Origin of the sequence: Halomonas sp. NCCP-2165, assembly GCF_023708045.1 — a bacterium.
In the GTDB taxonomy this organism is placed as follows: domain Bacteria; phylum Pseudomonadota; class Gammaproteobacteria; order Pseudomonadales; family Halomonadaceae; genus Bisbaumannia; species Bisbaumannia pacifica.
The window spans coordinates 1-41,533 of record NZ_BRCY01000028.1 but is presented as its reverse complement, the minus strand read 5'-3'; the positions used below and the strand labels follow the sequence as shown (position 1 = coordinate 41,533).

General features: G+C 66.2%; 38 protein-coding genes and 1 pseudogene. 9 read left to right on the top strand and 30 right to left on the bottom strand.

The window, feature by feature from the left end; all coding sequences use genetic code 11:
• Window positions 1-35 precede the first annotated feature (35 nt).
• Both NFU04_RS13480 and NFU04_RS13475 read left to right on the top strand, forming a co-directional pair.
• Window positions 36-590, top strand: coding sequence for a phosphatase PAP2 family protein (locus NFU04_RS13480; RefSeq protein WP_251309964.1), 555 nt, complete (start codon window positions 36-38; stop codon window positions 588-590).
• Between the two features lie 53 nt (window positions 591-643).
• Window positions 644-1,270, top strand: a complete 627-nt coding sequence (locus NFU04_RS13475; RefSeq protein WP_251309963.1) for an alpha-ketoglutarate-dependent dioxygenase AlkB family protein — start codon at window positions 644-646, stop codon at window positions 1,268-1,270.
• A 90-nt stretch (window positions 1,271-1,360) separates the two neighbouring features.
• On the opposite strand, the gene gcvT is transcribed toward NFU04_RS13475, so the two are convergent.
• Both gcvT and NFU04_RS13465 read right to left on the bottom strand, forming a co-directional pair.
• The gene (gcvT, locus tag NFU04_RS13470) at window positions 1,361-2,473 is read right to left on the bottom strand and encodes a glycine cleavage system aminomethyltransferase GcvT (RefSeq protein ID WP_251309962.1); all 1,113 of its coding nucleotides are present in this window, start codon (window positions 2,471-2,473) and stop codon (window positions 1,361-1,363) included.
• A 64-nt stretch (window positions 2,474-2,537) separates the two neighbouring features.
• Window positions 2,538-3,914, bottom strand: coding sequence for an alanine/glycine:cation symporter family protein (locus NFU04_RS13465; RefSeq protein WP_251309961.1), 1,377 nt, complete (start codon window positions 3,912-3,914; stop codon window positions 2,538-2,540).
• A gap of 463 nt (window positions 3,915-4,377) precedes the next feature.
• Here NFU04_RS13465 and gcvH point away from each other — a divergent pair, with 463 nt between their 5' ends.
• Both gcvH and gcvP read left to right on the top strand, forming a co-directional pair.
• Window positions 4,378-4,767 carry a glycine cleavage system protein GcvH gene (gcvH, locus tag NFU04_RS13460; protein ID WP_251309960.1) on the top strand — a complete coding sequence of 130 codons (390 nt, stop codon included), beginning with the start codon at window positions 4,378-4,380 and terminating at the stop codon, window positions 4,765-4,767.
• 85 nt (window positions 4,768-4,852) lie between these two features.
• Entirely contained in the window at window positions 4,853-7,747 is a 2,895-nt protein-coding gene (gene gcvP / locus NFU04_RS13455) for an aminomethyl-transferring glycine dehydrogenase (protein WP_251309959.1), read from the top strand.
• A gap of 130 nt (window positions 7,748-7,877) precedes the next feature.
• On the opposite strand, the gene NFU04_RS13450 is transcribed toward gcvP, so the two are convergent.
• A complete protein-coding gene (locus NFU04_RS13450; protein WP_251309958.1) occupies window positions 7,878-8,786 on the bottom strand; it encodes a LysR family transcriptional regulator in 909 nt (302 codons plus the stop codon).
• 180 nt (window positions 8,787-8,966) lie between these two features.
• Here NFU04_RS13450 and ppnN point away from each other — a divergent pair, with 180 nt between their 5' ends.
• Entirely contained in the window at window positions 8,967-10,328 is a 1,362-nt protein-coding gene (gene ppnN, locus NFU04_RS13445) for a nucleotide 5'-monophosphate nucleosidase PpnN (RefSeq protein ID WP_285835155.1), read from the top strand.
• Window positions 10,329-10,445: 117 nt separating this feature from the next.
• On the opposite strand, the gene NFU04_RS13440 is transcribed toward ppnN, so the two are convergent.
• Window positions 10,446-10,808, bottom strand: coding sequence for a hypothetical protein (locus tag NFU04_RS13440; RefSeq protein ID WP_251309957.1), 363 nt, complete (start codon window positions 10,806-10,808; stop codon window positions 10,446-10,448).
• A complete protein-coding gene (locus NFU04_RS13435; protein WP_251309956.1) occupies window positions 10,808-11,272 on the bottom strand; it encodes a flavodoxin domain-containing protein in 465 nt (154 codons plus the stop codon). The genes NFU04_RS13440 and NFU04_RS13435 overlap by 1 nt, the downstream gene beginning before the upstream one ends.
• A gap of 200 nt (window positions 11,273-11,472) precedes the next feature.
• Between NFU04_RS13435 and NFU04_RS13430 the strand changes: the two genes are divergently transcribed.
• Entirely contained in the window at window positions 11,473-11,682 is a 210-nt protein-coding gene (locus NFU04_RS13430; RefSeq protein WP_146801086.1) for a DUF2788 domain-containing protein, read from the top strand.
• A 76-nt stretch (window positions 11,683-11,758) separates the two neighbouring features.
• Here NFU04_RS13430 and ihfA read toward each other — a convergent pair whose 3' ends face one another.
• From ihfA to cysQ, 10 genes are all read right to left on the bottom strand, one after another.
• Entirely contained in the window at window positions 11,759-12,064 is a 306-nt protein-coding gene (ihfA, locus tag NFU04_RS13425; RefSeq protein ID WP_251309955.1) for an integration host factor subunit alpha, read from the bottom strand.
• A 50-nt stretch (window positions 12,065-12,114) separates the two neighbouring features.
• Window positions 12,115-14,496: a phenylalanine--tRNA ligase subunit beta gene (gene pheT, locus NFU04_RS13420; RefSeq protein WP_251309954.1), complete on the bottom strand. Its 2,382-nt coding sequence runs from the start codon at window positions 14,494-14,496 to the stop codon at window positions 12,115-12,117.
• Between the two features lie 30 nt (window positions 14,497-14,526).
• Window positions 14,527-15,546 carry a phenylalanine--tRNA ligase subunit alpha gene (pheS, locus tag NFU04_RS13415; protein WP_146801080.1) on the bottom strand — a complete coding sequence of 340 codons (1,020 nt, stop codon included), beginning with the start codon at window positions 15,544-15,546 and terminating at the stop codon, window positions 14,527-14,529.
• A gap of 145 nt (window positions 15,547-15,691) precedes the next feature.
• On the bottom strand, window positions 15,692-16,045 hold the full coding sequence (rplT, locus tag NFU04_RS13410) for a 50S ribosomal protein L20 (RefSeq protein ID WP_146801078.1): 354 nt from the start codon (window positions 16,043-16,045) through the stop codon (window positions 15,692-15,694).
• Window positions 16,046-16,084: 39 nt separating this feature from the next.
• Window positions 16,085-16,279 carry a 50S ribosomal protein L35 gene (gene rpmI, locus NFU04_RS13405; RefSeq protein WP_089725334.1) on the bottom strand — a complete coding sequence of 65 codons (195 nt, stop codon included), beginning with the start codon at window positions 16,277-16,279 and terminating at the stop codon, window positions 16,085-16,087.
• Between the two features lie 107 nt (window positions 16,280-16,386).
• On the bottom strand, window positions 16,387-16,926 hold the full coding sequence (gene infC, locus NFU04_RS13400; RefSeq protein WP_273668236.1) for a translation initiation factor IF-3: 540 nt from the start codon (window positions 16,924-16,926) through the stop codon (window positions 16,387-16,389).
• A gap of 31 nt (window positions 16,927-16,957) precedes the next feature.
• Complete coding sequence (thrS, locus tag NFU04_RS13395) at window positions 16,958-18,856, bottom strand: threonine--tRNA ligase (protein WP_251309953.1); 1,899 nt, start codon at window positions 18,854-18,856, stop codon at window positions 16,958-16,960.
• A 245-nt stretch (window positions 18,857-19,101) separates the two neighbouring features.
• Window positions 19,102-19,779, bottom strand: coding sequence for an OmpA family protein (locus NFU04_RS16405; RefSeq protein ID WP_285835154.1), 678 nt, complete (start codon window positions 19,777-19,779; stop codon window positions 19,102-19,104).
• A gap of 212 nt (window positions 19,780-19,991) precedes the next feature.
• Window positions 19,992-20,459, bottom strand: coding sequence for a DUF2489 domain-containing protein (locus NFU04_RS13385; RefSeq protein WP_251309952.1), 468 nt, complete (start codon window positions 20,457-20,459; stop codon window positions 19,992-19,994).
• 82 nt (window positions 20,460-20,541) lie between these two features.
• Window positions 20,542-21,336, bottom strand: a complete 795-nt coding sequence (gene cysQ, locus NFU04_RS13380; protein WP_251309951.1) for a 3'(2'),5'-bisphosphate nucleotidase CysQ — start codon at window positions 21,334-21,336, stop codon at window positions 20,542-20,544.
• A 138-nt stretch (window positions 21,337-21,474) separates the two neighbouring features.
• On the opposite strand from cysQ, the gene NFU04_RS13375 reads away from it, so the two are divergent.
• On the top strand, window positions 21,475-22,941 hold the full coding sequence (locus NFU04_RS13375; RefSeq protein WP_251309950.1) for an SLC13 family permease: 1,467 nt from the start codon (window positions 21,475-21,477) through the stop codon (window positions 22,939-22,941).
• A 43-nt stretch (window positions 22,942-22,984) separates the two neighbouring features.
• On the opposite strand, the gene cyoE is transcribed toward NFU04_RS13375, so the two are convergent.
• The 4 genes from cyoE to NFU04_RS13355 all read right to left on the bottom strand — a co-directional run bounded on the left by cyoE (window position 22,985) and on the right by NFU04_RS13355 (window position 26,225).
• A complete protein-coding gene (gene cyoE, locus NFU04_RS13370) occupies window positions 22,985-23,899 on the bottom strand; it encodes a heme o synthase (RefSeq protein ID WP_251309949.1) in 915 nt (304 codons plus the stop codon).
• Window positions 23,892-24,920, bottom strand: coding sequence for a COX15/CtaA family protein (locus NFU04_RS13365; RefSeq protein ID WP_251309948.1), 1,029 nt, complete (start codon window positions 24,918-24,920; stop codon window positions 23,892-23,894). The genes cyoE and NFU04_RS13365 overlap by 8 nt, the downstream gene beginning before the upstream one ends.
• Window positions 24,921-24,987: 67 nt before the next feature.
• Window positions 24,988-25,512, bottom strand: coding sequence for a hypothetical protein (locus tag NFU04_RS13360; RefSeq protein ID WP_251309947.1), 525 nt, complete (start codon window positions 25,510-25,512; stop codon window positions 24,988-24,990).
• Window positions 25,509-26,225 carry an SURF1 family protein gene (locus NFU04_RS13355; RefSeq protein WP_251309946.1) on the bottom strand — a complete coding sequence of 239 codons (717 nt, stop codon included), beginning with the start codon at window positions 26,223-26,225 and terminating at the stop codon, window positions 25,509-25,511. Before NFU04_RS13355 ends, NFU04_RS13360 begins: the two co-directional genes overlap by 4 nt.
• Before the next feature lie 10 nt (window positions 26,226-26,235).
• Here NFU04_RS13355 and NFU04_RS13350 point away from each other — a divergent pair, with 10 nt between their 5' ends.
• A complete protein-coding gene (locus tag NFU04_RS13350; protein WP_146801057.1) occupies window positions 26,236-26,424 on the top strand; it encodes a DUF2909 family protein in 189 nt (62 codons plus the stop codon).
• A 15-nt stretch (window positions 26,425-26,439) separates the two neighbouring features.
• Here the strand turns inward: NFU04_RS13350 and NFU04_RS13345 are convergent, their stop codons facing one another.
• The 5 genes from NFU04_RS13345 to NFU04_RS13325 all read right to left on the bottom strand — a co-directional run bounded on the left by NFU04_RS13345 (window position 26,440) and on the right by NFU04_RS13325 (window position 30,994).
• Window positions 26,440-27,300, bottom strand: a complete 861-nt coding sequence (locus tag NFU04_RS13345; protein WP_251309945.1) for a cytochrome c oxidase subunit 3 — start codon at window positions 27,298-27,300, stop codon at window positions 26,440-26,442.
• Window positions 27,297-27,857, bottom strand: a complete 561-nt coding sequence (locus NFU04_RS13340) for a cytochrome c oxidase assembly protein (RefSeq protein WP_251309944.1) — start codon at window positions 27,855-27,857, stop codon at window positions 27,297-27,299. Before NFU04_RS13340 ends, NFU04_RS13345 begins: the two co-directional genes overlap by 4 nt.
• Window positions 27,858-27,893: 36 nt before the next feature.
• Window positions 27,894-29,525 carry a cytochrome c oxidase subunit I gene (ctaD, locus tag NFU04_RS13335; RefSeq protein ID WP_251309943.1) on the bottom strand — a complete coding sequence of 544 codons (1,632 nt, stop codon included), beginning with the start codon at window positions 29,523-29,525 and terminating at the stop codon, window positions 27,894-27,896.
• A 23-nt stretch (window positions 29,526-29,548) separates the two neighbouring features.
• Window positions 29,549-30,664 (bottom strand): cytochrome c oxidase subunit II, encoded by a 1,116-nt coding sequence (coxB, locus tag NFU04_RS13330; protein WP_251309942.1) that lies wholly within the window; start codon window positions 30,662-30,664, stop codon window positions 29,549-29,551.
• Between the two features lie 156 nt (window positions 30,665-30,820).
• Complete coding sequence (locus NFU04_RS13325) at window positions 30,821-30,994, bottom strand: DUF2970 domain-containing protein (RefSeq protein ID WP_198057837.1); 174 nt, start codon at window positions 30,992-30,994, stop codon at window positions 30,821-30,823.
• 132 nt (window positions 30,995-31,126) lie between these two features.
• Between NFU04_RS13325 and NFU04_RS13320 the strand changes: the two genes are divergently transcribed.
• Window positions 31,127-31,465, top strand: a complete 339-nt coding sequence (locus NFU04_RS13320; protein ID WP_251309941.1) for a hypothetical protein — start codon at window positions 31,127-31,129, stop codon at window positions 31,463-31,465.
• Window positions 31,466-31,532: 67 nt separating this feature from the next.
• Here NFU04_RS13320 and NFU04_RS13315 read toward each other — a convergent pair whose 3' ends face one another.
• The 6 genes and pseudogenes from NFU04_RS13315 to NFU04_RS16510 form a co-directional block, all read right to left on the bottom strand.
• Window positions 31,533-32,258, bottom strand: a complete 726-nt coding sequence (locus NFU04_RS13315) for an LrgB family protein (RefSeq protein WP_459382093.1) — start codon at window positions 32,256-32,258, stop codon at window positions 31,533-31,535.
• The gene (locus NFU04_RS13310) at window positions 32,258-32,614 is read right to left on the bottom strand and encodes a CidA/LrgA family protein (protein WP_251309965.1); all 357 of its coding nucleotides are present in this window, start codon (window positions 32,612-32,614) and stop codon (window positions 32,258-32,260) included. The genes NFU04_RS13315 and NFU04_RS13310 overlap by 1 nt, the downstream gene beginning before the upstream one ends.
• A 79-nt stretch (window positions 32,615-32,693) precedes the next feature.
• The gene (locus tag NFU04_RS13305; RefSeq protein ID WP_251309940.1) at window positions 32,694-34,460 is read right to left on the bottom strand and encodes a putative bifunctional diguanylate cyclase/phosphodiesterase; all 1,767 of its coding nucleotides are present in this window, start codon (window positions 34,458-34,460) and stop codon (window positions 32,694-32,696) included.
• Entirely contained in the window at window positions 34,453-37,440 is a 2,988-nt protein-coding gene (locus NFU04_RS13300; RefSeq protein ID WP_251309939.1) for a GAF domain-containing protein, read from the bottom strand. Before NFU04_RS13300 ends, NFU04_RS13305 begins: the two co-directional genes overlap by 8 nt.
• Before the next feature lie 248 nt (window positions 37,441-37,688).
• The gene (locus tag NFU04_RS13295; RefSeq protein WP_251309938.1) at window positions 37,689-40,202 is read right to left on the bottom strand and encodes an EAL domain-containing protein; all 2,514 of its coding nucleotides are present in this window, start codon (window positions 40,200-40,202) and stop codon (window positions 37,689-37,691) included.
• Window positions 40,203-40,814: 612 nt separating this feature from the next.
• Window positions 40,815-41,087, bottom strand: a pseudogene (locus NFU04_RS16510) (DDE-type integrase/transposase/recombinase); the annotation flags it as partial.
• Window positions 41,088-41,533: the final 446 nt, after the last annotated feature.

Below are 41,533 nucleotides of genomic sequence, written 5' to 3'. Positions count from 1 at the left end.
CGCCTACCGACGTCGGTCCGCTAGGAGGCCCCCGGATGCTCACGCCCCGCACCCCCGCCCTGTTTCGCCGCCTGGACCTGCTGGAGTGGACCCTCTGCCACCGCCTGGCGGTGGCGGTCGATGCGGCGCCACTGCCGCTTGGCCTGCTGCGCCTGGCCAGCCGCCTGGGCGACTGGCCGGCCTGGGCGGCGCTGATCGCCATGCAACCCTTGCTGCATGGCTCCCTGGGCTGGCGACTCGCGCTACACTTCTCGCTCACCGCCCTGGTGGCGATCGCCCTCTATCGGCTGATCAAGACGCGGCTGTGTCGCGAGCGGCCCTCCATCAGCTTCCGCGTCATCCCCTGCCGGGAGCCGCCCCGGGACCGCTACAGCTTCCCCAGCGGCCACACCCTGCATGCGGTGCTCTTCACGCTGCTCAGCGCGGCGACCCAGCCCTGGCTGCTGCTGGTGGTGGTCCCCCTGGCGCTGCTGATCGCCGCCTCCCGGGTGGGTCTGGGGCTGCACTACCTCTCCGATGTGCTCGGCGGCGCCCTGCTGGGACTGGGTATCGGCCTGCTCGCCCTGTACTGGCTGCCCGCACTGCCCTGATAGCCGCCTTCTGGCACACTAGGGGCATCCCTGGCCGACGATGACCGCTGCCGATGCCCTCGACCGCCTGGCACCCCCTGCTCGACTCGCCCCCGTTATGGCGCCTCGATGACCTCCTGGGAGAACCGACGGCGACCCGCTTGTTGCACCGTCTGGCCGCCGAGATCCCCTGGGAGCGTCCCACCCTCAGGCTCTATGGCCGTGAACACCCAATTCCCCGCTACCAGGCCTGGATGGGCGACCCACAGGCCCGCTACCGCTATTCGGGACGCGACTTCTCGCCGCTGCCCTGGCAGCCGGCCCTGCTGGAGATCAAGGCCGAGATCGAGTCCCGCCTGGCAGGGCTTGGCCAGGCCGCTTCGTTCAATAGCGTCCTGCTCAATCGCTATGATGATGGCCAGGCGCGCATGGGCTGGCACAGCGACGATGAGCCGGAGCTGGGCGAGGCGCCGCTGATCGCCGCCCTGAGCCTGGGGGCCGAGCGGCCACTGCGCTTTCGCTGGAAGGATCGCCGCGACGCGGCCTTCAATGCCTGGCTGCCCCACGACAGCCTGCTGGTGATGGGGCCCGGCTGCCAGGACCTGCTGCAGCATGCCCTGCTGCCCCGCAAGGGGCGAAGTCACCCTCCCGGGCTGCGGATCAATCTGACCTTTCGTCGGATCCTGCCTCGTCGACGCTAACCCCAGAAACGCCGAAGGCCGAACGCATCGCGTCCGGCCTTCGGCGTTGCCGCCCGACTCGTGAGCAGCAAGATAACGGTATAACTACCCTCAGCCGCGATAGTACCCCGGCGTCACGAAGGGCATCTTGCTCACCGTCATCGGCAGGCGCTTGCCACGCACCTCGGCGAAGACCTGGGTCTCCGGGGCGCTCGCCTCGATGCCGACATAGCCCATGGCCACCGGCTTGCCGACGCTGGGACCGAAACCGCCGGAGGTGACCACGCCGATGCGCTCGCCCTCGGCGTTATACAGCTCGGCCCCCTCGCGGACCGGGGCGCGCCCCTCGCCGAGCAGGCCCACCCGCTTGCGGCGATGGTCCTTGTCCTGCACCTGCTGCAGGATCAGCTCGGCCCCGGGGAAGCCGCCGGCGCGCTCGCCTCCCAGGCGGCGCGGCTTGCCGATGGCCCAGATCAGCCCCGCCTCCACCGGCGTGGTCGCGGTATCGATATCATGCCCATAGAGGCACAGGCCCGCCTCCAGGCGCAGGGAATCCCGCGCCCCCAGGCCGATCGCTTCCACCTCGGCCTCGGCCAGCAGGCGCCGCGCCAGGGTCTCGCTGTCGGCGGCGGCCACCGAGATCTCGAAACCATCCTCGCCGGTATAGCCGCTGCGACTCACCCAGGCCTCGACGCCGTCGATGGTGAAGCGCGCGTGCTGCATAAAGACCAGCTCGCAGGCCTCGGGGCAGAGGCGACGCATCACCTCGGCCGCCTGGGGGCCCTGCAGGGCCAGCAGGCCGCGGTCGAGCAGCTCGAGGTCGTGTCCCGCCGCCAGATGGGCCTCCAGGTGAGCGATATCCTGCGCCTTGCAGGCGGCATTGACCACCAGATAGAGATGATCGCCGCCATTGACCACCATCAGGTCATCGAGGATACCGCCTTCGGGGTTGGTGAAGAGCGCATAGCGCTGCATCCCTTCCGGCAGGCCGACGATATCGGCGGGCACCAGAGCCTCGAGCGCCGCCGCCGGATCCGGCCCGCGCAGGATCAGCTGCCCCATATGGGAGACATCGAACAGCCCGCAGGCGGTGCGGGTATGCTCGTGCTCCTTCTTGACCCCCAGGGGGTACTGCACCGGCATCTCGTAACCGGCGAAGGGCACCAGCTTGGCACCCAGTTCCACGTGCAGGTCGTACAGCGGGGTTTTCTCGAGTTGGCTCATGGGAATTTCCGTCTGAGGTTGGGATCAGGCCGGGACGGGCGGCGCGACGCCGCCCGCCGACCGCTTACTTGGTCAGATCCTCCCCGGGCAGGACCTCCTTGCCGTCGAAATAGTCCTTGGTCAGCTTGAAGACCATCGGCGACAGCAGCGCCAGGGCGATCAGGTTGGGGATGGCCATCATGGCGTTGAAGGTATCCGCCATCAGCCAGATAAAGCCCAGCTGGGCCATGGCACCGAGCGGGATGGCCAGCACGAACAGCACCCGGTAGAGCATGATGGAGCGAGTGCCGAACAGGAACTGGAAGCACTTCTCGCCATAGAAGGACCAGCCGAGGATGGTGGTGAAGGCGAACACCGCCAGCGCCAGGGAGACGATCTGGTTACCCATGCCGGGCAGCGCCGCGTCGAAGGAGAGCGCGGTCAAGGAGGCGCCCGCCTCGCCCTCGACCCACACCGTGGAGGTGAGGATCACCAGGGCGGTGATGGTGCAGACCATGATGGTGTCGATAAAGGTACCCAGCATGGCGATCAGCCCCTGGCGCACCGGGTTCTTGGTCTGGGCGGCCGCGTGGGCGATGGGCGCGCTGCCCAGGCCCGCCTCGTTGGAGAAGATCCCGCGGGCCACACCGAAGCGGATCGCCGCCATCACCGCGGCGCCGGCGAAGCCACCCATGGCGGCGTGGGGGTTGAAGGCATAGTAGAAGATCATCGAGAAGGCATCGCCGATCTGGCTGGCGTTGATCGCCAGGACCACCAGGCCCGCGAGGATATAGAGGACCCCCATGATGGGGACCAGCTTGCCGGCGACCTTGGCGATCCGCTTGATGCCGCCGAGGATCACCGCCCCGGCCAGTACCATGATCACCACGCCGGTGACCCAGTGGGGCAGGCCGAAGGTGGAATCGAGGGCATCCGCCACGGAGTTGGACTGCACGGTATTACCGATGCCGAAGGCCGCCACGGCGCCGAAGAAGGCGAAGGCACCGCCCAGCCAGGCCCACTTCTTGCCCAGGCCGTTCTTGATGTAGAACATCGGCCCGCCGATATGGTTGCCTCCGCTGTCCACCTCCCGGTAGCGCACGGCGAGGACCGCCTCGGAGAACTTGGTGGCCATCCCCACCAGGGCGGTGATCCACATCCAGAACACCGCCCCCGGACCACCGAGGGCGATGGCGGTGGCCACGCCGGCGATATTGCCGGTGCCGATGGTGGCGGAGAGCGCGGTCATCAGGGCGTCGAAGGGCGAGATTTCCCCTTCCTTCTCCTCACCCTTGGCGGCGCGCCCTTGGAACATCAGCTTGAAGCCGGTGCCCAGCTTGCGGATCGGCATTAGCTTGAGTCCCGCCTGCAGGTAGATCCCCACCCCCAGCAGCAGGATCAGCATCAGTGGCCCCCAGACCACGCCGTTGATCGCAGAAAACAGATTCGTTAAGGCTTCCATGGAACCTTTCCCCTTTGGCTATTCTTGTTGGGCACGCGAGGTAACACGTGCGTCCTGGCGACTCACCGTCCCTGGATCAGGCAGGGAGTCGGTCGAGTGTGCGTAACATAGCGGATTCATCCGTCTTTCCTCCAGTCCACTATAGGAAATTCTTGTCACGCTGCGTCTAAGGTAGAATAGCAGAAGGCCTCGCCGCCGCCCCGCGCCCATCCAGGTTCGTGTCGACGGGCCGTTAACGGGAAATTTGTTTCCAATAGGAAACATGGGCTACATTACCCACCCATGGGCGAGATCACAAGCCTGGCAACCGGGGCTCAGGTGTCGTCCACTGGACAGCCCGGGGCGCGGCGACCACCCTGAATGGGGTCCGCCGTGCCTCGGCCCGTCGTCGGCGTGGCCAAATCGGTCGCAAGGGGTTAGGATTCGCCCCACCTGAAAACCTTTTCGTATAGGAAAATCTGCGATGAGCAATATTCCCGCCAACCTGCGCTATACCGAAAGCCATGAATGGGTGCTGGACAACGGCGACGGCACCGTCACCCTCGGCATCACCGATCATGCCCAGGAGGCCCTGGGCGACGTGGTCTTCGTCGAGCTGCCCGAGGTGGGCCGCAGCCTGGACGCCGGCGAAGAATTCGGCGTCATCGAATCGGTGAAGGCCGCTTCCGACCTCTATGCGCCCCTGGCCGGCGAGGTGGTCGAGGCCAACGAGGCCCTGGAAGACGCCCCGGAGACCGTCAACGAGGCCCCCTACGAGGGTGGCTGGATCGCCAAGCTCAAGCTGGCCGACGCCGCCGCCCTGGAAGGCCTGCTGGACGCCGACGCCTACGCCAAGCTCGCCGACGCCGAGTGATATCCGCCAGCGCCGGGTGCCCCCTCACCCGGCCTGCCCTCCTTCGCTGACCCGGGGCCGCGCCCCACTTGCCTACAGGTGTTCCATGGCTCATGACACTCGCCGCCTGGCCGAACTGGCCGGCCACGATGCCTTTATCCAACGTCACAATGGCCCGCGGGCCGCGGATACGGCCCGGATGCTCGAGACCCTGGGGGTCGAGGGCATCGAAAGCCTGATCGAGCAGACCGTGCCGGCGGCGATCCGCCTGGATCGCGAGCTCGATCTCGACCCGCCCCGCAGCGAAACCGAGGCCCTCGACTACCTCAAGCGCCTGGCGCGCCAGAACAAGGTCCACAAGACCTATATCGGCCAGGGCTATTACAACACCCACCTGCCGGCGGTCATCCAGCGCAACGTGCTGGAGAACCCGGGCTGGTACACCGCCTACACCCCCTATCAGCCGGAGATCGCCCAGGGCCGCCTGGAGGGCCTGCTCAACTTCCAGCAGATGGTGATGGACCTGACCGGCATGGAGCTGGCCAACGCCTCCCTGCTCGACGAGGCCACCGCCGCCGCCGAGGCCATGGCGCTGTGCAAGCGGGCCAACAAGAAGGTCAAGTCCAACGCCTTCTTCGTCGCCGACGATGTCCTGCCCCAGACCCTGGACGTGGTGCGCACCCGCGCCTACTACTTCGATTTCGAGCTGATCGTCGCCCCGGCGGCGGAAGTCGCCGACCATGACGTCTTCGGCGCCCTGCTGCAGTACCCGGGACAGAGCGGCGAGATCCACGACCTGGCACCCCTGCTGGCCGCCGCCCGCGCCAAGAACATCATGACCTGCGTGGCCGCCGACCTGATGAGCCTGGTACTGCTGGCCGAGCCCGGCGCCCTGGGCGCGGATATCGTCGTCGGCAACACCCAGCGCTTCGGCGTACCCATGGGCTTCGGCGGCCCCCACGCCGCCTACTTCGCCACCACCGACAAGCTCAAGCGCTCGATCCCCGGCCGCATCATCGGTGTCTCCAAGGACGCCCGCGGCAACCAGGCGCTGCGCATGGCCATGCAGACCCGCGAGCAGCATATCCGCCGCGAGAAGGCCACCTCCAACATCTGTACCGCCCAGGCGCTGCTGGCCAATATCGCCGGCTTCTATGCGGTCTACCATGGGGCCGAGGGGCTGCGCACCATCGCCACCCGCATTCATCGCCTGACCACCATCCTCGCCGAGGCGCTGACCCGCAAAGGCATCGCCCTGGCCCATGACAGCTGGTTCGACACCCTGCGCCTGACCGGCGTGGACGCCGGCAAGATCCATGGCCGCGCCATGACCCACGAGGTCAACCTGCGCTACTTCGCCAACGGCGACGTGGGCGTCAGCCTCGACGAGACCACCACCGCCCACGACCTGGACGTGCTCTTCGACGTGCTGATGGGCGAGGAGCACGGCTTCTCGGTGAGCGCCCTGGACGAGGCCATCGCCGATGGCGGCATCAGCGGCATCCCCGCCGCCTGCCGTCGCGACAGCGATTTCCTGAGCCATCCCAACTTCCGCCGCTATCGCAGCGAGACCGAGATGCTGCGCTACCTCAAGCGCCTGGAGAACAAGGACCTGTCGCTGACTCACGCGATGATTCCGCTGGGCTCCTGCACCATGAAGCTCAACGCCACCAGCGAGATGGCGCCGATCACCTGGCCGGAATTCGCCGATATCCACCCCTTCGCGCCCAAGGATCAGACCACCGGCTACCTGCAGATGATCGACGAGCTGGCCGCCTTCCTGGTGGAGATCACCGGCTACGAGCATATCTCCATGCAGCCCAACTCCGGGGCCCAGGGCGAATACGCCGGCCTGGTGGCCATTCGCCGTTACCAGGCGGCCCAGGGCCAGGGGCATCGCGACGTCTGCCTGATTCCCAGCTCCGCCCACGGCACCAACCCCGCCTCCGCGGCCATGGCGCACATGAAGGTGGTGGTCGTGGAGTGCGACGCCGACGGCAATATCGACCTGGACGACCTGCGCGCCAAGGCCGAGCAGCACAGCGAGGCCCTCTCGGCGATCATGCTCACCTACCCCTCCACCCACGGGGTCTTCGAGGAGGGCGTGCGCGAGGCCTGCGAGATCGTTCACCAGCACGGCGGCCAGGTCTATATCGACGGCGCCAACATGAACGCCCAGGTGGGCCTGGCCCGTCCCGGCGACTTCGGTGGCGACGTTTCCCACCTCAACCTGCACAAGACCTTCTGCATCCCCCATGGTGGCGGCGGCCCCGGCATGGGTCCCATCGGCGTCAAGGCGCACCTGGCCCCCTATGTCTCCAACCATGTGGTGACCCCGCTGCCCGGCGTCGAGGCCGACTGCGGCGCGGTCTCGGCGGCGGCCTTCGGCAGCGCCTCGATCCTGCCGATCTCCTGGGCCTACATCAAGATGATGGGCGCCCGCGGCCTGCGTCAGGCCACCGAGCTGGCGATCCTCAACGCCAACTACATCGCGGCGCGCCTGGGCGAGCATTACCCGGTGCTCTATCGCGGCCGCAATGGCACCGTGGCCCACGAGTGCATCATCGATATCCGCCCCCTCAAGGAGGCCTCCGGGATCAGCGAGGAGGATATCGCCAAGCGCCTGATGGACTACGGCTTCCACGCCCCCACCATGTCGTTCCCGGTGCCCGGCACCCTGATGGTGGAACCCACCGAGTCGGAATCCCTCTACGAGATCGACCGCTTCTGCGATGCCATGATCGGCATCCGCGAGGAGATCGCCCGGGTCGAGTCCGGCGAGTGGCCGGCGGACAACAACCCCCTGGTGCATGCCCCGCACACCCAGGCGGATCTGATGGATGCCGGCTGGGATCGTCCCTATTCCCGGGAGCTGGGCGCCTTCCCCTCCGAGGCGGTAAAGGCGGGCAAGTACTGGCCGGCGGCCAATCGGGTCGACAATGTCCATGGCGACCGCCACCTGATCTGCTCCTGCCCGAGCATCGATAACTATCGCGACTGAGGGCTATCGGCCTACGCAAAGGGCCTCGCCAATCGGCGAGGCCCTTTTGGTTTGTTAGGCGACCATCGAGGATGGGGAGAGCGCGTATCGCTTCGGTGCGCTCGACCCTTGGCGACGAAGCCCGCCCTGCTTACTCCGCCGTCTCGGAATAGCCGTAGAGATCGTGACGGCGCTGGTCCCTGAACTCATCCAACAGGCGCCGATAGCGACGCGGCAATTCGGTGCTGGAATGCGTCACCAGATAGAGGGTCTCGTGGACCACCTGGGGCAGGCTCAACTCCTTGACCTGACGCTGCCAGGGCGAGGTCTCCAGCACCAAGCGGGAGACCACGCTGAAGCCCAGCCCCCGGGCCACCGCATCCATCACCATGGAGACCTCGTTGGTATAGCCCTGGCGGGGACAGCGACTCATGGAGCGGAATTCATCCGGAAAATTGGCCCGCAACAGCTGGGTGGCGTGCTGCAGGCCATCCGAATAGTTGACGAAGCCCAGGGCCAGCAGATCGGTCCAGCCGGTACCGGTAAAGTCCGCCGGCACAACCAGACAAAGCGGCTCCTGGTGCCAGAGGTCGCAGTTGAGCTCCGGATGGCGGACCGGCTCGGTAATGATCCCCAGGTCGTGGCGACCGGCCAGCACATCGGCGACGATCTCGCTGTTGAAGGCGAAGCTGTAGTTGACCGTCAGCCCGGCATGCATCTGCTGATAGCCGAGGATAAAGGGGTAGAACATCAGGCCGACGCTGCCCGGAGAGGCCAGGCGACACTCACCGGAATCCAGGGATTCATCATCCAGGGAGTGGCAGAAATACTCGTGCTCGGCGAACAGCCTGACCGCATAGTCATAGGTGCGCCGGCCCGCCTCGGTCAGGGTAAAGCGTCGCCCATGACGATTGAGCAGGGGTTTCTGCAGGTACTGCTCCAGCTTGCGAATATGCTGACTGACCCCGGGCTGCGTCATCTCCAGGCGACGCGCGGTCTGGGTGAAACTGCCGGTCTCCACCAGGGTCATGAAGGTACGAAAATAGAGCGCATTGAACATGAGGCAAGGCCGCTTAACCGAGGAAAAAAGCACGACAGCAGCCGCCGATTCTACCAGAAGTCCTGGCCCGGCACAGCGCTGCGCAGGCGATGAGGCTCATGGTATCCTGATTTGGTCTGACAGCCTGTATTCCCCCGGGGCGGCGCCACCCGAGTACCGCCCTTCGACAAGGAAGCCGCCATGCCCGAAAAAATTTCCGCCACCATCTCCCCCGAGGGCAGCCTGGAGGTACTCTCCCAGGCCGAGGTCAATCGGCTGCGCGACACCTCCGCCGCCGGCCTCCACGACCTGCTGCGCTGCTGTGCCCTGGCGGTACTCAACTGCGGCAACCCCACCGACGACGGTCGCGCCGTGATGGAGACCTACCACGACTTCGATATCGAGGTGCTCCAGGAGGATCGTGGCATCCGCCTGCGGCTCAGCAACGCCCCGGCCGAGGCCTTCGTCGACGGCAAGATGATTCGCGGCATCCGCGAGCTGCTCTCCGCGGTGCTGCGCGACGTGGTCTACGTCTATAACGAGATCCAGACCCAGCAACGCTTCGACCTCTCCACCGGCGAGGGCACCACCAACGCGGTCTTTCATATCCTGCGCAAGGCCGGCGCCCTCAAGCCGGGCCGCGACCCCAGCCTGGTGGTCTGCTGGGGCGGCCACTCCATCTCCCGGGAGGAGTACGAATACACCAAGGACGTGGGCTATCACCTGGGCCTGCGCGACATGGACATCTGCACCGGCTGCGGCCCCGGCGCCATGAAGGGCCCCATGAAGGGCGCCAACGTGGCCCACGCCAAGCAGCGCCGCACCCAGGGCCGCTACCTGGGGATCTCGGAGCCGGGCATTATCGCCGCCGAGTCGCCCAACCCCATCGTCAACGAGCTGGTGATCATGCCCGATATCGAGAAGCGCCTCGAGGCCTTCGTGCGGGTGGGTCACGGCATCCTGGTATTCCCCGGCGGGGTCGGCACCGCCGAGGAGATCCTCTATCTGCTGGGCATCCTCCTCCACCCGGACAACCGCGATATCCCCTTCCCGGTGGTCTTCACCGGCCCGGCGAACAGCGCCGACTACTTTGCCCGCATCGATGAGTTCCTCGCCTACACCCTGGGCGAGGAGGCACGCAGTCGCTACCAGATCCTGATCGACGATCCGGTCGGCGTGGCGCGGGCCATGCGCCGGGGCATCGACGAGGTCACCGAATTCCGTCGTCAGCAGCAGGACGCCTTCTACTACAACTGGCGCCTGACCATCGACCGCGATTTCCAGGCCCCCTTCGAGCCGAGCCACGACGCCATGGCATCCCTGGCACTCAACCGCGAGCTGCCGGTACATGAGCTGGCCGCCAATCTGCGCCGCGCCTTCTCCGGCATCGTCGCCGGCAACGTCAAGGAGAAAGGAGTACGGGCCATCGAGGCCAAGGGCCCCTTCCGCCTCAGCGCCGAACCGGAGCTGATGCGCCGCCTCGACGACCTGCTGACCTCCTTCGTCGGTCAGGGCCGAATGAAGCTCAGCGGGGACTATGTGCCCTGCTACACGCTGGGCTAGGAGGAAGCCATGTAGGCCGGATAAACGAGCCGCAGGCGAGAGCATCCGGCGCGGCCAGCAATGCCTTGGCAGCCTCGTCGGGTGCGCTCGCAGGCTCGCTTACCCGACCTACACTGGTCAGGCGCTCTCGCGCTTCCACCAGAGCCCCATCACATGCAGCAGCAGTCCCAGGGTCAGGCCATGGGAGAGCAACCGCGGCCAGGCGACCCAGCCTTGGCTCAGGGCGTACCAGGCACTCATCAGCGCCAGGCCAACGCCCAGGCCAAGGCCCAGGCGACGCAGCAGGGCGGGCACCTCGCCACGCGCCTCGGCGGCCAGCAGCCGCCAGTGGCTCGCCGCCACCAGGGCCACCGCCACCGCCGCCAGGGAGAGCAACAGCAACTGGGAGCGGTGCCCCCCGTAGAGGTAACGGGGCAGGCTGCCCAGCATCACCGCCAGCAGCCCCACCAGGATACTCAGCCGCTCGGGATTGGCCGTCATCAGGCCACCTGCAGCCGCTGCTCGGCGATCCACGCCTCGGCCCAGGGCAGGGCCGCGTCATCGGCCATGAAGGTCTCCATGGCATCCACCTCCAGGCGCTCGCCGAGGCGCTGGGCACCGAGGCCCTCGAGGAGGGTATCCAGGTAACGTCCGGCGCCGCAGAAGGTATCCCCATAGGAGCTGTCACCGAGGGCGATCAGCCCATAGCGCAGGTCGACCAGGCCGGGGCTGCGCTCCTCCAGCTCCCGCACCAGGGGCACGATATTGCCGGGGAAGTCGCCACTGCCGGTGGTGGACAGGCAGAACAGCGCCAGGTCGGGCCGGTCATCGACCAGGTCGGCCAGGGTCGCCTGTTCCAGGATGCTGACCCGATAGCCGGCCTCTTCGAAGAGCGGCTTGACTTGCTCGGCGACGTCCAGGGCACCGCCATACATGGTTCCAACGTAGATCTTGAGCGTGGGCATGGGCTTGCTTTGCTTGAGGAATTTGCTCGGATATTACCATAGCCGCCGCCCCGACCGAATCCACCGAAGGGCGTGAGCCAGTGTCCAGCGAGCGGATCAAGGAAAGGTGCCGCCGACCTGCGGCATTGCGTCGCGGTACTGGCGCTGAAGGCGGTCCGCGGGCGCGATAGAATACGGCTTATTTGTCGCCGGGAGGCACTATGCTGGAGACCTTCGAGGCCTGGATCACGCCGATCATGATCGGCAGCCTGATCCTCTTCATGACCTTTATCATCTGGGACCTGTCGCGCCGCTCCAAGGCGGGCAAGTTCGGCACCCTGATGCTCTTCGTGGTACTCGGCGCCGGCATCATGGGTTACCTGTTCAAGGTGATCATCACCTATCTGATGGAGGGCGGCGGCCTCGTCTAGCCCCGCCACCACACATCACGAAAAGCAGAAGGCCCCGACAATCGCTTGTCGGGGCCTTCTGCGTCGTGACCGGAACCTAGGCGTCCGGGGTGCCCTCGAAGCCGCCGACGCGACTCTTGAGCTTCTGCCCCGGGCGGAAGGTCACCACCCGCCGCGCCGAGATGGGAATCTCTTCCCCGGTCTTGGGATTGCGGCCGGGGCGCTCCCGCTTGTCGCGCAGATCGAAGTTACCGAAGCCGGACAGCTTGACCTGCTCGTTCTCGCGCAAACAGCCGCGTATCTCCTCGAAGAAGGACTCCACCATCGTCTTGGCCTCCCGCTTCGAAAGCCCCAGTTCCACATGCAGGTGTTCGGCAAGCTCCGCCTTGGTCAATGCCCCCATGGTCACTCCCTCGTGCTGGACGTCGCACCCGCGTTCCGTGTCCACCGGCGTCAGCCTCGCAGCCTGGCGCCGAAGCGCGACCCGGATTCGGCCACGATCGCATCGACTAACTGATTGATTTCATCATCATTCAGCGTGCGCGAAGGATGCTGCCAGGTCAAGCCCAGGGCGACACTCTTGTGCCCCGGCTCGACGCCCTTGCCCTGATAGACATCGAACAGACGCAGCTCCTGGAGCCAATCGCCGGCCTGCTCGCGCAGGCAATCGAGCAGCGCCTGAATCGGCAGCTCATCGGCCACCAGGAAGGCCAGGTCGCGGCGCACTTCCGGATAGCGGGAGAGCGGCGCGAAGGCCGGCAGCTTGCCGTGGGTCAGGGCATCCAGGCGCACCTCGAAGAGGACCGCATCCGCCTTGAGGCCCAGGCTCGCCTTGACCGCGGGGTGCAGGCTACCGATCCAGCCGGCCTCCTCGCCACGATGCAGGATCCGTGCGCTCTGGCCCGGGTGCAGGGCGCTGTGAGTCGCCGGCTCGAAGCGCCAGGCTTCGGGCTCGCCGCCCAGGGCCAGCAGGCTCTCCAGGTCACCCTTGAGGTCGAAGAAATCGACCTTCTCCTTGGCCCCGCACCAGCCCTCCGGGTCGCGGCTGCCGCTGATCAGGCCGCCGAGCATGGGCACCTGATGCAGGTCGTCCAGCTCGCCGCGGAACACCAGGCCGCTCTCGAACAGCCGCACCCGGCTCTGCTGACGGTTGAGGTTATGCTCGAAGGCCTTGATCAGCCCCGGGAAGAGGCTCGCCCGCATCACCGCCATATCGCTGGAGATGGGGTTGGCCAGGCGCGGCGAGACCGCCTCGGGCAGCAGGGTCGCCTGCAGCTCCGGCGCCACGAAACTGTAGGTGATGGCCTCCTGATAACCGCGGGCCACCAGTTGCCGCCGCAGACGCGCCAGCGGCTGACGGCTCTCGCCATCGGGACGCAGCCCCAGGCGCGCCGCCGGGCGACGAACCGGCAGGCGGTTATAGCCGTAGATCCGCGCCACCTCCTCGATCAGGTCCTCCTCGATGGCCAGATCGAAGCGCCAGGCGGGGATCTCCGCCTCCCAGCCCGCCTCGACGGCATGCACCGCCAGGCCCAGGCGGGTCAGGATCTCCGCCACCTCGGCGTCGTCGAGTTCCAGCCCCAGGGCCTGGGTCAGGCGTGCCCGGCGCAGGGTGACGCGACGCTGGGCGGGCAGGTGCGCCTGGCTGGCGACTTCCACCACCGGGCCCGGCTCACCGCCGACGATCTCCAGCAGTAGTCGGGTCGCACGCTCCAGGGCGCGCCGCGCCAGGGTCGGATCGACGCCCCGCTCGAAGCGGTGGGAGGCATCGGTGTGCAGGCCGTAGGAACGCGCCTGTCCGGCCACCGCCAGTTGGGTGAAGAAGGCCGACTCCAGGAAGATATCCCGGGTCTCGGCGTTGACGCCGGAGTGCTCGCCACCCATCACGCCGGCGATGGCCAGCGGCCCGCGCCCATCGGCGATCACCAGGGTCTCGCCGCGCAGGGCGATCTCCTGGCCGTCGAGCAGCACCAGGCGCTCGCCTTCCCGGGCCAGACGCACCTGGATGCCCTCGTGCAGGTTGGCGCGATCGAAGGCGTGCAGGGGCTGGCCCAGCTCGAGCATCACGTAGTTGGTGATATCCACCACCGCATCGATGCTGCGCAGGCCGCTGCGGCGCAGCCGCTCGACCATCCACAGCGGGGTGGCCGCGGTAACGTCGACGCCCTGGATCAGCCGACCCAGGTAACGGGGGCAACGCTCGGGGTCGCCGACCGTGACTGGGAAGCTCTCCTGATGGGTCGCGGCCACTGGCGCCTCGTCGGGCCCCGCGACGGGCAGGCGATTGAGCACACCGACCTCCCGGGCCAGGCCCTGGAGGCTCAGGCAGTCGCCGCGGTTGGGGGTCAGATCCACCTCGATGGCGTGATCGTCGAGGCCCATATAGGCGCGAAAGTCCTCGCCCACCGGGGCGTCCACGGGCAGCACCAGGATCCCGGGGGAGGTCTCCTCGGCCATGCCCAGCTCGGAGGCGGAGCAGATCATGCCGTGGGAGGCCTGGCCGCGCAGCTTGGCCTTCTTGATCTTGAAGTCGCCGGGCAGCAGGGCGCCGACCCGGGCGAAGGGGATCTTCTGGCCGACGGCCACATTGGGGGCCCCACACACCACCTGCACCGGCTCGTCGCCGCCATCATTGACCAGGCAGACATTCAGCTTGTCGGCGTCCGGATGCTGGGTCTTGTCGATGACCTCGGCCACCACCACGCCGGAGAATTCCGGTGCCACCGGCTCCACGGCATCCACTTCCAGGCCGGCCATGGTGATCTGATCGGCCAGCGCCTGGGTCGCCACGCTCGGGGAGACCCACTCGCGCAGCCACTGTTCGGAAAATTTCATGACGAATCCTGTGTTGAGCGGTCCGGGTTATCAGGCGAACTGGCGCAGGAAGCGCAGGTCGTTATCGAAGAACAGCCGCAGGTCGTTGACCCCGTAACGCAGCATGGCCAGGCGCTCGGCGCCCATGCCGAAGGCGAAGCCGGTGTAGCGCTCGGTGTCGATGCCGGAGTGACGGAACACCTCCGGGTGCACCATGCCGCAACCCATCACCTCCAGCCAGCCGCTGTGACCGCAGACCCGGCAGCCCTCGCCGCTGCACATCACGCACTGGATATCCACCTCGGCGGAGGGCTCGGTGAAGGGGAAATAGGAGGGGCGGAAGCGTACCGAGAGATCATCCCGCTCGAAGAAGGCGTGCAGGAAGTCTTCGATGGTGCCCTTGAGGTCGGCGAAGCTGACATCCTCATCCACCAGCAGGCCTTCGACCTGATGGAACATGGGAGTATGGGTCAGGTCCGAGTCGCTGCGATAGACCCGGCCCGGGCAGACGATGCGAATCGGCAGCTTGCCCTCCTTCATGGTACGCACCTGCACCGGCGAGGTATGGGTGCGCAGCAGCCGGGTGGCATCGAAGTAGAAGGTATCCGCCATGCCCCGTGCCGGGTGGTGGGCCGGGATATTGAGGGCCTCGAAGTTGTGGTAGTCGTCCTCGATCTCCGGCCCTACGGCCACGTCGTAGCCGATGCGGGTGAAGAGTCCCTCGATACGCTCCAGGGTGCGGGTCACCGGATGCAGGCTACCCTGGGGCTGGCCACGACCGGGCAGGGTCACGTCCAGGCGCTCCGCCGCCAGGCGCGCCTCCAGGGCGGCCTTCTCCAGGCTCGCCTTGCGCGACTCCAGCTCGCCGGCGAGCTCCTGCTTGGCCTGGTTGATGCGCTCGCCCGCCGCCGGGCGCTCCTCGGCGGAGAGCTTGCCGAGGCCCTTGAGCAGGGCGGTGATCTCACCCTTCTTGCCCAGGTAGTGCACCCGCACCTCATCCAGGGCCTGGACAGTATCGGCCTGCTCGATGGCGCGGCGGGCCTCGGCGACCAGAGTGGGAAGATGATCCATCCGTTGCGCTCCGAATGTGCCGCCACGGAATCGACCCCATGGCGGTCAGATAAAAAAACAGGGGAAGAGCGGCTGCTCTTCCCCTGGAACCTTCGCAGGGACACCCCGCCAGGTACGGCGGGATCTCCCCGTGGGCCGGTCTCACTTACTGGGCAGCCTTGGCCTTCTCGACGATGGCGGCAAAGGCGGCTTTTTCGTGAACCGCGAGATCGGCCAGGACCTTACGGTCGATCTCGATGCCCGCCTTCTTCAGGCCGGCGATGAAGCGGCTGTAGGACAGGCCGTTCTGACGGGACGCGGCGTTGATACGCGCGATCCACAGGGCACGGAACTGACGCTTGCGCTGACGACGGTCGCGGTAGGCGTACTGACCGGCCTTGATGACGGCCTGCTTGGCAACGCGGAAGACCCGCGAACGGGCACCGTAGTAGCCCTTGGCCTGCTTCAGAATCTTCTTGTGACGGCGACGTGCGACGACACCACGCTTGACACGAGTCATGGCTTTCTCCTGACGTTAGAAATGGTCGACCAAAAGGGCTTACAGATTCGGCAGCATGCGCTGAATCAGGGCCTTGTCGGCGTCGTGGATCTGCTTCATCCCACGCAGCTGACGCTTACGCTTGGTGGACTTCTTGGTCAGGATGTGGCTGCGGAAAGACTGCTTGTGCTTGAAGCCGTTGGCAGTCTTCTTGAAGCGCTTGGCCGCGCCGCTGTTGCTCTTGATCTTCGGCATGAGGGAAAACTCCGCTCGATGTTTTTCAGAAAACCCAAGGCCTGCCCTCGCCTCCCGGGGGAAACGAGGGCCCGTTAGCTTGCCTATGGATCACTTCTTGTCGACGATCACTTCTTCTTGGGGGCAAGAATCATGATCATCTGACGCCCTTCCATCTTGGGGAAGGACTCGACGCTACCGATCTCCTCGAGATCGGCGGCGATCCGTTCCATCAGCTTGCGGCCGATGTCCTGGTGGGCCATCTCACGGCCCCGGAAGCGCAGGGTCACCTTGCCCTTGTCGCCCCCTTCGAGGAAACGTGTCAGGTTCTTGAGCTTCACCTGATAGTCACCCTCGTCGGTCCCGGGCCGGAACTTGACCTCCTTGACCTGGATCTGCTTGGTCTTTTTCTTCTGTGCCGCCTTCTGCTTCTTCTGCTCGAAGACGAACTTGCCGTAGTCCATGATCTTGCAGACGATGGGATCGGCATTGGAGATCTGTACGAGGTCGAGACCCGCGGCTTCGGCCTTCTCCAGGGCTTCCTGGGTGGAGACGATGCCCAGCTGTTCGCCATCGGCATCGATAAGGCGAACCTGGTCTTCGGTGATACGCTCGTTCATTGGCGGACGCTTGTCCTGGACGCGCCCTCGCTGATTATTACGCTTGATCGCTAAATCTCCGTTCTGAGTGACGTTGTCATTATAACCCCTCGGCGGTCAGCCGAGCGAGCAGGTCGTCGACCTTGATGCTGCCGAGATCCTCGCCACTGCGGGTACGCACGGCAACAGCGTCGGATTCGACTTCCTTATCCCCCACCACCAAGAGGTAGGGAACCTTCTGCAACGTATGCTCCCGGATTTTAAAGCCGATCTTCTCGTTCCTCAAGTCCGCCTTGGCCCGCACGCCGATTTTCTGCAGGCGCTGCTCCAGATCGAGCACATAGTCGCGCTGGGCATCGGTGATATTGAGGATCGCCACCTGCTGGGGGGCGAGCCACAGCGGCATGGCCCCGGCATAGTGCTCGATCAGGATCCCCAGGAAGCGCTCGAAGGAGCCGAGGATGGCGCGATGCAGCATGACCGGCGTCTGACGCGCCCCCTCCTCGTCCACGTACTGGGCGCCGAGGCGTCCCGGGAGGTTGAAGTCGAGCTGCAGGGTACCACACTGCCAGACCCGGTTGAGGCAGTCGCGCAGGGAGAACTCGATCTTGGGCCCGTAGAAGGCCCCCTCCCCCGGCTGCAGCTCCCAGTCGAGCCCGGTGCTGTCGAGGGCCGCCTGGAGCCCCGCCTCGGCACGATCCCACATCTCCGGCTCGCCGAGGAAGTCCTCCGGACGGGTAGAGAGCTTGAGCTCCACGTCCTCGAAGCCGAGCTCCTTGTAGACCTCGAGGGTCAGGGCGATAAAGGCCTCGGCCTCGGCCTGGATCTGCCCCTCGGTGCAGAAGATATGGGCATCGTCCTGGGTAAAGCCGCGCACCCGCATCAACCCATGCAGGGCACCGGAAGGCTCGTTACGGTGACAGCTGCCGAACTCCGCCAGGCGCAGCGGCAGGTCCCGGTAGCTCTTCAGGCCCTGATTGAACACCTGCACATGGCAGGGGCAGTTCATCGGCTTCACCGCGTAGTCGCGCTTCTCCGACTCGGTGGTGAACATCAGCTCGCTGTAGTGGCCCCAGTGCCCCGACTTCTTCCACAGGGAGAGATCCACCACCTGGGGCGTCTTGATCTCCTGATAGCCGTTGGCGATCTGCACCCGGCGCATGTACTGCTCCAGGGCCTGGTACATGGTCCAGCCATTGGGGTGCCAGAAGACCATCCCCGGGGCCTCTTCCTGGAGGTGGAAGAGATCGAGTTTCTTGGCCAGCTTGCGGTGATCGCGCTTCTCCGCCTCCTCGAGGCGCTTGAGGTAGGCCTTGAGGGCTTTCTTGTCGCCCCAGGCGGTGCCGTAGATGCGCGTCAGCATCGGCTTGGAGGCGTCGCCTCGCCAGTAGGCCCCGGCCAACTTGGTCAGCTTGAAGGCCTTGAGGTGCCGGGTATTGGGCACATGGGGCCCGCGGCACATGTCGGTGTATTCTTCGTGATAATAGAGACGGATGGCCTCGCCTTCGGGGATATCGCGGACGATCTCCTGCTTGTAGGGCTCGTCGCGATGCAGGAAGGTGAGCATCGCCTTGTCGCGATCCACGTACTCGCGAACCACATCGTAGCCCGTGTCGATCAGCTCCTTCATGCGCTGCTCGATGGCCTCGAGGTCCTCCGGCGTCACCGAGCGGCCGAAGTCCACGTCATAATAGAAGCCGTCGTCGATGACCGGCCCGATGGCCATCTTGGCCTCGGGATAGAGCTGCTTGACGGCATGCCCGATCAGGTGGGCGCAGGAGTGACGAATGACCTCCAGCCCCTCGGGGTCACGGGCGGTGAGGATGGCCACCTCGGCATCATGGTCGATCACATCGGCGGCATCCACGGCGACGCCGTCGATCTTGCCGGCCACGCAGGCCTTGGCCAGGCCGGGGCCGATGGACTCCGCCAGCTCCATCACGGTCAGGGGAGCGTCGAAGGTCTTCTGGGTGCCGTCGGGCAGGGTAACGATGGGCATTGCTTATCCTTAACGCGCAGTGGTGGGCCATACCAGGGCTCACGTGTCGCAGGTCGAGAGAATGGGATACGTTCGGGTCATCGGGGCGCCCCCACCATGGGCGACGACCGACCGGCAGTGACCGGCGGCACCGAGGACACGAAGGGGGTGAACTTTAGCAGATCGAGATGACCTCGCGCCATCCACACCTGACGCAACAGGGGCGCCCGGAGGCGCCCCTGAGATCGGACTCGAGAATGCCGGGCTTAGTCGAGCACGTTCAGCTCGACCCGACGGTTCTCGGCGCGGCCGGCATCGGTCTCGTTGCTGGCCACCGGACGCGCTTCGCCGAAGCCACGGGCCACCAGGCGATCGGCCTCGACGCCGCGAGCGATCAGGTAATCGCGAACGGAGTCGGCACGGCGCTGGGAGAGCCCCAGGTTGTACTGATCGGAGCCCACGGAATCGGTATGACCACCGATATGCACGCGGACGCCCTGGCTGCGCTCGTTCTCCATCAGGCGGCGCGCCACGTCATTCAGGGTGGCATGGGCGGCCGGCATCAGCTCGGCGGAGTCGAAGGCGAAGTTCACTTCGCTGGAAAGCACCAGCGGCTCGAATTCCGGCACCGGCTCGGGCTCGGGGGCGGGCTCCGGCATCGGCGCGGGCTCGGCGACCGGCTCCTCGGAGTAGTCGGCACACAGCATGGCACCGATGGTCGCACCGGCGGTGGAGCCCACGGCGGCACCGGTATCCTCGTCGGACTCGCTGCTGGTGGCGTAGCCGATGCCACCACCGATCAGACCACCGGCGATACCACAGACCAGGGGCTGCTGATACCAGGCACGATCGGAGGCACTCGGGTTGCTATTGGTAGAGGCACAACCGGAAAGACCGATTACCAGGGCGGAACCAAGCAGCAGGCCAGTCGTTGATTTTTTCATGTAAGACTCCTTCTTTGACGCAGTGCGAACGTCGCGTGACGCACAAGACGGTTCTCGGAGGTCATTCCGAGAGCCCGAAAACCCGATAGGGGAAAGCCGCAATCACGCAGCATTCCTTTGCAAAATAACCACAATGGCCTAATTCGACCAGAGCTTATACGCGTGTTTCATCATCTCATGGCGCCCATTGGCTGCCAAGAGGCGATCACCGATCAGTGCAAGCCCTCGGGCCAACGTTCTTTGAACTCCAGCAGGGCGCGAGCCCCCGCCAGGGCCGAGGGTTTGAGTTCGTCTTCCACCGCCAGTCGCTGCTTGTCCTCCTCGAAACGCTCCCTGGGAGACAGGGCCTGACGCGCCGAGTGAGTATGCAAGTGAGCCGTACGGGCATGCACCTCGGCGAAGACCCGGAAGGCATCGCGCTCCACCAGCCGAGGGTCGATGATATCCAGCATCACCTTGCAACGCAGCGCGCCTTCGGTGATATCCACCTGCTCGCTGAGCATGGCGCGCGCCACGGCATCCAGCCCTTCCAGGCACTGCTCGTGGGCGCGGCGGACCTCCTCGGCGCGGAAGGCCTCACGACGCTTGACCTCACGCCACAGGCTCCAGGCATAGCCGGACAGGCCGGCGATAATCAGCAGCGCCAGGGCGGCCAGGCCGATGGCCAGGGGGGTATTCATGGAACGAACCTCATCTACGTCGTCATTCCCGGATCCCGGGATATTTAGTACAAATACTATACACAACCAAGAAAACGAACAACTATGGCGCCTCGGTGCGCCAGCGCCCCTGGGCCTCGGCACAGGCGATAAAGGCCGGGTTGCGCAGCGACTCGCCGCCGTTGTAGGTCAGCGGCAGCAGGGTGTCGGCCACCAGGACACCACCCCCCGCCCCTTCCAGCACCGCCTGAGCGGCGGCGGTATCCCATTCGCTGGTAGGCGCGAAACGCGGATAGAGGTCGGCCTCCCCCTCGGCGATACGGCAGAACTTCACCGAACTCCCATAGCGCAGCAGAGACGCCTCGGGAAAGCCCGCCAGCCAGGCACGCGTCTGTTCGTCCAGATGGGCGCGACTGGCCACCACCCGGGGCGGCCACCGGGACGCCACCCGAATCGTCTCGGCCTGCTCCCCCCGCCAGCGCCAGGCGCCGAGGGCGGAACCGCCCTCCCAGGTGGTCCCCGTTACCGGCGCATGCACCAGCCCGTAGCGGGTACGCCCCGCCTCGACCAGGGCCAGGTTGACGGTAAAGTCATCGAAGCCGTCGATAAACTCGCGGGTCCCATCCAGGGGATCCACCAGCCAGTAGCGCGACCAGTGGCGGCGAATCGCCCAGGGCACCACGGCCTCCTCCGAGAGCACCGGCACCTCCGGGGTCAATGCCGCCAGCCCCGCCATCAGCACGTCATGGGCGGCCTGGTCGGCGGCGGTCACCGGGCTGGCATCGGCCTTCTCGCGAGCCGCCCAGTCGCCGCCGGCGCGCACCGCCAGGATCGCCTCGCCGGCCCGCACGCAGAGCTCGCGCAATGCCGCTCGCGGAAGCCATTCAGTGGATGCCATGATCTGCTCCTCGGTGTCGAAGCCGCTACCCTAGCGGCAGAGCCTCGACGCGGCAAGGGATGGCCTTGCTTAGCTGGCGAACGTCGCGGCGGGCTCGTACAATGCGCGCGAATTTTCCCACTGATATAAGGATATGCCATGGCCAACCCGGACTCCGCCCCCGCGACCGGGGCGCCTCGACCGCCCAACCTGGCCGCGCGTATCGGCCTGTGGCTGGGTCCAGCCTGGCTGCTGTTCACCCTGCTCTCGCCGGCGCCGGCCGGGATGAGCGAGAGCGCCTGGCTGTGTGCCGGCCTCGGCCTGCTGATGGCCACCTGGTGGTCCACGGAAGCGATTCCGATTCCCGCCACGTCGCTGTTGCCGCTGCTGCTGGTTCCGGCACTGGGCATCGCGCCCATGGGTCAGGTCAGCGGCAGTTATGCCAATCCCATCATCTACCTCTTCCTGGGCGGCTTCCTGCTGGGCATCGCCATGCAGCGCTGGGAACTCCACCGGCGCATCGCCCTGCATGTGCTGCGCCTGGTGGGTCATCAGCCGCGCCGGCAGATCGCCGGCTTTATGCTGGCCACGGGCTTTCTGAGCATGTGGGTCTCGAATACCGCCACCGCCATCATGATGCTGCCCATCGGCATGTCGGTGGTCAGCCTGCTGGGCCAGGATAACGATCCCCAGGAGCTGGCCCGCTATGCCACCGCCCTGCTGCTGGCCATCGCCTACTCCGCCAGCATCGGCGGCGTGGCCACCCTGATCGGCACCCCGCCCAACGCCTTGCTGGCCGGCTACCTGGCCGAGTCCCGGGGCATCGATGTGGGCTTCGCCCAGTGGATGGTGATCGGCCTGCCGATCAGCGCGGTGATGATGCTGCTGGCCTGGTGGTGGCTGAGCCGTGGCGGCTTCGCGCTGCGTCAGGGCGACGACAACGGCCAGATGATCCGCGATGAACTGAACCGGCTGGGTAGGCTGAGCGCCGCGGAGCGCCGGGTCGGCATCGTCTTCCTGCTGGCCGCCCTGGCCTGGGTATCGCGCCCGCTGCTCAATGACCTGGGCCTCGACTGGCTCGGCGACACCGGTATCGCCATCGCCGCGGGGCTGCTGCTGTTCCTGATCCCCAGCGGCCGCGCCCAGGGCGAGCGCCTGCTGGACTGGGACGCCGCCAAGACCCTGCCCTGGGGCATCCTGCTGCTGTTCGGCGGTGGCCTGGCCCTGGCCGGGGCCATCAGCCAGTCGGGACTCGCCGAGTGGATCGCCGAGCAGCTCTCGCTGTTCGGGGTGCTGCCGCTGCTGGCCCTGGTCGGCATCGTGGTGCTGGTGATCATCTTCCTCACCGAGATCACCTCCAATACCGCCACCGCCGCGGCCTTCCTGCCCCTGCTCGGCGCCCTGGCCCTGTCGCTGGATATCTCGCCGCTGCTGATCACGGTGCCGGCGGCGATCGCCGCCAGCTGCGCCTTTATGATGCCGGTGGCGACGCCGCCCAACGCCATCGTCTTCGCCACCGGTCATATGAAGATCCGGTCGATGATTCGCGCCGGCTTCGCCCTCAATATCCTCAGCACCCTGGTGGTGACCCTGATGGCCTACGCCCTGATCACAGTCTTCTGGTAAGGCCCGACACCTCAGACGCCGCCATTGGGCGGCGTCTGGGAGACTACCAGGGCCAGGCCACGGCGTAATGATCGAGCAGCAGCACCCCGAAGACGCCGAGGATATAACGAATCGAGAACCAGAAGGCGGCCAGCGGCGCCCGTGGATCCTGCCCCCGCCAGACCCGATAATTCCACACCATAAAGCGCAGGTTCAGCGCCATCACCCCCACCAGGTAGACGGCTCCGCTCATGCCGATCACGAAGGGCAGCAGGGTCACCACCAGGGTCAGCCAGGCATACAGCCAGATCTGCAGGCGGGTAAAGGCCTCGCCATGGGTGACCGGCAGCATGGGCACCCCCGCCCGGGCATACTCCTCGCGCTTGTGAATGGCCAGCGCCCAGAAGTGCGGTGGCGTCCAGGCGAAGATGATCAGCATCAGCAGCAGCGGCTCGGGGCCCAGGCTTCCGGTGATCGCCGTCCACCCCAGCAGCGGCGGCGCCGCCCCGGCCACCCCGCCGATCACGATATTCTGAGGCGTGGCGCGCTTGAGGAAGGCGGTATAGATCAGCGCATAGCCGATCAGCGAGGCCAGGGTCAGCCAGGCGGTCAGGGCATTGACCTGCCACAGCAGCAGGCCGATCCCCAGCACCGACAGCAGGGTCGCCCAGGCCAGGGCCAGGGGCGTGGCCAGCCGCCGCGTGGCCACAGGGCGCCGCGCGGTACGCGCCATCAGGACGTCCAGCTTGCGATCCAGCACATGGTTGTAGGCGGCCGCCCCGCCGGCGGCCAGGCCGATGCCCAGCAGGCCATTGGCCACCGCCGCCAGCGACGGCACCCCCGGCGTGGCGAGCGCCATCCCGACCAGGGCGCAGACCAGCATCACCAGCACCACCCGGGGCTTGCACAGGGTCAGCAGATCCCGCCAGGACTCGCCGACCCGCTCGAGCCGCGCGGGCATCATCAGGGCATTACGCATGGGCCATCTCCTTCTCGCTCGCCTGCCGTGCGTCACCGATACGGCTCGCCTGCCAGGCCCCGAGGGCCAGGGCCAGGGCCAGGGCCACCGCCCCGGCGGTATGCGCCAAAGCCAGTCCCAGGGGCAGCCACCAGAGCACATTGGCCACCCCCAGGGAGAACTGAACGCCGTAGAGGCCCAGCAGGCCCATCAACCAGGGCCGCAGTGGCGGCCGCCGCCACTCCCGCCGGGCCAGCAGCACGAGCCCCAGCCCCAGGGCCAGGGCACCCAGGCGATGACCGAGATGGATGGCGGTACGCGCATCGGCATGCAGCTGGCCATGCAAGTAGTTGGGCCCCACCGTCTGGGTCAGGTGGAAGCCTTCGCTCCAGTCGGTGGCGGGCCACCACTGGCCGTTGCAGGTGGGAAACCCCTGGCAGGCGATGCCCGCATAATTGCTGGAGACCCAGCCGCCCAGGGCCAGCTGGCCCACCAGCAGCACCGCCGCCAGCCCCCAGAGCGGCGAGAGCCGTCGGCGACTCGCAGCAGGCTTCGCGGCGGCCAGTTCGCGCAGACGCAGATGCACCCACAGGAAGAGCAACAGCACGCCGAGGCCCCCCAGCAGGTGCAGGGTGACCACCTGGGGCCACAGCTTGAGGGTCACGGTAAAGGCGCCGAAGGCGCCCTGCAGCAGGATCATCCCCAGCAGCGCCAGGGAGAGGCGCCAGGGATAACCGGGGCGTCGACGCGCCCCGGCCCCCAGGGCCACCAGGACCAGCACCACCAGCCCCAGGGCCGAGGCAACATAGCGATGGACCATCTCCACCCAGGCCTTGAGGGCCTCCAGCGGCGCCTGCGGCGAATGGGCCGCGGCGGTGGCGGCATCGGGCACCACCAGGCGCCCATAGCACCCCGGCCAGTCGGGGCAGCCCAGGCCGGCATCCATCAGCCGGGTCCAGGCCCCCAGCAGGATGACCCCCAGGGTCGCCAGGGTGCCCAGCAGGCTGAGCCACTTGAGCAGGTGGAGCCGGGATTCGGTCATGGCGTGCCCTCGCGGTTAACCCTCGTCTCTGCTCAGCTTATGCCTCTGCGGCGTTGAAGGCTGCCGCTCAATTCGACGCCAGGTCACGCTCGGGATTGACCCGCAGCAGGTGCTGGAGGTCATCCATCACCTCCCGCAACGGCGCCCCGGGGGGATAACCCAGCAACACCTCGCCCCGCGGGGAGAGCAACCACAGCGCCCCCGGCTCGCTCCACGCCGGCGGCATGCGCCAACGTGCCAGGCGCTCGCCGGGGAGGGTCTCCTGGCCCGGCGCCCCGGCGGCGACGATTCGCAGCCGCTCCACCCGGGGAGCCTCCCGCCCTAGGGCCCGGTGCAGGCGCCACCAGCGGTCCGCCTGGTCGGCGCAATCGAGACGACAGTCGAAGGCCAGCCGCCAGCCCTCCCCGGTGGCCGGCGCCAGCAGCGGCCACTCGGCCAGGGCCGGCACCTCCGGCGCCAGCCGACCATGGGCACTGCGCGCCTCGGGGATCGCCACTCGCCAGGTCACCATGACCCAGGCGACGACCAGGGGGGCGGCGAACAGGGCCATCAACAGCAGCAGTTTCACGCGGGGATAGCGAACGGCGCTCATCGGGACTCCTCGACGACGGCAGGGGGACGGGGCACCAGGCGGCGGCCGCCCAGGATCATGATCACCAGGGCGGCCAGCGCCAGGCCCCACCACTGGAAGGCATAGCTGCGGTGCCGCCCGGGCGGCATCACGCTGGGTCGCCACCACGCCTCATAGGCGCCCGCCCCGGCCTGCTGATGCAACCAGCCGGCATGGGCGAAATCCTCCGGCCAGGCCTCGAGGGCGATGCGCTGCAGTCGCCGTCCCTCGCGATTGGGCCCCAGCAGCAGGCCGCCGTCGCCGGCCACCTGCCAGGTGCCACTGACGGTCACCGGCCCCTCGGGGGTGGTCATCTCGGGATCGACCCGGTAGGGGCCGGTGGCGATAAAGCCTCGCTGGATCAGCCAGCGTCGCCCCTGGGCGTCCACCAGCGGCGTCAGCACCGCCACGCCGACCCGCCCCTCGCGGACCCGGTTATCGAGAAACAGGGTCCGCTCGGCGACGAACTCGCCGCTGAGGGTCAGGGTGGCCCCCCCCATGGGCGCCTCGTCGGGATCAACCAGCGCCGGCGCCGCGGCCCGGGCCTCGAGGTAGGCCGCCTTGGCCGCCGCCCGCTGCCACTGCCAGCCCCCCAGGACCAGGCCGAGGATCACCAGGCTCGGCCAGAAGACCCACCACAGACGGCGCTTGACAGCGCCCGGCGGCTTCCTTGAACTGTGATCATTCGATGCCACGGAGTGCCCCATGCTGAAATTCGCCATTGCCCTGGTCTTCTTGCTGATGCTGACCAGCCTCGCCACCGGTGCCGGCTTCCTGCTCCGCGACGGCGGCGCCTCGCGGCGCCTGCTGGTATCGCTCAAGCTGCGGGTGGCCTGTGCCCTGGTGCTGCTGGCGCTGCTCTTCTATGGCTTCTATTACGGCGGCCTGAGCTGAGCGCCGACACCGGGCTCAGAAGACATAGACGAACAGGAAGAGCCCCACCCAGACCACATCGACGAAGTGCCAGTACCAGGCGGCGGCCTCGAAGCCGAAATGGTCGTCGCCGCTGAAATGATCCCGCTGGATGCGCACCAGCATCACCGCCAGGATGATGGCCCCCACGGTGACGTGCATGCCGTGGAAGCCGGTCAGCAGGAAGAAGAGGCTGCCGTAGATGCCGGCATCCAGGGTCAGGCCGTAGTGGGCATAGGCCTCGTAGTACTCGAAGCCCTGCACCAGGATAAAGCAGGCGCCGAGGAAGACGGTCCCCGCCAGCCAGTTGCGGCAGGTGCGCCGGTAGCCCTCCTTGAGGGCCTCGTGGGCGATGGTCAAGGTCAGGCTGGAAGTGACCAGGATCAGGGTATTGACCAGGGGCAGCTGCCAGGGGCTCAGCACCTCGTGGGGACCGGAAACCGAGGCATCCGGCGGGTTCAGCAGCGGCCAACTGGCGGTGAAGTCGGGCCACAGCAGCGCCGCCACCCCCTTGGCACCCTCGCCGTCCAGCCACGGCAGGGCGAAGGTGCGCACATAGAAGAGGGCGCCGAAGAAGGCGGCGAAGAACATCACCTCGGAGAAGATGAACCAGCCCATGCCCCAGCGGAAGGAACGATCCATCTGCGCATCGTAGAGCCCCTGCCGGGATTCCCGCACCACGTCACGAAACCACAGCGCCATCACCGCCAGTATCGCCGCCACGCCGAGCCCCAGCAGCGGCGCCCCCCAGCCATGGACCATCTGCAGGCCGGCCCCCAGCATCATCCCCCCCAGCGCCAGGGAGCCGAGGATCGGCCACTTGCTGGTCGCCGGAACATAGTAGCTACCACCACTCATGCTTCACCTCCTTGCGCCTCGGGGGCCCTTCGGGCGATCTCGCCGGCGGCCACCGGATACAGGGTATAGACCAGGGTCACGGTATGAATCTCGGCGGGCAGGTCGCGATCGAGCTGGAAGACCAGCGGCAGCGCCAGCCGCTCCCCCGCCGCCAGGCGCTGCTCCTCGAAACAGAAGCAGCTCAGCTTGCGCAGGTGGCGGTTGGCCTGGGACGGCGTCACGCTGGGCACCGCCCGCCCCCACTGCTCCGCCGCCCCCTGATTGACGAAGGTGAAGCCCACCTCCACCGTCTGGCCCGGGTGCATGCGCAGCTGGCGCTGCTCCACCTCCAGGCGCCAGGGCAGGCCGGCGCCGCTGCGGGTCACCAGTTGCACGGTCACGTAGCGGGAGTCGTCCACCCCCTCATGCACCAGGGCCTGGGCGGTGGTATCCACCTTGCCGTTGAGCCCGGTGACCCGACAGAAGACGTCATAGAGGGGCACCAGGGCGAAGGCGAAGGCGAACATCGCCACCAGCACCAGCAGGGTCCGACTCACGGTGCGCTGTACCGGGCTCATCGACCTCCTCCCGACGGGCTCCCCCGTCGCCAGACCTCAGGGATGCGGCTGCGGCGTCACATGGGGCGGCGTCTCGAAGGTGTGCAGCGGCGCCGGGCTGGGCACGCTCCACTCCAGGTCCTGGGCCCCCTCCCAGGCCTTGGCCGGCGCCTTCTCGCCACCGCGCACGCACTTGACGATCACCACCACGAAGAGCAATTGCGAGAAGCCGAAGAGGAAGGCCCCCAGGCTCGACACCAGGTTGAAGTCGGCGAACTGCAGGGCATAGTCGGGAATCCGTCGCGGCATGCCGGCCAGCCCCGAGAAGTGCATGGGGAAGAAGGTCAGGTTGACGCCGATCACCGACAGCCAGAAGTGCCAGCGTCCCAGGCGCTCGCTGGGGTAGTGGCCGGTCCACTTGGGCAGCCAGTAGTAGACCGCGGCCATGATCGAGAAGATCGCCCCGGGCACCAGCACATAGTGGAAGTGTGCCACCACGAAGTAGGTATCGTGGTACTGGAAGTCCGCCGGGGCGATGGCCAGCATCAGCCCCGAGAAACCGCCGATGGTGAACAGCACCACGAAGGCCAGGGCGAAGAGCATCGGGGTCTCGAAACTGATGGAGCCCTGGAACAGGGTGGTGATCCAGTTGAACACCTTCACCCCGGTGGGCACCGCGATCAACATGGTGGTGTACATGAAGAAGAGCTCCGCCACCAGGGGCAGCCCCACCACGAACATATGGTGCGCCCAGACCAGGAAGGAGAGGATGGCGATGGAGGCGGTGGCATAGACCATGGAGGCGTAGCCGAACAGCGGCTTGCGGGCGAAGGTGGGAATGATCGCCGAGACGATGCCGAAGGCGGGCAGGATCATGATATAGACCTCGGGGTGCCCGAAGAACCAGAAGAGGTGCTGGAAGAGCACCGGGTCGCCGCCGCCGGCGGCATTGAAGAAGCTGGTGCCGAAGTTGATATCCAGCAGCATCATGGTGATCACCCCGGCCAGTACCGGCATCACCGCGATCAGCAGGAAGGCGGTAATCAGCCAGGTCCAGACGAACAGCGGCATGTCCATCATGCGCATCCCCGGGGCACGCAGGTTGAGGATGGTGGCGATGATATTGATCGCCCCCAGGATCGAGCTGATCCCGGCCAGGTGCATGCCGAGGATAAAGAAGGTGGTGGACGGCGGTGCATAGGTGGTGGAGAGCGGCGCGTAGAAGGTCCAGCCGAAGTTGGGCCCGCCGCCGGGCATCAGCAGGGTGGAGAGCAGCAGGGTGAAGGCCACCGGCAGCAACCAGAAGCTGAAGTTGTTGAGCCGCGGCAGGGCCATGTCCGGGGCACCGATCTGCAGGGGAATCATCCAGTTGGCCAGGCCGGTAAAGGCCGGCATCACCGCCGCGAAGACCATGATCAGGCCATGCAGGGTGGTCATCTGGTTGAAGAACTCCGGCTCCACGAACTGCAGCCCCGGCTGGAAGAGCTCCAGGCGCACCACCAGGGCGAAGATCCCGCCGATAAAGAACATGCTCAGCGAGAAGACCAGGTAGAGGGTACCGATCTCCTTGTGGTTGGTGGTCAATAGCCAGCGCAGCAGGCCCCCGGACGGCGCGCTGGGCGACTCCGCGGCGGCACCGGCACCGCCGGCGCTATGCCCCAGGGGGGACTTGGGCAGCTTCGATGCCATCGGTGTTCTCCCTTGTGCTGATTCTAGCGAGCGAGGCGCTCGGCGACCCGGGCGGGCTGGAGTACATCGCCGGTGGCGTTGCCCCAGGCGTTGCGCGTATAGGTGATCACCGCCGCCAGCTCCACCGGGTTCAGGGTGTTGCGGAAGGCCGGCATGGCGGTGCCGGAGACGCCGTTGATGACGGTGTCGAGCTGCCAGCCGATGTCCTCCTGGAGCCGCGGATTGCCGGCCAGGGCCGGGAAGGTGGGCGGCGCGCCCTGCCCCTCGGGCTGGTGACAGGAGGCGCAGATGGCCGCATAGACCTCCTCGCCACGGGTCATCAGCTCCTCCTGGCCCCAATCGCGGTCGACGCCCAGGGCCTCCTGGGCCGCCTCATCACGCCGCTCGGCGAGCCAGGCATCGAACTCGTCCGGTGCCAGGGCCTGCACCACGATGGGCATGAAGCCATGGTCCATGCCACACAGCTCGGCACACTGTCCCCGGTAGATCCCGGGCTCGTTGATGCGGACCCAGTTCTCGTTGACGAAGCCGGGCACGGTGTCCTGCTTGACCGCCAGCGCCGGCACCCACCAGGAGTGGATGACATCGTCCGAGGTGAAGAGGAAGCGCACCTTGCGCCCCACCGGCAACACCAGGGGGTTGTCCACGTCGAGCAGGTAGGTCTCGCCCCGGGCTTCCTCGCCGCGGACCTGCGCCCGGGGGGTGCTGAGACTGGAGGTAAAGGCCACCTCCTCGCCCAGGTATTCGTAACGCCAGCGCCACTGCTGGCCGGTCACCATCACGTCCAGCTCGGCATCACCGGTGTCGTACATGCTCTTCAGGGTGGCCGTGGCGGGCACCGCCATGGCCACCAGGATCAGCAGCGGCAGGGTGGTCCAGATCACCTCCACGGTGGTGTGCTCGTGGAAGTTGGCCGCCTCGGGCTGGCGGGAGCGACGGTAGCGGAACAGCGAATAGAACATCACGCCGAAGACCACCACGCCGATCACCACGCAGATCCAGAAGATGGTCATATGCAGGGAGTGAATCTCCCGGCTGAGGTCGGTGACCCCCACCGGCATGTTCCAGCCATTGGCCAGCACCTGGGGGCACAAGGCGAAACCGCCCGCTCCCGATAGCCAAGCAAGCCTCCTGGGCATCGGCGCCTCCTTCGTTGTTATTGACCGCCTTGGGCCTGGCAAACCGAATATTAGTCAAGTCTGGAAGGAGTATAGGAAAGATCCCCGGCTCGCCTCCCCGGGGGGCCGGCTCCCCCTAAACGCAATCATCAACGCAGGGGAAAGCCCGATGCCGCCTTACCCCGCGGCCAGCCTGGCCAGCAGCACCACCAACAGCACCAGCACGGCGGCGGCGACCAGCCCCACCAGGATGAAATGCCCCGGGCGCCCCTGCTCGAAATCGCGCCGCCGCTGGCGCTCCTTCTGGACGCCGAAGAAGGCCGCCAGTACCGACTTGATGACCTGCCACATCGCCTGCCCTCCGCCGCTCCGTTCGTCACTACCTTGACCCAGAACAAGGAAAGCCGCCGGTCGCCCATTCAACGCCAGGGCCAGCGACTACACTTAACGGGTTTGCCTCGACACCCCCTCATGGAGGTCCCCATGTCCCGAGCCGCGCCTTCCCCCCTTGACCCTACCCAACCCCTGATGCGCTGGTGGCTCACCTCCTGGAGTCACCAGGCCCCGCCCATGGCACGCCTGCAGCTGGCCTGGCTCTCCATGGCCGGCGAGACCCTCCAAGCCGAGCTGGAGTTCTTCGGCGCCTGTGCCGATATGCAGCGTCGCTGGCGTCGTTGCCTGAGTCACGAGAAGGATCCCCAGGCCCTGGGGGAGTGTTACCAGTCGCTGGTGAAAGAGATGACCGACGCCCAGTTTCAGCGCCTGCACCGGGTCAGCCAGTTGCCCAATGACTTTCGTCAGCAGGTCTGGGAAGAGCTCTGACCCCCTCCGATGGGCATGGAATACGACAGGGGCGCCCATTCCGGCGCCCCTGTCGCGTGTCGGCGGTTTATAGTCCCAGCAGGCGGGCCACCAGGGGCAGGACGAAGGCGGTCAACAGCCCGGTGAGCCCCATGGCCAGCCCCGAGAAGGCACCGGCCAGGGCCCCGTACTGGGCGAAGCTATGGGCGGTGCCGAAACCGTGCGCCGCCAGCCCCATGGCAAAGCCGCGGATATCCGGTTCCTCGATGCGCAGGGCGCGGAAGATCCAGGGCGCCAGGGCACAACCGATGGAGCCGGTCAGCAGCACCAGGCCGGCCGCCAGGGCGGGGATGCCCCCCAGCTGCTCGGCGACGCCCATGGCGATGGGCGAGGTCACCGAGCGCGGGGCCAGGCTCAGCAGCGACTCGCGACTGGCGCCCAGCAGCATGGCGATGCCCAGGGTGGAGGCCACGGCGGTGGCGATGCCGGTCAGGCAGGCCGCCAGGATGGGCACCAGGCGACGGCGGATACGCTCGCGATGATCGAACAGCGGTATCGCCAGGGCCACGGTGGCCGGCCCCAGCAGGAAGTGGATGAACTGGGCCCCCTCGAAATAGGTGACATAGTCGATATCGGCCAGCAGCAGGAAGCCGATCAACAGGGCGATGGCCAGGATCACCGGATGCACCAGGGGCGTGCCGCCCAGCCAGCGATTGATGCGCGTGGCCAGCAGGAAGGCCAGCAGGGTCGCCAGCAGCGCCAGCAAGGGTTGACTGGCCAGATAGACCCAGAGCCGGTCGAGGTCGGTCAGCATCAGCGCCCCTCCCCGTCCCGGCGACTCAGCCGGCTCATCACCTTGGCGGTCACCGCCAGGGTGATGGCGGTGGAGGCCACCAGGGTGATCAGCAGCGGCCAGAGATCGGCGCGAATCAGCTCGAAGTGCACCATCATGCCGACCCCCGCCGGTACGAAGAGCAGGGTCAGATGCCGCAACAGTCCTTCCCCGGTACGCCGCAGCCCCTCGGGCACCCGGCCCAGCAGCAGCAGGCCCCCCAGCAACAACGCCATGCCGATGACCGGTCCCGGCACCGGCATGGCCAGTCCCCGGGCCAACAGCTCGCCCAGCAGCTGGAATCCCAGCAACACGCTCATTCCCACGACGATTGGCATCCGTCCTCCCTTGTCTCTGGCCGCGGCATCGGGCCGCCGACACAGTATATCGGAGACCGGGCGTCGCGCCGACGCCGTCCTAGCCGGTCGGGGTGGACTCGGTGGATACCCGGGCGTCCGCGCACCAGTCCAGGAAGGCCTCGGCCGGCAGCGGACGCGCATAGAGATACCCCTGGCCGATATCGCAGCCCATGGCGACCAGGCACTCGGCCTGGCCCCGGGTCTCGACCCCTTCGGCCACCACATCACAGCCCATGCCATGGGCCAGGGCCGTCACCGTGGCCGCCAGTTGACGATCGTCCGCGTGCTCGGCGATCCCGGTGACGAAGGCGCGATCGATCTTCAGGGTCGAGACCGGCAAGGTCTTCAGATAGGCCAGTGAGGAGTGGCCGGTGCCGAAGTCATCGATGGCGACCCGGATTCCCTCCCTATCGAGCACGGCCAGCTGTTTTCGCGCCTGGGACAGGTCGGCCATCAGCCCGGACTCGGTGACCTCGATGGAGAACGCCTCGACCGGCAGGCCATGGCGCCTCAAGCGTGCCAGGAGGTCCTGGGCGAAGCCCTCCCGGCAGAGCTGACGGGCGGCGACATTGACCGCCAGGGAAAAGTCGGCGGGGACGCGCCCCTCGGCCAGCCACGCCTTCAGCGCCTGCATGCCGTGCTCCAGGACCCAGTCGCCGATGGCCAGGATCTCGCCGCTGGCCTCGGCCATGGGAATAAAGCGCCCCGGCGAGATCAGGCCGCGCCGCGGGTGCTCCCAGCGCAGCAGGGCCTCGGCGCCGATCACCTCGCCGGTCGGCATCCGCAGCTTGGGCTGGTAGGCGAGGAACAGCTCGCCACGCTGGGTCACGCCCCGTAGTGCCTGATTGAGTTCGAGATCGTCCCGCTGGGCGGTCTCCAGGGCATCGCTATGAAAGCGCACCGGCGCCTCGCCGGGGTCCGGGAGCGCCAGCGCCGCCATCTGTACCAGCCGCTGCGCCGCCACTCCCCGCCCGGCGGCCCCGCCGACCCGGGATGCCATGGTCAGGGACATGCCATCGAAGGCGTGCTCGTCGGCCAGCCAGTGCTGCAGGGTGCCCGCCAGCTCGAGCCGTGCCACATAGCCGGGGTCCGGGAGGACCACCAGCAGTTCCGCGCCGCCCCAGAGCCCCTGCCGCCCCTCCTCGGGAAGCCACTCCGCCAGCCCCCGGCCGAGCTGGGCCACCAACCGCTCGGCCACGTCATGGCCATGCAGGCGGGCCACGTCATGCAGGGCATCGAGGACGATATAGAGCACCGCGGCCCCCCGCTCCCCGGCCATGATGCCATCGAGCGCCTCCATCAGGGCGCGCCGATTGGGCAGGCCGGTCACCGGGTCGGTATTCGAGAGCAGCTCCAGCTCCCGGGTACGCTCGGCGACCAAGCGCTCCAGCGCCACCGCCTCCTGATGACGCCGGGCATAGCGCAGCTCGACCTCCAGCGCGTTGCGGACCCGTTGCAGCACCTCGCCGTGGTCGAAGGGCTTGGTGACCACGTCTCGGGCGCCCAGGCTCAGGGCCTGGCTGCGGGTGGCCTCATCCACCTGGGCGGTCAACACGATCACCGCCGGGCCACGGCTGCCGAAGGCCGTTTCCAGGGCCCGCATGACGCCGTGGCCATCCAGGTGCGGCATACGGATATCCAGCAGGATCAGCGCCGGCATCGACTGCCGACAGCTCGCCACCACCTCACGGGACTCCAGTAACCCTTCCACCTGCGTGAAGCCTTGATCCTCGAGCAGGTCGATCAACAGCTCCACATTGATGGGATTATCGTCCACTACCAGGATTGGCAGCCGCCGCAGTGCCTCGGTGAGACGTTCAGGCATGGGGCTCTCCCTCGATGGGTAGGTGCTCGTTCAGGACCCGCCTCAGGCGCTCCAGGTCCAGGGGTTTGGTCAAATAGCCGTCGAAGCCCGCCAGTCGCCCGCGGCGAATATCGCTGGGCATGGCGCTGGCGGTCACCGCCAGCACCGGCAGGCTCGACCACGATGGCTCGCGGCGCAGCCGCGCGAGCAGGGCATGGCCATCCATGCCCGGCAGATGAATATCCAGCAGCAAGAGATCGGGAAGCTCCCGCCCGAGGCGTTCCAGCGCCTCCTCCGCACAGTTGGCGGTGCTCAGCTCCACGCCCTCCAGCTCGGCGAAGACCTCATGCATCAGCTGGCGATTCGCCGGGTTGTCCTCCACGTAGAGCACCCGGCAGGATGTCGCCGGCCCCTGCCCGTCGGTGGGTGCGGTATCGCCGGCGGCGGCCTCCGGCGCCGGGCCGGCCTCGGCCAGGGGCAGGGCGACATGGAAGACGCTCCCCTCCCCCAGGCGACTCTCGACCCAGATCTCGCCGCCCATCGCCTCCACCAGCTGGCGGGTGATCGACAGGCCGATTCCCGTGCCTTCGATGGCCCCGTGCTCGGCGCCCAGACGCTGGAAGGGCTCGAACAGGGCGCTTTGGTGCTCCCGGGCGATGCCCAGGCCGGTGTCGCGTACGCTCAGCCACACTCGCGTCGACTCGCCGCTGACCGATACCGCGACCCGCCCGCCGCGACGGTTGTACTTGATGGCGTTGGAGAGCAGGTTGAGCAGCACCTGCTTCAGGCGGGTGTAATCCGCCCGGACCTCCGGCAAGGCGATGGTCTCCGGGGCACTCAGCGTCACCTCGGCATCGGCGGCACTGGTCTGGACGCTCATCAAGGCATCGCCGACCAGCTCGTCCAGGCGCACCCGCTCCAGGGAGAGCGACAGCTTGCCGGCCTCGATACGGGCCAGGTCGAGCACGTCGTTGATCAGGGCCAGCAGGTGCTGCCCGCTGCGCTCGATCTGCGCCACCTGCCGGGCCTGGCGCTCGTTGAGCGGCTGCTGCCGACTGTTGGCCAGCAGCTGGGCATAGCCGAGCACCGCATTGAGCGGGGTGCGCAGCTCGTGGCTCATCGAGGAGAGAAACTCGCTCTTGGCCCGGCTGGCGCGCTCGGCCTGGTCGCGCGCCTGCGCCAGGGCCTCGGTGGCCCGCGCCCGTTCCGCCAGGCCGCGGTGCAGATTGATCAGCAGGGCACAGGTGGAAGTAAAGGGCTTGAGCCATTCCAGCAGCGCCTGATCATAGCGACGCCGCCCATTGGCAATGGCAAACATGCCGATCAATGTCTGACCATCATGGATCGGCACGCCGAGGTAGTTGCGCAGGCTGGGGTGGCCCGGCGGAAAGCCACCGCGCCCGGGGTGGCTGGCCAGGTCCTCGGTCATGACCACCTCGCCGTGGGCAAAGACTCGCCCCAGCAGGCTGTCCGGATTGGTGAGCATCATGTCACCGCTGCGCAGCCGCTCCATCAGACGCCGGGACTCCTCGCTCCAGGAGAGGTCGGTGATGGCGTGGAGCTTCAGGGCCGGTGCCCCCTCGGCCTCGACCACCTCGCCGATCAGCGCATAGTCGCTGTCGGTGAGCTCGCGCAGGGCCTCCATCAAGAACTCCCAGAGCCGGTGGCCGGACATCAGCGCCTGGTAGTCGGTGATCCCCTGGTGCAGCACCCGCAGCAGGTTCGACTGGCGGCGCGCCTCGGTGGTGTCATGTACCACGCCCACCACCCCGCGCACGCCCTCCTCGCGATTGCCCAGGGGCGACAGGCTCAGCTCCAGGTGGCGGCCCTTCACCTCGCCCAGCACCAGTTGCCGGGGGGAGCCCAGGCTCACCACCTCCCGCTCGGCAGACTCGATCCGCGCCGCCAGGGCGTGGGAGAGCAAGGCGGAGAGCGGCGGCGGCTCCTTCGCCAGGGCGTCCAGTCCCAGCAGCTCGCGACAGGCGCGGTTCGCCGCCAGGTAGCGCCCCCCGCTGCTGCGCGCATAGATGGGCTCATGGCTGCCGTCGATGATCGCCCCCAGCAGGCGCCGCTCGCGCTGGGCGGCACGTCGCGCCTCATGGATCTCGCTGAGCTCGGTGAGGATGCCGATAAACTCGTCCACCTCGCCGTCGCCGCCACGAATGGCGCTGACCGCCAGATGCACCGGCACCCGCCGGCCGTCACGGTGGCGGGCCACCACCTCCCGGCCCTGGCCGATGATCCGCGGTGCCTCTCCCGCCAGGTAGCGGCTCAGGTAGCCATCGTGGCGACTCGCCTCGTCATCATGCATCAGGGCCTTGATGTTCTCCCCCACCAGGTCGTGGCGGGAGTAGCCGAGCAGCCGCAGGGCGAAGGGGTTGATATCGCGCATGATGCCGCGACGATCGATGCGGATAATGCCCGCGGCGGACTCCTCCAGCACGGCGGCCATGCGTCGGGTGCTGAGCTCGAGCTCCTCCTGCTGTCGGCGCTGGCGCCGGCGAAGGGCTTGCTGGGTCAGGAGCACCTCGGCCTGGGCGGCCAGTTGCTCGAGCAGGTGGCGCTCCCGGGTCGACAGGCTCCGCGGCCGCGTATCGATAAGACACAGCGTTCCCACCGCTTCCCCGTCGGGTCGCAGCGGCACCCCGGCATAGAAGCGGATGGCCGGAGCGCCGCTGACCGGCGGTGCCCCGGCGAAGCGCGGATCGGCCTGGGCATCCTCGACCACCAGGGTGTCGCCACCGGCAATGGCGTGGCCGCAGAAGGTCTCCTCGGGGGGCAGGTCGGCGGGCAGGTCGCGCCGCGTCCAGCCCTGGCCGGCGATACAGCGAAGGCGCCGGTGCTCCAGGAGGGTAACCAGGGCGGCGGGCACCTCGAACAGGTCCCGAGCCAGGGTCGTCAGTCGCTCCAGGGCAGGATCCGCCGAAGACTCCGGCACGGCGAGCGCCTCCGGTGCCGTAAGGCGCGCCGACGCGTTATCGGAAGGGGGGGATGAATCCATGCCATTGCCTCAATACGCTATGCTTGATTAGCGATATATCGGCGACAGGCGAGCGGGCTTTACCCCGCGACACGAAATCCCGCGTGCGACGAGGCCCATAACGAAAAACGCCCACCGACCTCGGGAGGACGGTGGGCGTTTCTCTTGAAGTGAATCGCCTCCTCCTCTCCGGCTCCTGCACTGGAAGGGGGGAAGCCGAGATCCTCACGGCAATACCTTACGAGCGATCCTCATTGAGGAATTCCGGATCACTCCTCTTCCCTCTCAGTATCAAGGCGGCTGGGAAGTGCATGGAACTCCTCAAGTGGCATGGGAGGGGAGAAGAGGTAGCCTTGATAGATATCGCAGCCAAGCTTGTCCAGCACCGCATACTGGGCTGGTGTTTCCACCCCTTCGGCGATTACCGATAGCTCCATGCTGTGGGCAAGAACGATGATGGTAGCGGCTATGGGAGGCGTCTGCATCTCGTGGGCCAGGTTACGTACAAAAGCAATATCGATTTTGAGAATATCCAAGGGCAGGGATTGCAAGTACGTGAGCGAGGAATAACCAGTACCGAAATCGTCCAGCGCAAAACTGACTCCGATGTCTCTCAGTATGGCCATCTTTTCGATCGTGTCCTCCGGATCGTTGAGCAGCAGAGACTCCGTCAGCTCCAGGGTCAGGCTCTCGGCAGACGCATTATGCTGGCGAAGTGCCACACGCACCTGCTCGACGAAATCTGGTTGCTGGAACTGGCGAGCGCTAACATTCAAGGAGAGCTTTAGATCGCGTCGCGCTGGTTCCTGGCACCATTCGCCGAGCAGACGGCAGCCTTCATTAAGTACCCAGTTGCCGAGGGGCACAATGAGTCCCGTCTCTTCCGCCACCGGGATGAAGTGGCTAGGGGGGATGCGGCCACGCTCGGGATGTTCCCATCGTATCAATGCCTCCGCGCCGATGAGGCACTTTCGAGCATTGACCTGGGGCTGTAAATGCAGGCACAACTCCTCTTTGCGGATGGCATAGCGTAACTCGCGCTCGAGGATGGCGCGTGCGTTGAGCTCCTGTTCGAAATGTGGGTGGAAGAACTGAGGACGGTCGTCACGCTGACGTTTGGCTTCCAGCAAGGCCAAGGCGACCCGCTTGAGCCACTGTCCGACAGAAGAGGCGGGCTCGCTGGGGGTTAACAGCAACATACCGACGTTCAATCGGCACGGGTAGGTGTGGCCATGTAGGGGATAATCGGCGCTCAAGTCGGCGACGACTTCGTCGATGAGTCGATCAGCCTCCTGTCGTGCGGCGGCTTCATCTGTGCTAGAGAGCTCCGCAAGCAGGGCGAACTCGTTGCCGTCCAGGCGGGCCACGTTAACTCCTGACCGAGCCCAGCGCTGCAAACGCTTGGCCAGCTGACGAAGTAGCTCATCGCCGGTATCCGGTCCTAGACTGTCATTGAGAGCCTTAAAGCGATGGACATCGAGCAGAGTCAATAAGACCCAAGGCTGATTATGCGCGTGGTCATTATCATAGTCGGCGAGGCGTTCTTGCAGTGACCGTCGGTTGGGGAGCCCCGTCAGGGCGTCGTGGTAAGCGAGGTGCCGAATACGCTGCTGTGCCCGTTGTTCGGCCGACCGGTCGCTAAGTAGGGCCACATAGTCATGTGCATCACCGTCGGTATAGGTGACGCTGCTGACACTGAGTTGTGCCGGGAAGCACTGGCCGCTGCGGTGTCGCGCCTCAATCTCCCCCCTCCACTTTCCGGTCTTCCCCAAGGCTTTTTGGATCTTCTGGTTGAGGGTCTCACTATCGTGAGTATAGGTCAGCTGCCAGACCGAACGCCCGATCAACTCCTGCTGTTCCCAACCGATCAATTTTTCGAAAGCACTGTTGCAGAGCCGGACCCGCGCCTTGTTATCGAACAAGACCACGCCGTCCTGAAGGGACGAAATGACTTCGAGCAAGTGAGCCCGGCTCATGTGCTGATGGTAGGCACTAGTCCGCAAGCGGCGACTCACCTGTGTAGCGACCAAGGTCAGGGTTACAATCAGAGCGATGCTTCCGCCGATGAAGTAGCTTAACCAATGGGAACTGATGCCCATAGCCTGGGGAGAGACGAGAGTGTTAGGCTGCGGAACAAACCAAGCAGCCTCCATGGCCACATAGTGCATGCCGCATATGGCTAGCGACACGCTTAGGGCCGAGACGAGTGCACAGGCCTTGGCCCGTTTAGCTCCCCACCCCAGACGAAACAGTTGATACGCATAGATGCTTGAAATGCCTAGGCCAATCGCAATCAACAGGGAAAGTAGGAATAGGCCGGTGGAATAATACAACTCTGCAGGCATCTGCATCGCAGCCATGCCAGTATAGTGCATCAGACCGATGCCCCCTCCCAGCCCAATACCGGCACATAGCATCGCACGATGAGAGGTTATTTTCCGAGACAGTACCGCCATGGTACCGAGGCTACCTAGAATGGCCGGCACTATAGACACCAGGGTCAAGGTAAGGGTGTGACTGACGGGAAAGTCGAGCCGATAGGCATGCATCCCAATGAAATGCATGCTCCATACTCCGAGCCCCATCACGCTAGCCCCCGCACATAGCCAGAGCCACCGCCAAACCATGCGACGAACTTGATGAGTCAATTTGATAATATCTAATCCAATATAGGCTGCTGCCAGGGCAATCAGCCACGATAGCAGGACTAGTTGCAGGTCGTACTCGCCCTGCACCGCGTCGATGGCATGGGGATCGAGAATCAAGTTATCCAATAGTGCCATCTCCATATCGCTCGTTGGGGTCTAGGCTTTTGATGAATGCTAACGAGTCGTTAGAACGCTACCACAAAGATATGATCTTACCCAGCATTGGTGGCCACCGATCCAAGCGATCATTCGGGCCTCGAAGGCCTTCGGGCTGATCATCCCAATCGCACTGGGCCAGCGCTGCCGGTTGTAGTCCATCTCGATGTACTCGAACACTAGGTTCTGTGGATGCTCACCCTGATGCCAAGGCCTGCTGGTAGCTAATCAACAAGCCCGGAGAGACACAAGGCTCCGTACGAAAATGCCTGCGCTCGCCCATACGGCGTTAAAAATCGTCTCGTGCGCGAGTCCGATCAAAGTACTCATTTACACCCCGTAAACTCGTACGCGAGCCCGGTCCGTCTTTTCGCCGATTTTTGCCTTGTCTGGCCATCGCTCGCCGACTTTTCGTACAAAACCTAGCCGCTGCATGGCATCCCGGGACTCAAATCGCTCGCCATGGGCCGCCTCCACCTGAGGCTGTGGAAGACGCTCTCGGCACAGGCATTATCGTAGCAGTTGCCTTTGGCACTCGTGCTGCACCGGAGATGGTGCAGGGTCAAGCAGTTTGGCCATCTTACGGCGTTATAGGGCCATCTTCAGGGCATCGCCGACAAACTCGCCGGTCATCCGTTCATTCATCACCCAGCCGACCATGTAGCGTGAGTACAGATCGATCAATACCACCAGCTAGAGCCACCCCTCGCCGGTTGCCAGGTATGTAACGTCGCCGACCCATTTCTGGTTCAGCGCTGTCGGGGTGAAGTCCTGCTCGAGCAGGTTAGGTGTCACTGACAGCGTGTGCTGAGAGTTCGTCGTCGCCTTGAACTTGCGAGCTGCCTTGGCACGTTGGACTTGGCGCTGGCGGCAACGGTCTTACGGTCTGCCACGTAAGCCCAACGCCAACCTGGGAGCGCCTGAACGCCCCTTCCGATGGTGGTAAACCTCGGCCATACACTGGTCGAGAACCGCCTGCTGACGGAGCCTGGATGACGTCGCGCCATCGCGCTGTTGCCAGGCGTAGTAGCCACTACGGACGACGCCGAGAAGCGCGAACATCCGTTGAATACTGAAGGCCTGACGATGCTGCTCAATGAAGGTGCACTTCACTTCAGGCTCTTCGAGAAGCCACCTCCCTGGCTAAGGCCCAGCAGTGGGTAGCCCAATCCTTGGAGGCCTGAAAATAGGCTCATCGCAGATCAGCGTGAAGCCACGACATGGTCGATCTCCAGCAAGCCATTGTAGGAGCAGGCTTTAGCCGGCGATTTTGGCCGGCTTGGCCGATTTACACCTGCTTCCCCATCGCC

Coding starts and splice junctions, on each gene's coding strand:
- NFU04_RS13475 (WP_251309963.1), top strand. CDS start 644: ATGCCCTCGACCGCCTGGCACCCCCTGCTCGACTCGCCCCCGTTATGG.
- NFU04_RS13295 (WP_251309938.1), bottom strand. CDS start 40,202: ATGGCACTATTGGATAACTTGATTCTCGATCCCCATGCCATCGACGCG.
- rpmI (WP_089725334.1), bottom strand. CDS start 16,279: ATGCCGAAGATCAAGAGCAACAGCGGCGCGGCCAAGCGCTTCAAGAAG.
- NFU04_RS13360 (WP_251309947.1), bottom strand. CDS start 25,512: ATGAGCGCCGTTCGCTATCCCCGCGTGAAACTGCTGCTGTTGATGGCC.
- rplT (WP_146801078.1), bottom strand. CDS start 16,045: ATGACTCGTGTCAAGCGTGGTGTCGTCGCACGTCGCCGTCACAAGAAG.
- gcvP (WP_251309959.1), top strand. CDS start 4,853: ATGGCTCATGACACTCGCCGCCTGGCCGAACTGGCCGGCCACGATGCC.
- gcvT (WP_251309962.1), bottom strand. CDS start 2,473: ATGAGCCAACTCGAGAAAACCCCGCTGTACGACCTGCACGTGGAACTG.
- pheT (WP_251309954.1), bottom strand. CDS start 14,496: ATGAAATTTTCCGAACAGTGGCTGCGCGAGTGGGTCTCCCCGAGCGTG.
- NFU04_RS13320 (WP_251309941.1), top strand. CDS start 31,127: ATGTCCCGAGCCGCGCCTTCCCCCCTTGACCCTACCCAACCCCTGATG.
- ctaD (WP_251309943.1), bottom strand. CDS start 29,525: ATGGCATCGAAGCTGCCCAAGTCCCCCCTGGGGCATAGCGCCGGCGGT.
- ihfA (WP_251309955.1), bottom strand. CDS start 12,064: ATGGGGGCATTGACCAAGGCGGAGCTTGCCGAACACCTGCATGTGGAA.
- NFU04_RS13465 (WP_251309961.1), bottom strand. CDS start 3,914: ATGGAAGCCTTAACGAATCTGTTTTCTGCGATCAACGGCGTGGTCTGG.
- NFU04_RS13310 (WP_251309965.1), bottom strand. CDS start 32,614: ATGCCAATCGTCGTGGGAATGAGCGTGTTGCTGGGATTCCAGCTGCTG.
- NFU04_RS13325 (WP_198057837.1), bottom strand. CDS start 30,994: ATGTGGCAGGTCATCAAGTCGGTACTGGCGGCCTTCTTCGGCGTCCAG.
- NFU04_RS13480 (WP_251309964.1), top strand. CDS start 36: ATGCTCACGCCCCGCACCCCCGCCCTGTTTCGCCGCCTGGACCTGCTG.
- thrS (WP_251309953.1), bottom strand. CDS start 18,856: ATGCCCATCGTTACCCTGCCCGACGGCACCCAGAAGACCTTCGACGCT.
- cyoE (WP_251309949.1), bottom strand. CDS start 23,899: ATGCGTAATGCCCTGATGATGCCCGCGCGGCTCGAGCGGGTCGGCGAG.
- NFU04_RS13435 (WP_251309956.1), bottom strand. CDS start 11,272: ATGCCCACGCTCAAGATCTACGTTGGAACCATGTATGGCGGTGCCCTG.
- pheS (WP_146801080.1), bottom strand. CDS start 15,546: ATGGATCATCTTCCCACTCTGGTCGCCGAGGCCCGCCGCGCCATCGAG.
- NFU04_RS16405 (WP_285835154.1), bottom strand. CDS start 19,779: ATGAAAAAATCAACGACTGGCCTGCTGCTTGGTTCCGCCCTGGTAATC.
- NFU04_RS13305 (WP_251309940.1), bottom strand. CDS start 34,460: ATGCCTGAACGTCTCACCGAGGCACTGCGGCGGCTGCCAATCCTGGTA.
- gcvH (WP_251309960.1), top strand. CDS start 4,378: ATGAGCAATATTCCCGCCAACCTGCGCTATACCGAAAGCCATGAATGG.
- NFU04_RS13365 (WP_251309948.1), bottom strand. CDS start 24,920: ATGACCGAATCCCGGCTCCACCTGCTCAAGTGGCTCAGCCTGCTGGGC.
- NFU04_RS13450 (WP_251309958.1), bottom strand. CDS start 8,786: ATGTTCAATGCGCTCTATTTTCGTACCTTCATGACCCTGGTGGAGACC.
- ppnN (WP_285835155.1), top strand. CDS start 8,967: ATGCCCGAAAAAATTTCCGCCACCATCTCCCCCGAGGGCAGCCTGGAG.
- NFU04_RS13350 (WP_146801057.1), top strand. CDS start 26,236: ATGCTGAAATTCGCCATTGCCCTGGTCTTCTTGCTGATGCTGACCAGC.
- NFU04_RS13345 (WP_251309945.1), bottom strand. CDS start 27,300: ATGAGTGGTGGTAGCTACTATGTTCCGGCGACCAGCAAGTGGCCGATC.
- cysQ (WP_251309951.1), bottom strand. CDS start 21,336: ATGGCATCCACTGAATGGCTTCCGCGAGCGGCATTGCGCGAGCTCTGC.
- NFU04_RS13375 (WP_251309950.1), top strand. CDS start 21,475: ATGGCCAACCCGGACTCCGCCCCCGCGACCGGGGCGCCTCGACCGCCC.
- NFU04_RS13430 (WP_146801086.1), top strand. CDS start 11,473: ATGCTGGAGACCTTCGAGGCCTGGATCACGCCGATCATGATCGGCAGC.
- NFU04_RS13300 (WP_251309939.1), bottom strand. CDS start 37,440: ATGGATTCATCCCCCCCTTCCGATAACGCGTCGGCGCGCCTTACGGCA.
- NFU04_RS13385 (WP_251309952.1), bottom strand. CDS start 20,459: ATGAATACCCCCCTGGCCATCGGCCTGGCCGCCCTGGCGCTGCTGATT.
- NFU04_RS13340 (WP_251309944.1), bottom strand. CDS start 27,857: ATGAGCCCGGTACAGCGCACCGTGAGTCGGACCCTGCTGGTGCTGGTG.
- NFU04_RS13315 (WP_459382093.1), bottom strand. CDS start 32,258: ATGCTGACCGACCTCGACCGGCTCTGGGTCTATCTGGCCAGTCAACCC.
- coxB (WP_251309942.1), bottom strand. CDS start 30,664: ATGCCCAGGAGGCTTGCTTGGCTATCGGGAGCGGGCGGTTTCGCCTTG.
- NFU04_RS13440 (WP_251309957.1), bottom strand. CDS start 10,808: ATGACGGCCAATCCCGAGCGGCTGAGTATCCTGGTGGGGCTGCTGGCG.